65 protein-coding genes (2 of these 65 running past the window's edge) are annotated in these 55234 nt (G+C 58.1%); 18 read left to right on the plus strand and 47 right to left on the minus strand.

Annotated features, from left to right (window positions below):
• The 27 genes from AC1P02_RS03595 to rpsJ form a co-directional block, all read right to left on the minus strand.
• Window positions 1–648 carry the 5' portion of a DNA-directed RNA polymerase subunit alpha gene (locus AC1P02_RS03595; RefSeq protein ID WP_005307997.1) on the minus strand. 342 nt of this gene lie to the left of the window's left edge, so the window shows 648 of its 990 coding nt (coding positions 1–648); it begins with the start codon at window positions 646–648; the stop codon falls past the left edge of the window.
• A gap of 25 nt (window positions 649–673) precedes the next feature.
• Window positions 674–1294 (minus strand): 30S ribosomal protein S4, encoded by a 621-nt coding sequence (gene rpsD, locus AC1P02_RS03600; protein ID WP_005319700.1) that lies wholly within the window; start codon window positions 1292–1294, stop codon window positions 674–676.
• Window positions 1295–1333: 39 nt separating this feature from the next.
• Window positions 1334–1723 carry a 30S ribosomal protein S11 gene (gene rpsK / locus AC1P02_RS03605; RefSeq protein ID WP_005319702.1) on the minus strand — a complete coding sequence of 130 codons (390 nt, stop codon included), beginning with the start codon at window positions 1721–1723 and terminating at the stop codon, window positions 1334–1336.
• A 14-nt stretch (window positions 1724–1737) separates the two neighbouring features.
• Window positions 1738–2094, minus strand: a complete 357-nt coding sequence (rpsM, locus tag AC1P02_RS03610; protein ID WP_005307991.1) for a 30S ribosomal protein S13 — start codon at window positions 2092–2094, stop codon at window positions 1738–1740.
• 139 nt (window positions 2095–2233) lie between these two features.
• Complete coding sequence (rpmJ, locus tag AC1P02_RS03615) at window positions 2234–2347, minus strand: 50S ribosomal protein L36 (protein WP_005319705.1); 114 nt, start codon at window positions 2345–2347, stop codon at window positions 2234–2236.
• Window positions 2348–2374: 27 nt separating this feature from the next.
• Complete coding sequence (gene secY / locus AC1P02_RS03620) at window positions 2375–3703, minus strand: preprotein translocase subunit SecY (RefSeq protein WP_005307989.1); 1329 nt, start codon at window positions 3701–3703, stop codon at window positions 2375–2377.
• A gap of 8 nt (window positions 3704–3711) precedes the next feature.
• Window positions 3712–4149: a 50S ribosomal protein L15 gene (gene rplO / locus AC1P02_RS03625; RefSeq protein WP_005319708.1), complete on the minus strand. Its 438-nt coding sequence runs from the start codon at window positions 4147–4149 to the stop codon at window positions 3712–3714.
• Between the two features lie 2 nt (window positions 4150–4151).
• A complete protein-coding gene (gene rpmD / locus AC1P02_RS03630; protein ID WP_005307985.1) occupies window positions 4152–4331 on the minus strand; it encodes a 50S ribosomal protein L30 in 180 nt (59 codons plus the stop codon).
• 6 nt (window positions 4332–4337) lie between these two features.
• The gene (gene rpsE, locus AC1P02_RS03635; RefSeq protein WP_005319713.1) at window positions 4338–4838 is read right to left on the minus strand and encodes a 30S ribosomal protein S5; all 501 of its coding nucleotides are present in this window, start codon (window positions 4836–4838) and stop codon (window positions 4338–4340) included.
• A 14-nt stretch (window positions 4839–4852) separates the two neighbouring features.
• Window positions 4853–5206 (minus strand): 50S ribosomal protein L18, encoded by a 354-nt coding sequence (rplR, locus tag AC1P02_RS03640; RefSeq protein ID WP_005319717.1) that lies wholly within the window; start codon window positions 5204–5206, stop codon window positions 4853–4855.
• A 9-nt stretch (window positions 5207–5215) separates the two neighbouring features.
• Window positions 5216–5749: a 50S ribosomal protein L6 gene (rplF, locus tag AC1P02_RS03645; RefSeq protein ID WP_005319720.1), complete on the minus strand. Its 534-nt coding sequence runs from the start codon at window positions 5747–5749 to the stop codon at window positions 5216–5218.
• Window positions 5750–5762: 13 nt separating this feature from the next.
• A complete protein-coding gene (gene rpsH, locus AC1P02_RS03650) occupies window positions 5763–6155 on the minus strand; it encodes a 30S ribosomal protein S8 (protein ID WP_005307980.1) in 393 nt (130 codons plus the stop codon).
• 21 nt (window positions 6156–6176) lie between these two features.
• A complete protein-coding gene (gene rpsN, locus AC1P02_RS03655; RefSeq protein WP_005319722.1) occupies window positions 6177–6482 on the minus strand; it encodes a 30S ribosomal protein S14 in 306 nt (101 codons plus the stop codon).
• A gap of 10 nt (window positions 6483–6492) precedes the next feature.
• Window positions 6493–7032: a 50S ribosomal protein L5 gene (gene rplE, locus AC1P02_RS03660; protein ID WP_005319725.1), complete on the minus strand. Its 540-nt coding sequence runs from the start codon at window positions 7030–7032 to the stop codon at window positions 6493–6495.
• Between the two features lie 13 nt (window positions 7033–7045).
• Window positions 7046–7363 carry a 50S ribosomal protein L24 gene (gene rplX, locus AC1P02_RS03665; RefSeq protein WP_005319727.1) on the minus strand — a complete coding sequence of 106 codons (318 nt, stop codon included), beginning with the start codon at window positions 7361–7363 and terminating at the stop codon, window positions 7046–7048.
• Between the two features lie 11 nt (window positions 7364–7374).
• On the minus strand, window positions 7375–7743 hold the full coding sequence (gene rplN / locus AC1P02_RS03670) for a 50S ribosomal protein L14 (RefSeq protein ID WP_005307975.1): 369 nt from the start codon (window positions 7741–7743) through the stop codon (window positions 7375–7377).
• Window positions 7744–7890: 147 nt separating this feature from the next.
• Window positions 7891–8139, minus strand: a complete 249-nt coding sequence (rpsQ, locus tag AC1P02_RS03675) for a 30S ribosomal protein S17 (protein ID WP_005319730.1) — start codon at window positions 8137–8139, stop codon at window positions 7891–7893.
• The gene (gene rpmC / locus AC1P02_RS03680) at window positions 8139–8330 is read right to left on the minus strand and encodes a 50S ribosomal protein L29 (protein ID WP_005319733.1); all 192 of its coding nucleotides are present in this window, start codon (window positions 8328–8330) and stop codon (window positions 8139–8141) included. Before rpmC ends, rpsQ begins: the two co-directional genes overlap by 1 nt.
• A complete protein-coding gene (rplP, locus tag AC1P02_RS03685) occupies window positions 8330–8743 on the minus strand; it encodes a 50S ribosomal protein L16 (RefSeq protein ID WP_005319737.1) in 414 nt (137 codons plus the stop codon). Before rplP ends, rpmC begins: the two co-directional genes overlap by 1 nt.
• A 13-nt stretch (window positions 8744–8756) precedes the next feature.
• Complete coding sequence (gene rpsC / locus AC1P02_RS03690) at window positions 8757–9467, minus strand: 30S ribosomal protein S3 (protein WP_005319740.1); 711 nt, start codon at window positions 9465–9467, stop codon at window positions 8757–8759.
• A gap of 3 nt (window positions 9468–9470) precedes the next feature.
• Window positions 9471–9815, minus strand: coding sequence for a 50S ribosomal protein L22 (rplV, locus tag AC1P02_RS03695; RefSeq protein WP_005319741.1), 345 nt, complete (start codon window positions 9813–9815; stop codon window positions 9471–9473).
• A 10-nt stretch (window positions 9816–9825) separates the two neighbouring features.
• Entirely contained in the window at window positions 9826–10104 is a 279-nt protein-coding gene (gene rpsS / locus AC1P02_RS03700; RefSeq protein ID WP_005307960.1) for a 30S ribosomal protein S19, read from the minus strand.
• A 22-nt stretch (window positions 10105–10126) separates the two neighbouring features.
• Window positions 10127–10948 (minus strand): 50S ribosomal protein L2, encoded by an 822-nt coding sequence (gene rplB, locus AC1P02_RS03705; protein WP_005319743.1) that lies wholly within the window; start codon window positions 10946–10948, stop codon window positions 10127–10129.
• A 15-nt stretch (window positions 10949–10963) separates the two neighbouring features.
• On the minus strand, window positions 10964–11266 hold the full coding sequence (rplW, locus tag AC1P02_RS03710) for a 50S ribosomal protein L23 (protein WP_005319747.1): 303 nt from the start codon (window positions 11264–11266) through the stop codon (window positions 10964–10966).
• Window positions 11263–11868: a 50S ribosomal protein L4 gene (rplD, locus tag AC1P02_RS03715; protein ID WP_005319750.1), complete on the minus strand. Its 606-nt coding sequence runs from the start codon at window positions 11866–11868 to the stop codon at window positions 11263–11265. Before rplD ends, rplW begins: the two co-directional genes overlap by 4 nt.
• A gap of 17 nt (window positions 11869–11885) precedes the next feature.
• Entirely contained in the window at window positions 11886–12518 is a 633-nt protein-coding gene (rplC, locus tag AC1P02_RS03720; RefSeq protein ID WP_005319753.1) for a 50S ribosomal protein L3, read from the minus strand.
• 22 nt (window positions 12519–12540) lie between these two features.
• Window positions 12541–12852, minus strand: a complete 312-nt coding sequence (rpsJ, locus tag AC1P02_RS03725; RefSeq protein WP_005307944.1) for a 30S ribosomal protein S10 — start codon at window positions 12850–12852, stop codon at window positions 12541–12543.
• Window positions 12853–13208: 356 nt separating this feature from the next.
• Here rpsJ and AC1P02_RS03730 point away from each other — a divergent pair, with 356 nt between their 5' ends.
• Window positions 13209–14123 carry a DMT family transporter gene (locus AC1P02_RS03730; RefSeq protein WP_485184149.1) on the plus strand — a complete coding sequence of 305 codons (915 nt, stop codon included), beginning with the start codon at window positions 13209–13211 and terminating at the stop codon, window positions 14121–14123.
• Between the two features lie 37 nt (window positions 14124–14160).
• Here the strand turns inward: AC1P02_RS03730 and envZ are convergent, their stop codons facing one another.
• Together envZ and ompR are read right to left on the minus strand one after the other, a co-directional pair.
• On the minus strand, window positions 14161–15471 hold the full coding sequence (envZ, locus tag AC1P02_RS03735; protein ID WP_485184151.1) for a two-component system sensor histidine kinase EnvZ: 1311 nt from the start codon (window positions 15469–15471) through the stop codon (window positions 14161–14163).
• Entirely contained in the window at window positions 15468–16187 is a 720-nt protein-coding gene (gene ompR, locus AC1P02_RS03740) for an osmolarity response regulator transcription factor OmpR (protein WP_005319762.1), read from the minus strand. The genes envZ and ompR overlap by 4 nt, the downstream gene beginning before the upstream one ends.
• Window positions 16188–16427: 240 nt before the next feature.
• Between ompR and greB the strand changes: the two genes are divergently transcribed.
• Together greB and AC1P02_RS03750 are read left to right on the plus strand one after the other, a co-directional pair.
• Window positions 16428–16901 (plus strand): transcription elongation factor GreB, encoded by a 474-nt coding sequence (greB, locus tag AC1P02_RS03745; RefSeq protein ID WP_005319766.1) that lies wholly within the window; start codon window positions 16428–16430, stop codon window positions 16899–16901.
• Window positions 16902–17251: 350 nt separating this feature from the next.
• Window positions 17252–19564, plus strand: a complete 2313-nt coding sequence (locus AC1P02_RS03750; protein WP_485184154.1) for a Tex family protein — start codon at window positions 17252–17254, stop codon at window positions 19562–19564.
• A 37-nt stretch (window positions 19565–19601) separates the two neighbouring features.
• On the opposite strand, the gene AC1P02_RS03755 is transcribed toward AC1P02_RS03750, so the two are convergent.
• The 4 genes from AC1P02_RS03755 to bioH form a co-directional block, all read right to left on the minus strand.
• Window positions 19602–19880, minus strand: a complete 279-nt coding sequence (locus tag AC1P02_RS03755) for a hypothetical protein (RefSeq protein ID WP_005319791.1) — start codon at window positions 19878–19880, stop codon at window positions 19602–19604.
• Between the two features lie 90 nt (window positions 19881–19970).
• Window positions 19971–20771 (minus strand): putative metalloprotease CJM1_0395 family protein, encoded by an 801-nt coding sequence (locus AC1P02_RS03760; RefSeq protein ID WP_169047220.1) that lies wholly within the window; start codon window positions 20769–20771, stop codon window positions 19971–19973.
• A 1-nt stretch (window position 20772) separates the two neighbouring features.
• Complete coding sequence (locus AC1P02_RS03765) at window positions 20773–21006, minus strand: hypothetical protein (RefSeq protein ID WP_005319796.1); 234 nt, start codon at window positions 21004–21006, stop codon at window positions 20773–20775.
• A gap of 71 nt (window positions 21007–21077) precedes the next feature.
• Window positions 21078–21842, minus strand: a complete 765-nt coding sequence (gene bioH / locus AC1P02_RS03770; RefSeq protein WP_485184158.1) for a pimeloyl-ACP methyl ester esterase BioH — start codon at window positions 21840–21842, stop codon at window positions 21078–21080.
• A 38-nt stretch (window positions 21843–21880) separates the two neighbouring features.
• Here bioH and AC1P02_RS03775 point away from each other — a divergent pair, with 38 nt between their 5' ends.
• Entirely contained in the window at window positions 21881–22609 is a 729-nt protein-coding gene (locus tag AC1P02_RS03775; RefSeq protein ID WP_485184160.1) for a ComFC family protein, read from the plus strand.
• A gap of 149 nt (window positions 22610–22758) precedes the next feature.
• Entirely contained in the window at window positions 22759–23337 is a 579-nt protein-coding gene (gene nfuA, locus AC1P02_RS03780) for a Fe-S biogenesis protein NfuA (protein ID WP_017411920.1), read from the plus strand.
• A 248-nt stretch (window positions 23338–23585) separates the two neighbouring features.
• On the opposite strand, the gene gpsA is transcribed toward nfuA, so the two are convergent.
• The 3 genes from gpsA to AC1P02_RS03795 are packed head-to-tail and all read right to left on the minus strand — an operon-like array spanning window position 23586 to window position 25542.
• The gene (gene gpsA, locus AC1P02_RS03785) at window positions 23586–24590 is read right to left on the minus strand and encodes an NAD(P)H-dependent glycerol-3-phosphate dehydrogenase (RefSeq protein WP_005319805.1); all 1005 of its coding nucleotides are present in this window, start codon (window positions 24588–24590) and stop codon (window positions 23586–23588) included.
• A gap of 2 nt (window positions 24591–24592) precedes the next feature.
• Window positions 24593–25063: a protein-export chaperone SecB gene (gene secB, locus AC1P02_RS03790; protein ID WP_005319808.1), complete on the minus strand. Its 471-nt coding sequence runs from the start codon at window positions 25061–25063 to the stop codon at window positions 24593–24595.
• A 47-nt stretch (window positions 25064–25110) separates the two neighbouring features.
• Window positions 25111–25542 carry a rhodanese-like domain-containing protein gene (locus AC1P02_RS03795; RefSeq protein ID WP_005319811.1) on the minus strand — a complete coding sequence of 144 codons (432 nt, stop codon included), beginning with the start codon at window positions 25540–25542 and terminating at the stop codon, window positions 25111–25113.
• Between the two features lie 325 nt (window positions 25543–25867).
• On the opposite strand from AC1P02_RS03795, the gene gpmM reads away from it, so the two are divergent.
• A complete protein-coding gene (gpmM, locus tag AC1P02_RS03800; protein ID WP_021141093.1) occupies window positions 25868–27397 on the plus strand; it encodes a 2,3-bisphosphoglycerate-independent phosphoglycerate mutase in 1530 nt (509 codons plus the stop codon).
• Window positions 27398–27406: 9 nt separating this feature from the next.
• A complete protein-coding gene (locus tag AC1P02_RS03805; protein ID WP_087756712.1) occupies window positions 27407–28813 on the plus strand; it encodes a peptidoglycan DD-metalloendopeptidase family protein in 1407 nt (468 codons plus the stop codon).
• 170 nt (window positions 28814–28983) lie between these two features.
• On the opposite strand, the gene AC1P02_RS03810 is transcribed toward AC1P02_RS03805, so the two are convergent.
• A complete protein-coding gene (locus AC1P02_RS03810; RefSeq protein ID WP_448764715.1) occupies window positions 28984–29634 on the minus strand; it encodes a Qnr family pentapeptide repeat protein in 651 nt (216 codons plus the stop codon).
• A gap of 89 nt (window positions 29635–29723) precedes the next feature.
• Between AC1P02_RS03810 and AC1P02_RS03815 the strand changes: the two genes are divergently transcribed.
• Entirely contained in the window at window positions 29724–30731 is a 1008-nt protein-coding gene (locus AC1P02_RS03815; protein WP_485185415.1) for a substrate-binding domain-containing protein, read from the plus strand.
• Window positions 30732–30880: 149 nt separating this feature from the next.
• Here AC1P02_RS03815 and AC1P02_RS03820 read toward each other — a convergent pair whose 3' ends face one another.
• The 3 genes from AC1P02_RS03820 to AC1P02_RS03830 are packed head-to-tail and all read right to left on the minus strand — an operon-like array spanning window position 30881 to window position 33834.
• Complete coding sequence (locus AC1P02_RS03820) at window positions 30881–31522, minus strand: bifunctional 4-hydroxy-2-oxoglutarate aldolase/2-dehydro-3-deoxy-phosphogluconate aldolase (RefSeq protein ID WP_125600896.1); 642 nt, start codon at window positions 31520–31522, stop codon at window positions 30881–30883.
• A 9-nt stretch (window positions 31523–31531) separates the two neighbouring features.
• A complete protein-coding gene (edd, locus tag AC1P02_RS03825) occupies window positions 31532–33328 on the minus strand; it encodes a phosphogluconate dehydratase (protein ID WP_485184165.1) in 1797 nt (598 codons plus the stop codon).
• Window positions 33325–33834 carry a gluconokinase gene (locus AC1P02_RS03830; protein ID WP_275907565.1) on the minus strand — a complete coding sequence of 170 codons (510 nt, stop codon included), beginning with the start codon at window positions 33832–33834 and terminating at the stop codon, window positions 33325–33327. Before AC1P02_RS03830 ends, edd begins: the two co-directional genes overlap by 4 nt.
• A 245-nt stretch (window positions 33835–34079) precedes the next feature.
• On the opposite strand from AC1P02_RS03830, the gene gntU reads away from it, so the two are divergent.
• The 4 genes from gntU to AC1P02_RS03850 all read left to right on the plus strand — a co-directional run bounded on the left by gntU (window position 34080) and on the right by AC1P02_RS03850 (window position 41347).
• Window positions 34080–35420 (plus strand): gluconate transporter, encoded by a 1341-nt coding sequence (gntU, locus tag AC1P02_RS03835; protein ID WP_485184167.1) that lies wholly within the window; start codon window positions 34080–34082, stop codon window positions 35418–35420.
• 146 nt (window positions 35421–35566) lie between these two features.
• Window positions 35567–36916 carry a CDP-diacylglycerol--serine O-phosphatidyltransferase gene (pssA, locus tag AC1P02_RS03840; RefSeq protein ID WP_017412320.1) on the plus strand — a complete coding sequence of 450 codons (1350 nt, stop codon included), beginning with the start codon at window positions 35567–35569 and terminating at the stop codon, window positions 36914–36916.
• Between the two features lie 203 nt (window positions 36917–37119).
• Window positions 37120–39189 (plus strand): ATP-dependent DNA helicase RecG, encoded by a 2070-nt coding sequence (gene recG / locus AC1P02_RS03845; protein ID WP_005319842.1) that lies wholly within the window; start codon window positions 37120–37122, stop codon window positions 39187–39189.
• An 88-nt stretch (window positions 39190–39277) separates the two neighbouring features.
• Complete coding sequence (locus AC1P02_RS03850; RefSeq protein WP_485184170.1) at window positions 39278–41347, plus strand: AsmA family protein; 2070 nt, start codon at window positions 39278–39280, stop codon at window positions 41345–41347.
• 46 nt (window positions 41348–41393) lie between these two features.
• On the opposite strand, the gene AC1P02_RS03855 is transcribed toward AC1P02_RS03850, so the two are convergent.
• On the minus strand, window positions 41394–42314 hold the full coding sequence (locus AC1P02_RS03855; RefSeq protein ID WP_042467538.1) for a bifunctional GNAT family N-acetyltransferase/hotdog fold thioesterase: 921 nt from the start codon (window positions 42312–42314) through the stop codon (window positions 41394–41396).
• Window positions 42315–42609: 295 nt separating this feature from the next.
• Between AC1P02_RS03855 and AC1P02_RS03860 the strand changes: the two genes are divergently transcribed.
• Window positions 42610–43275, plus strand: coding sequence for a spermidine synthase (locus tag AC1P02_RS03860; RefSeq protein WP_485185416.1), 666 nt, complete (start codon window positions 42610–42612; stop codon window positions 43273–43275).
• 73 nt (window positions 43276–43348) lie between these two features.
• Here the strand turns inward: AC1P02_RS03860 and dtd are convergent, their stop codons facing one another.
• From dtd to typA, 3 genes are all read right to left on the minus strand, one after another.
• Window positions 43349–43786, minus strand: a complete 438-nt coding sequence (dtd, locus tag AC1P02_RS03865; RefSeq protein WP_485184172.1) for a D-aminoacyl-tRNA deacylase — start codon at window positions 43784–43786, stop codon at window positions 43349–43351.
• A gap of 84 nt (window positions 43787–43870) precedes the next feature.
• Window positions 43871–44743: a virulence factor BrkB family protein gene (locus AC1P02_RS03870; protein WP_021138645.1), complete on the minus strand. Its 873-nt coding sequence runs from the start codon at window positions 44741–44743 to the stop codon at window positions 43871–43873.
• Between the two features lie 173 nt (window positions 44744–44916).
• The gene (gene typA, locus AC1P02_RS03875; protein WP_005319864.1) at window positions 44917–46728 is read right to left on the minus strand and encodes a translational GTPase TypA; all 1812 of its coding nucleotides are present in this window, start codon (window positions 46726–46728) and stop codon (window positions 44917–44919) included.
• Between the two features lie 351 nt (window positions 46729–47079).
• Here typA and glnA point away from each other — a divergent pair, with 351 nt between their 5' ends.
• From glnA to add, 5 genes are all read left to right on the plus strand, one after another.
• A complete protein-coding gene (gene glnA, locus AC1P02_RS03880) occupies window positions 47080–48489 on the plus strand; it encodes a glutamate--ammonia ligase (RefSeq protein WP_017412325.1) in 1410 nt (469 codons plus the stop codon).
• A 91-nt stretch (window positions 48490–48580) separates the two neighbouring features.
• Window positions 48581–49162 carry a DUF4124 domain-containing protein gene (locus AC1P02_RS03885; RefSeq protein ID WP_282789527.1) on the plus strand — a complete coding sequence of 194 codons (582 nt, stop codon included), beginning with the start codon at window positions 48581–48583 and terminating at the stop codon, window positions 49160–49162.
• 80 nt (window positions 49163–49242) lie between these two features.
• Window positions 49243–50298 carry a nitrogen regulation protein NR(II) gene (glnL, locus tag AC1P02_RS03890; RefSeq protein ID WP_043136455.1) on the plus strand — a complete coding sequence of 352 codons (1056 nt, stop codon included), beginning with the start codon at window positions 49243–49245 and terminating at the stop codon, window positions 50296–50298.
• A 9-nt stretch (window positions 50299–50307) separates the two neighbouring features.
• Entirely contained in the window at window positions 50308–51726 is a 1419-nt protein-coding gene (gene glnG, locus AC1P02_RS03895; RefSeq protein ID WP_005319876.1) for a nitrogen regulation protein NR(I), read from the plus strand.
• 141 nt (window positions 51727–51867) lie between these two features.
• Window positions 51868–52869, plus strand: a complete 1002-nt coding sequence (add, locus tag AC1P02_RS03900) for an adenosine deaminase (protein ID WP_282789526.1) — start codon at window positions 51868–51870, stop codon at window positions 52867–52869.
• A 76-nt stretch (window positions 52870–52945) separates the two neighbouring features.
• Here the strand turns inward: add and hemN are convergent, their stop codons facing one another.
• The 3 genes in view from hemN to yihI are tightly spaced (at most 30 nt apart) and all read right to left on the minus strand, a layout consistent with a single transcriptional unit that may run on beyond the window.
• On the minus strand, window positions 52946–54319 hold the full coding sequence (gene hemN, locus AC1P02_RS03905) for an oxygen-independent coproporphyrinogen III oxidase (RefSeq protein WP_087756724.1): 1374 nt from the start codon (window positions 54317–54319) through the stop codon (window positions 52946–52948).
• 30 nt (window positions 54320–54349) lie between these two features.
• Window positions 54350–54790 (minus strand): DUF2489 domain-containing protein, encoded by a 441-nt coding sequence (locus tag AC1P02_RS03910; RefSeq protein ID WP_034523570.1) that lies wholly within the window; start codon window positions 54788–54790, stop codon window positions 54350–54352.
• Window positions 54791–54801: 11 nt separating this feature from the next.
• A protein-coding gene (gene yihI / locus AC1P02_RS03915) for a Der GTPase-activating protein YihI (RefSeq protein ID WP_005319890.1) crosses the window boundary here: on the minus strand, window positions 54802–55234 show its 3' portion. Its footprint extends 149 nt past the window's final position; only the last 433 of its 582 coding nucleotides appear in the window; its start codon lies beyond the right edge, outside the window — the gene reads right to left on this strand; it ends in the stop codon at window positions 54802–54804.

Consider the following 55234-nt stretch of genomic DNA (forward strand, 5'->3'; position numbering starts at 1 on the left):
GGCTTCTTCGGGATCCAGAGTACCATTGGTCTCCATGTCGATGACCAGCTTGTCCAAGTCGGTACGCTGTTCCACACGTGCTGCCTCAACATTGTAGGCAATACGAACGATGGGGCTGAACGCGGAGTCCAGCAGCAGGCGACCAATCGGACGCTCTTCATCATCGTTGTGAACACGAGCAGAAGCAGGCACATAACCACGACCGCGCTGAACTTTCAGGCGCATGCTGATTTCAGCATTGGCACCGGTCAGGTGGCAGATTACGTGCTCCGGGTTTACGATCTCGACTTCATCACCGTGAGTGATATCACCAGCGGTAACGGGGCCTGTTCCAGACTTGGTCAGGGACAGAGTTACCTCGTCCTTGCCTTCCAGCTTCACAGCGATACCTTTCAGGTTGAGCAGAATTTCAAGAATGTCTTCCTGCACACCTTCTTTGCTGCTGTACTCATGCAGTACCCCGTCAATTTCGACTTCAGTAACTGCACAACCGGGCATAGATGACAGCAAAATACGACGCAGGGCATTACCCAGCGTGTGACCAAAACCACGCTCAAGTGGCTCAAGAGTCACTTTCGCATGAGTCGGGCTAACTTGCTCGATGTCAACTAGCCGCGGTTTAAGAAAATCTGTTACAGAACCCAGCATTGTGTCCTCTCTTTAGAAGCTAGCTTTACTTGGAGTAAAGCTCGACGATCAGCTGTTCGTTAATGTCGGCAGACAGGTCGGAACGCTCTGGCAGACGCTTGAAAGCACCTTCCATTTTAGCGGTGTCAACCTCTACCCAAGTCGGCTTCTCGCGCTGACCAGCAACCTCGAGGGATGCTTTGATACGCGCTTGCTTCTTAGCCTTCTCACGAACGCAGACCACGTCCTCAGGGGAAACCTGGAAAGAAGGAATATTCACAACGCGACCATTTACCATGATGGCCTTATGGCTCACCAGCTGACGAGATTCAGCACGGGTAGCGCCGAAGCCCATACGGTAAACAACGTTGTCCAAACGACCTTCCAGCAGCTGCAACAGGTTCTCACCGGTGTTACCCTTTTGACGGGCAGCGTCGCGGTAGTAGTTGCGGAACTGTTTTTCCAATACGCCGTAGATACGACGAACTTTTTGTTTCTCGCGCAGCTGAACACCGTAGTCGGACAGACGCGCTTTACGCGCACCGTGCTGACCAGGGGCGGTGTCAATCTTGCACTTAGAATCAATCGCACGAACACCAGACTTCAGGAAGAGGTCGGTGCCCTCACGACGGCTAAGCTTAAGCTTAGGACCGATATATCTTGCCATCTTCTTTCTCCAACAATCCTAGACCAAGTTGCAACAGCGTTATACGCGGCGCTTCTTGGGAGGACGACAACCGTTGTGCGGGATCGGAGTCACATCAGTAATATTAGTGATGCGGAAACCAGCCGCGTTCAGAGCGCGGATGGAAGACTCACGACCGGGACCCGGACCTTTGACCATGACTTCCAGGTTCTTCACGCCGTATTCTTTGGCGATCTCACCAGCACGCTCAGCAGCTACCTGGGCAGCAAACGGAGTGGACTTACGGGAACCACGGAAACCTGAACCACCGGAGGTAGCCCATGACAGAGCATTGCCCTGACGGTCAGTAATGGTCACGATTGTGTTGTTGAAAGATGCATGAACGTGCGCAATACCGTCGCTCACTTGCTTTTTAACGCGCTTGCGAGCACGAGTCGGAGTTTTAGCCATTTTCTACCTTCCCGTTACTTCTTGATAGCCTTGCGCGGACCCTTACGGGTACGAGCGTTGGTCTTGGTACGTTGACCACGAACAGGCAGGCTACGACGGTGACGCAAACCACGGTAGCAACCCAGATCCATCAATCGCTTGATGTTCATGGATATCTGACGACGCAGGTCACCTTCAACGGTGAATTTACCTACTTGTTCACGCAGACTCTCGATCTGAGCTTCGTCCAGGTCTTTAATTTTCACATTCTCAGCGATACCGGCTGCGGCACAGATGGCCTTGGAGCGGGTACGACCGACGCCATAAATCGCAGTCAAAGCAATGACTGCATGCTTATGGTCAGGAATGTTAATGCCAGCGATACGGGCCACTATTCACTCCTACATATAGTAGATTACGACCACCACAAAGCCCGTGAGCGGATACGTGGCGGTCAACCAATACACAACAAAAGTTGGCTGGCTATATTAGCCAGCACAACTATTTGTTGCAAGTACTAACCGTAAAAAATTAGCCTTGGCGCTGTTTATGCTTTGGCTCGCTGCAAATCACACGCACCACACCGTGACGCTTGATGATTTTGCAGTTACGGCAGATTGCCTTAACGGAAGCACGAACTTTCATTGCTTAACTCCGTAACTACGCCGACCTTTAGCGGCCGTAGCCCTTCAGGTTGGCCTTCCTCAGGACGTCGCCATATTGATGAGACATCATATGGGTTTGTACCTGAGCCATGAAGTCCATGATAACTACCACGATAATCAGCAGCGAGGTGCCACCGAAGTAGAACTGTACGTTCCAGGCAGTCATCAAGAACTGGGGTACCAGACAGATAAAGGTTATATAGAGCGCACCTGCCAATGTCAGGCGAGTCATAACCTTATCGATGTAACGTGCTGTCTGCTCGCCCGGGCGGATCCCCGGGATAAAGGCTCCACTCTTCTTCAAGTTGTCTGCTGTCTCGCGGGGGTTGAACACCAGCGCGGTATAGAAGAAACAGAAGAAGATAATGGCTGCTGCATAGAGCATCTCATACAAGGGCTGACCCGGCTGCAGGACCATAGAGACCTGTTGCAGGATATCAGCGACCTTGCCCTCGCCCTGACCAAACCAAGAGGTGATGGTCCCTGGGAAGAGGATGATGCTGGATGCGAAAATCGCAGGAATCACACCGGCCATATTCACTTTCAATGGCAGGTGTGTGCTTTGCGCTGCGAATACCTGGCGGCCTTGTTGACGCTTGGCGTAGTTAACGACGATACGACGTTGACCACGTTCCACGAACACCACAAAGTAAGTCACTGCGAAAACAATCAAGCCCAGCAACAACAACAGCAGGATGTGCAATTCCCCTTGACGTGCCTGTTCGGCCGTAGCACCAATGGCATGCGGCAAACCAGCAACAATACCCGTGAAAATAATCAACGAGATACCATTACCGATCCCACGCTCGGTAATCTGCTCACCCAACCACATCAAGAACATGGTACCGGTGACCAGACTCACAACGGCCGTGAAATAGAAGCCCAAACCCGGATGTGTCACGAGTCCTTGCATCATATTCGGCAGACCGGTTGCAATACCAATGGCCTGGAAAGTTCCCAAAACCAGCGTGCCCCAACGGGTATATTGGCTAATCTTGCGACGGCCAGATTCACCTTCTTTCTTGAGTTCAGCAAGAGCGGGGTGAACCACAGTCAGTAGCTGGATAATGATCGATGCCGAAATGTACGGCATGATCCCCAGCGCAAGAATAGAAGCACGCGAGAGTGCACCACCACTGAACATGTTGAACATCTCAATGATGGTGCCCTTCTGTTGTTGGAACAACTCGGCCAGTACGGCGGCGTCAATACCAGGAATCGGCACATAAGAGCCTGCACGGAAAACGATAATCGCCCCGAGAACGAAGAGCAGACGGCTCTTCAATTCACTCAGACCACCCTGTGCTTTAACATCCAATCCTGGTTTCTTAGCCATTGTACTGATTATTCCTCGATTTTACCGCCAGCGGCCTCGATGGCTGCACGTGCACCTTTGGTGACGGACACACCACGAACGGTCACAGCACGGTCAATGTTGCCAGACAGAACAACTTTAGCGAAAACGATGTTCTTGGTAACAACACCGGCTTGCTTCAGAGTGCTCAAATCGACCACATCACCTTCTACCATGGCGATTTCGTTCAGACGCACTTCGGCAGAAACCAAAGATTTGCGAGAGAAGAAACCGAACTTCGGCAGACGGATTTTCAAAGGCATCTGGCCGCCTTCGAAACCAGCGCGGACTTTACCGCCACCGGAACGAGAGGTTTGACCTTTCACACCACGACCACCAGTCTTGCCCAGGCCGGAGCCGATACCACGACCACGACGTTGTTTTTCAGGCTTGGAACCAGCGGCCGGAGACAGAGTATTCAGACGCATGCTTAGCCCTCCACCTTAACCATGTAATAAACCTGGTTGATCATACCGCGTACGCAGGGAGTATCTTCCAGCTCAACGGTGTGACCAATGCGACGCAGACCCAGACCACGCAGAGTCGCCTTGTGCTTTGGCAGACGGCCGATAGAGCTGCGAGTTTGAGTTACTTTTACAGTGTTAGCCATGTCGCATTACCCCAGAATTTCTTCAACGCGCAGACCACGCTTGGCAGCGATCTGGGCCGGGGATTGACCCTGTACCAGAGCGTCTACAGTTGCGCGAACAACGTTGATTGGGTTGGTGGAACCGTAGGTCTTAGCCAGCACGTTGTGAATACCAGCAACTTCCAGAACAGCACGCATGGCGCCGCCTGCAATGATACCAGTACCTTGTGAGGCCGGCTTCATGAACACGGAGGAACCGGAGTGAACACCGCGCACCGGATGGTGCAGAGTGCCATTGTTCAGTTCTACCTTGCTCAGGTTACGCTTAGCCTGTTCCATCGCTTTTTGAATAGCGGCCGGAACTTCACGGGCCTTACCGTAACCGTAACCTACACGGCCGTTACCATCACCCACCACGGTCAACGCGGTGAAGGACATGATACGACCACCTTTAACAGTTTTCGAAACACGGTTTACTGCAATCAGCTTTTCTTGCAGTTCGCCGGCTTGAGATTCGACTTTAGCCATCTTCGACTCCTAGCTTAGAACTGAAGACCAGCGTCACGAGCAGCGGTAGCCAGAGCGGCTACACGACCGTGATACTTGAAACCGGAACGATCGAAAGATACGTTCTGAACGCCTTTGGCAATAGCACGCTCAGCGATTGCTTTACCTACTGCGGTAGCTGCATCAGCATTACCGGAGTATTTAAGAGCTTCACTGATGGCTTTCTCTACTGTAGAAGCAGAGGCCAGAACTTCGGAACCGTTGGCTGCGATAACCTGCGCGTAGATATGACGCGGGGTACGGTGAACAACCAGACGGGTAGCTCCCAGTTCCTGCATCTTCTTCCGAGCACGAGTAGCACGACGGAGACGAGCTGCTTTCTTGTCCATAGTGTTACCTTACTTCTTCTTAGCTTCTTTAGTACGCACTTGCTCGTTGGCATAGCGTACACCCTTGCCCTTGTAGGGCTCCGGAGCGCGGTAAGAACGGATATCGGCGGCGACCTGGCCAACCAGCTGCTTGTCCACACCACGCAGAACGATCTCTGTAGCGGTCGGGCATTCAGCGGTGACACCAGCCGGCAGCGCATGCTCTACCGGGTGAGAGAAGCCCAGGGCCAGCGCGACAGCATTGCCCTTGATGGAGGCTTTATAACCTACACCAACCAGCTGCAGCTTACGCTCGAAGCCTTGGGTAACACCGATTACCATGTTGTTAGCCAATGCACGTGCAGTACCGGCCTGAGCGTCAGCACCAGCGATGCCGTCGCGCGGGGCGAACTTCAGTACATTGTCTTCTTTGGTCACTTCTACACCGGCGTGGATGGAACGAACCAGAGAACCTTTACCACCTTTGATGGACAGTTCCTGACCGTTCAGAGTCACCTCTACGCCAGCAGGAATAGTGACGGGTGCCTTAGCAACGCGAGACATTTCCGACCTCCTATTAAGCGACGTAGCAGATGATCTCACCACCCATGCTTGCCTTGCGGGCAGCACGGTCGGTCATCACACCTTTAGACGTGGACACGATAGCAACACCGAGACCGCCCATAACTTTCGGCAGATCAGTAGTGCGCTTGTAAATACGCAGGCCGGGACGGCTCACGCGTTGGATCAGTTCTACAACTGGCTTGCCCTGGAAATATTTCAGTTCAATTTCCAGTTCCGGCTTCACATCACCAGCTACGGAGTAGCCAGCGATGTAACCTTCTTCTTTCAGCACTTTGGCGATAGCCACTTTCAGCTTGGAAGAAGGCATGGAAACCGCAACTTTGCTCGCCGCCTGACCGTTACGGATGCGGGTCAGCATATCCGCGATCGGATCTTGCATGCTCATAAGTCTAACTCCCGAGATTCGTTACCAAGAAGCCTTCTTCAGGCCCGGAATTTCGCCCTTCATGGCATGCTCACGCACCTTGATGCGAGACAGACCAAACTTACGCAGGAAACCGTGCGGACGACCAGTAATATTGCAACGGTTACGCTGGCGGGACGGACTGGAATCACGGGGCAGCTGTTGCAGTTGCAGTACAGCATCCCAACGCGCTTCTTCAGAAGCGTTCATATCAACGATGATAGCTTTCAGCTCGGTTCGCTTAGTGGCGAACTTGGCTACCAGCTTCGCACGCTTTGCTTCACGTGCTTTCATGGATGTTTTAGCCATAACCCTAACCTTACTTGCGGAATGGGAAGTTAAAGGCAGCCAGCAGAGCACGGCCTTCTTCATCGGTATTCGCGGAAGTGGTGATGGTGATATCCAGACCACGGACGCGATCGACTTTGTCATAGTCGATTTCCGGGAAGATGATTTGCTCACGCACGCCCATGGAGTAGTTACCACGACCGTCGAACGCTTTAGCGTTCAGGCCACGGAAGTCACGGATACGCGGTACGGAGATGCAAATCAGCCGTTCCAGGAACTCCCACATACGCTCGCCACGCAGGGTTACTTTACAACCTATCGGGTAGCCTTCACGAATCTTGAAGCCCGCAACAGATTTGCGAGCTTTGGTGATCAGCGGCTTCTGACCGGAAATGGCAGCCATATCGGCAGCGGCATTTTCCAACAGCTTTTTGTCAGAGATCGCTTCACCAACACCCATGTTCAGGGTGATTTTCTCGATCCGAGGGACTTGCATGATAGTCTTGTAACCGAACTGTTTGGCCAGTTCATTTACTACATCGGATTTGTAGTAATCATGCAGTTTCGCCATCGTTAAACTCCAATTACTTCACAAGTTCGCCGGTGGATTTGAAGAAACGAACTTTTTTGCCGTCTTCAATCCGGAAACCAACGCGATCAGCCTTGCCAGCGGCAGAGTTGAACAGCGCTACGTTAGAAACGTCCATTGGGGCTTCTTTGCTGATGATGCCGCCAGCCTGACCCAGTGCGGGTACCGGCTTTTGATGCTTCTTCACCAGATTGATGCCTTCAACGAGAACCTTACCTTCGGTTACCAGGACTTGAGTGACTTTGCCACGCTTGCCCTTGTCTTTGCCGGTAAGAACAATCACTTCGTCTTCGCGACGGATTTTAGCTGCCATCGTTCGACTCCTTACAGTACTTCGGGTGCCAGGGACACAATCTTCATGAACTTCTCATTACGGAGTTCACGGGTCACCGGGCCAAAAATACGAGTACCGATTGGCTGTTGGTTGTTGTTAAGCAACACAGCCGCATTGTTGTCGAAACGGATGACTGAGCCGTCCGGACGACGAACGCCTTTACGGGTGCGTACGACCACCGCGTTATATACATCACCTTTCTTCACTTTACCGCGAGGAATGGCTTCCTTGATGGAAACTTTGATGATGTCGCCGATGCCGGCATAACGGCGGTGCGAGCCACCCAGAACCTTAATACACATTACACTGCGAGCGCCGGAGTTGTCGGCTACACCCAGCATACTTTGCATCTGGATCATTTTAGTGCTCCGCTTTGTTTACTTCTTATCCCTTTCGGGATCTGGCTGCCTTCAAAAGGCGCGAAACTATAACACATGATTTTGAGAAAAGGTAGCCTAAAAAACAAACGGCCCCGCTAAGGGGCCGTTTGGACTACAAAGTACCGATTAGGCCTTTTCTAAGATCGCAACCAGGGTCCAGGACTTGGTCTTGGACAGCGGGCGGCATTCGCGGATTTCCACGAGATCGCCAGCTTTACACTCGTTGTTTTCATCATGTACGTGCAGCTTGGTAGTGCGCTTGATGATCTTACCGTAGATCGGGTGCTTTACCTTGCGCTCGATAGCAACAGTGATGGATTTTTCCATCTTGTCGCTGATTACACGACCTTGCAGAGTACGGATCTTGTCAGTCATTACGCACCTGCCTTCTCAGTCAGTACAGTCTTGATACGTGCGACGTCACGACGCACTTGTTTCAGAGTGTGAGTCTGAGCCAGCTGGCCAGTGGACGCTTGCATGCGCATGTTGAATTGCTCACGCAGCAGGCCCAGCAGCTCCTGGTTCAGTTCATCGACGCTCTTTTGACGCAGATCTTGGGCTTTCATCACATCACCGTCTTAATTACGAAAGTGGTCTGAACAGACAGCTTAGCTGCGGCCAGGGCAAACGCTTCACGCGCCAGAGCCTCAGGTACACCGTCCATCTCGTACAGAACCTTGCCAGGCTGGATCGGGCAGACCCAATATTCCACGTTGCCCTTACCTTTACCCATACGAACTTCGAGAGGCTTTTCGGTGATGGGCTTGTCCGGGAACACACGGATCCAGATCTTGCCTTGACGCTTAACGTGACGGGTCATGGCACGACGGGCTGCTTCGATTTGACGAGCAGTCAATTGACCACGAGATGTCGCCTTCAGGCCAAAGGTACCGAAGGATACTTCGTTACCAGTGTTGGCCAGACCGCGGTTGCGACCCTTATGGGTCTTGCGGAATTTAGTACGCTTTGGTTGCAACATTTACCGAATCTCCTTACTTACCGCGGCGTTTGTTATCGCGCTTGGGCTTTGCAGGAGCTTGCTCTTGAGCAGCGGCAGCATTGACTGCAGCCAGACCACCCAGAACTTCGCCCTTGAAGATCCAAACCTTAACGCCGATCACACCGTAAGTGGTGTGGGCTTCAGAAGTTGCGTAGTCGATGTCGGCACGCAGGGTGTGCAACGGCACACGACCTTCACGGTACCATTCGGTACGCGCGATTTCAGCACCGCCCAGACGACCAGACACTTCCACTTTGATGCCCTTGGCACCCAGGCGCATTGCGTTCTGTACGGCGCGCTTCATAGCACGACGGAACATTACGCGACGTTCCAGTTGGGAAGTGATGCTGTCAGCAACAAGCTTGCCATCCAGCTCCGGCTTACGGACTTCGGAAATGTTGATCTGAGCAGGCACGCCGGTAATCACGGCGACAGCTTTGCGCAGTTTCTCAACGTCTTCGCCTTTCTTACCGATCACAACACCCGGACGAGCGGTGTGAATGGTCACACGGATGCTCTTGGCCGGACGCTCGATGGTGATCTTGGACAAGGACGCATTTTTCAGTTCCTTGGTCAGGAACTGGCGTACTTGAAAATCGCTGTACAGGTTGTCAGCGAAGTCTTTGGTGTTCGCGAACCAGGTAGAATTCCAAGGCTTGGTAATACCCAGGCGAATGCCATTAGGATGTACTTTCTGACCCATTGCTTATCTCCCAGCCTTAGCGTCGGATACCACTACAGTGATGTGAGCGGTACGCTTGAGGATACGATCCGCACGACCTTTGGCACGCGGACGGATGCGCTTCATGGAGGGACCTTCGTCGACCATGATAGTAGCAACACGCAGCGCATCGATATCAGCGCCTTCGTTGTGCTCAGCGTTTGCAATGGCAGATTCCAGCACTTTCTTAACCAGCACTGCAGCCTTTTTCGGGCTGAAGGTCAGGATATTCAGAGCCTTGTCTACAGACAGACCACGTACTTGATCGGCTACCAGACGAGCTTTCTGGGCAGAAGTACGGGCATAACGGTGTTTAGCGATAGCTTCCATCATTTATCCCTTAGCGCTTCTTAGCCTTCTTATCAGCAGCATGGCCGCGATAAGTACGAGTCGGTGCGAATTCACCCAGTTTGTGACCGATCATTTCTTCGGTAACGAAAACCGGAACGTGCTGACGACCATTATGGACAGCGATGGTCAAACCGATCATGTTCGGGATGATCATTGAACGACGGGACCAGGTTTTAACCGGCTTTTTATCCCCGCTTTCCACCGCTTTCTCTACCTTCTTCAGCAAGTGCAGGTCAATAAATGGACCCTTCTTGAGAGAACGTGGCATGGTGATTCCTCTATGTTAACAATTACTTGTTACGACGACGTACGATGTACTTGTCGGTACGCTTGTTCTTACGGGTCTTGAAGCCTTTAGCCTTCTGGCCCCATGGGGACACAGGCTGCATGCCCTTGTTACGACCCTCACCACCACCGTGCGGGTGGTCGACCGGGTTCATCGCCATACCGCGAACGGTCGGACGAATACCACGCCAGCGGTTGGCACCGGCTTTACCCAGTTGACGCAACATGTGCTCGGAGTTACCGACTTCACCGATGGTGGCGCGGCACTCGGCCAGAACTTTACGTACTTCGCCGGAACGCAGACGCAGAGTTACATAGTTACCTTCACGAGCCAGGATCTGGATGAAAGTACCAGCGGAACGAGCCAGCTGGGCACCTTTACCAGGTTTCATCTCAACGGCGTGAACAGTAGAACCAACCGGGATGTTGCGCATCGGCAGGGTGTTACCTACCTTGATGGCTGCATCAGCACCAGAAGCGATCGCGTCACCAGCTTTCAGGCCTTTCGGAGCCAGGATGTAACGACGCTCACCGTCTGCATACAACACCAGTGCGATGTTAGCGGTACGGTTAGGATCGTATTCCAGGCGTTCTACTTTGGCCGGGATACCGTCTTTGTCACGTTTGAAGTCGACGATACGGTAATGCTGCTTGTGACCACCACCGATATGACGAGTGGTGATACGACCGTTGTTGTTACGACCACCGGACTTGCTCTTGCTGTCCAGCAGAGCGGCAAAGGGCTTACCCTTGTACAGCTCTTGATTGACGATCTTAACGACGTGGCGGCGGCCTGGAGAAGTAGGCTTGCACTTAACGATTGCCATTTTTCAGAACTCCTCTTACTCGGCTGCGCCCATGAAGTCGATGTCCTGACCAGCTTTCAGGGTCACATAAGCCTTTTTCCAATCGGAACGACGGCCTACGCGTGCACCTGAGCGCTTGGTTTTACCCTTCATGTTCAGGGTACGGACGGTCTCAACTTCGACCTCGAACAGTTTCGCAACTGCAGCTTTGACTTCCGCCTTGGTGGCGTCGACAGCAATTTTGAACACGATAGTGTTCTGCTTCTCGGCGACCATGGTGCTCTTTTCAGAGATATGCGGAGCCTTCAGAACTTTCAACAGACGCTCTTCGCGGATCATGCCAGCATCTCCTCGATTTGCTTAACTGCTTCAGCAGTCATCAGAACCTTGTCGAAAGCGATCAGGCTGACCGGGTCGATACCGGCAACATCACGCACGTCAACTTTGTACAGGTTGCGAGCAGCCAGGAACAGGTTCTCATCGACTTCAGCTGTCACGATCAGAACGTCAGTCAGTTCCATCTCTTTCAGCTTGGCGATCAGTTCTTTGGTCTTCGGCGCTTCGATGCCGAATTTCTCGACAACGATCAGGCGCTCTTGACGTACCAGCTCGGACAGGATGCTACGGATAGCGCCGCGGTACATCTTCTTGTTTACTTTTTGGCTGTGATCTTGCGGCTTAGCAGCAAAAGTCACACCACCGGAACGCCAAATGGGCGAACGGATGGAGCCAGCACGGGCACGACCAGTACCCTTCTGACGCCACGGCTTTTTGCCGCCACCAGACACTTCAGAGCGAGTCAGCTGCGCACGAGTACCCTGACGGGCACCTGCGGCATATGCAACGACGACCTGGTGAACCAGAGCTTCGTTGAATTCGCGCCCGAAGGTAGTCTCGGAAACTTCAAGAGCGCTCTTGGCGTCTTTCATTACCAATTCCATTACTATCTCCTCAGACGTTACGCTTTGACGGCAGGTTTGACGATCACGTTGCCGTTGGTTGCACCTGGGACTGCACCTTTGATGAGCAGCAGGTTACGTTCAGCGTCAACACGAACCAGTTCCAGGTTCTGAGTCGTTACACGCTCAGCACCCATGTGACCAGCCATCTTTTTGCCCTTGAATACACGACCCGGAGTCTGGTTCTGACCGATAGAACCCGGAGCGCGGTGAGACAAGGAGTTACCGTGGGTCATATCCTGGGTGCGGAAGTTGTGGCGCTTTACAGTGCCCGCAAAACCTTTACCCTTGGATGTGCCGGTAACGTCTACCATCTTAACGTCAGCGAGAAGATCTACTTTCAGCTCGCTACCAACAGTGAAAGTTTCACCGTTGTTCAAGCGGAATTCCCACAGACCGCGACCGGCTTCTACACCAGCTTTGGCAAAGTGGCCAGCTTCCGGCTTGGTCACACGGCTGGCTTTCTTGGCGCCAGTGGTAACCTGAATAGCGTTGTAGCCGTCGGTTTCTACAGATTTGACCTGAGTTACACGGTTAGCTTCAACTTCGATAACAGTCACCGGGATAGAAACGCCATCTTCAGTGAAGATGCGAGTCATACCCACTTTGCGACCTACAAGACCGATTGTCATTGTTATCAACCTCTTTCCGTAATTAACCCAGGCTGATCTGGACGTCTACACCAGCTGCCAGATCCAGACGCATCAGGGCGTCTACGGTCTTGTCAGTCGGTTCAACGATGTCTACCAGACGCTTGTGAGTGCGGATCTCGTACTGATCACGCGCATCTTTGTTGACGTGCGGGGAGATCAGGACGGTGAAGCGCTCTTTGCGAGTCGGCAGCGGGATAGGACCGCGAACCTGCGCGCCGGTGCGCTTTGCAGTTTCAACGATTTCCGCTGTGGATTGATCAATCAGGCGATGATCAAAAGCCTTCAGGCGAATACGGATTCTTTGGTTCTGCATTGACAGAGCTCCAATAGATAAAAGAACATAAATCAACACCGCCCGACCGAGATTACTCCCGCCAGAGGTGTGATTTTTCACGTTTCCCCCCATATCGGGAGGACTGTATGGCTGGTCATCCGTAAACGAACAACTCAGCAGCAGACATATCGTCTGGCTTACCTCATGGGTAAGCGGAGGGGATTATACGGATTTTTCAAATTTGCGCAAGGGAGGGCGAACAGATTGTGCGCAGTTTTATGTGACAGATGGATCTCGCCGGCGACACCTTATCCCCTTGCCAACTCGGGGTAACGACAATGTTACAAACAGGCTGGTAGACTGTGCGCCTGCCTCTGTCAGTGGAACGACATCCAATGCTCAAAGATCAAAAAAAAGCCTATCAGTATGGACTCTGCGCCGTTGCCCTCTGGTCGACAGTCGCCACCGCCTTCAAGATTTCCCTCACCTACTTTGAACCGGTGCAATTGCTGCTTGTAGCCGCCTTTACCTCGACCCTCACGCTGACGGCGATAGTCGCCAAACAGGGTAAACTGCCTCTGCTACGGAGTTACATCAAGGCCCGACCTTTCTATTACCTGACCCTGGGTGTGCTGAACCCCTTCCTCTATTACCTGCTGCTGTTCAAGGCCTATGATCTGCTGCCCGCCCAGCAGGCACAGACCCTTAACTACACCTGGGCCATCACCCTCAGTCTGCTGGCCGTCCCCTTTCTTGGCCAGAAACTGCGCCGCCGCGATGGAGTGGCCATAGTGCTGGGCTACTTCGGTGCCCTGGTGATCGCCACCAAGGGGGATGTGTTCGGCCTGCAATTCGACAGCCCGCTCGGGGTCGCGCTGGCGCTGGTATCGACGCTTATCTGGGCCAGTTACTGGATCCTCAACACCCGCAATCAGGGAGACCCAATCGTCAGCCTGTTGCTCGGCTTTATCATCAGCCTTCCTTTCATTGTCGCTGCGACCTGGCTGCTCTCCGATTTCGCCATGACAGCCTGGCAAGGCTGGGTCGGCGCCATCTATGTGGGCCTGTTCGAGATGGGCTTCGGTTTCGTGCTCTGGCTGATGGCTTTGCGCCATGCCACCAACACGGCCCCTATAAGCAACCTCATCTTCATCTCGCCGTTTGCCTCCCTGGTGCTGCTCAACCTGTTGATCGGCGAGACAATACACCCGGCAACCCCCATAGGGCTGGGGCTGATCGTCGTCGCCTTGCTGATCCAGCAGCTGAAATATGGCAAGCGCTACCGCAAGGGAGCTGAGCCGCAAGCCTGATAATGCAAAAGGGCGTATCCACGGATACGCCCTTTTCTCAATCCATCCACTCCAGTGGCTGGTTCTTGGGAAGCCGGACCTCGACCAACAAGCCCCCCAGTTCGGCCCGTCCCAGCCGGATGGTGCCGTGATGCTGGGAGACGATCTTGGCGACGATGGCCAATCCCAGGCCACTGCCACTGCCGGTGCGAGCCTCGTTGCCCTGAGTGAAGGGTTTGAGTACCCGGTAATAATCCTGCTCGGGGATGCCGGGACCATTGTCCGACAGCCGTAACCGCACCCAGTGACCATCATCTTTGAGCTCGGCGTGCAACCTGCTCGCGCCGTAGCGCAGCGAGTTGCCTGACAGGTTGTTGAGAATACGGCGAATACTGATGGGATTGCAGGCCACTCTCACCGCCTCTTCCGGCAATTCGAGGTCAACCTCCAATCCCTGATCGGTCTGCATCAGCAGTACGTCGTGGATCAGCTGAGTCAGATCGATCTGCTGGGTATCCAGTCCCTCGTCCGGACGGATGTAGTCGATGAACTGATCTATGATGCCGTTGGACTCGTCGATGTCCGCGTTGATGCTCTCCTTGAGATACTCATCCCCGGACGACATCATTTCGGTCGCCAGCCGGATGCGGGTCAGCGGTGTGCGCAAGTCATGAGAGACCCCGGCCATCATCAGATTGCGCTCCTCAATCAAGCGTTTGATGGAGCTCGACATATGATTGAAGGTCCGGGTCAGTCGGCGTACCTCCCGCGACCCCTGTTCCCCCAGCGCATCGGGAAAGTTGCCGCGCGCCACGGCTACGGCGCCGGCCTCCAGATCCTCCAGCGGACGCACCAGCTGGCGGGCAAAACGCCAGGCAGCAAACAGAGTGACCACCAGCAGCACGCTCATGTAGAGGATCAGCGGCTCGATATCGTCATCTTCGATCTCGGTCAGCGGGATACGCACCCACACCTGATTGGCCTGCGGCGGCTGGATCCAGATGATGTAGTGATCCTGGATCTCGACCCGCACCTTGGTCTTGCCACCCAGTTCACGACTGATGCTCTCTTCCAGATAGGTATAGGGCTTGGAGTCGTTGAGCCCATGCTGTTCGGCCTCCGTCTGGGTGTAGAGGTCACTGCCGGTCGCGACATAGACCAGCGCTTCGGCATCCTCGCTCAGCGCCAGCTGATTGCTTTCGACCGGGAAGATGAGCTTGACCTGATTGGCCAGCAGGTGGCTGATCTGCTTGACGGTGGGTGCTAGCAGATAGTTGTAGAAGGTGACATAGGAGACAAACTGATAGACCACCAGCGCGGCGGCCAAAAACCAGAGCATGCGAGAAAACATGCTGCCCACTTTTTTCATTCGCCATCACCGTCCGGCACGAAGACGTAACCCAGGCCCCAGACGGTCTGCAGGTAACGAGGCTGGGCCGGGTCCTGCTCCAGCAGGCGGCGCAAGCGGGAGACCTGCACGTCTATGCTGCGCTCGGTCGCCGTGTACTCGCGCCCTCTGGCCAGATTCATCAACTTGTCGCGGGAGAGGGGCTCACGAGGGTGGCTGACCAGCACCTTGAGCACCGCAAATTCACCGCTGGTCAGGGCCACGGGCTCGCCATCACGGCTGAGCTCCCGGGTCGCCAGGTTGAGCTGATAGCTGCCGAAGGTCACCATCTTCTCGGCGGTCGAAGGCGCGCCAGGCAGTTCGACGGTATGCCGGCGCAGCACGGCACGGATCCGCGCCAGTAGCTCACGGGGGTTGAATGGTTTGGGCAGATAGTCATCAGCCCCCATCTCGAGCCCGACGATGCGATCCACCTCATCCCCCTTGGCGGTCAGCATGAGCACCGGGATCTGGTTGCCGGCTTCACGAAGGCGACGACAGATAGAAAGCCCATCCTCCCCCGGCAGCATCAGATCAAGTACCATCAAGCTGAAGTTTTCACGGGTCAGCAGGCGGTCAGCCTGTTCGCCATTGGCGACGCCCCGAACAACGAATCCCTGTTCGGTCAGATAACGCTCCAGCAGGGAACGTAATTTCAAATCATCGTCGACGACCAGAACCTTGTATTGCTGACTCATTGCTTGCCTCTCCTCTCGATATGTTGCCAATACTAGAGCTCGAGGCCCCAACGGCAAAGCATAAATATGTTACCGGTTATTGCCCATGGCATCCCTTGATCCCTCTGCCGTCAGCACCTGTCGACCATGCTGCCCCCTGATGACGACGCAGTTTTTGCTCGACACAGAAATGGCAGCGACTAAGATCCGCCGAGCCATAAGAGGCTCATCAGCCCACATTGACGCAGGTACCTGAAATTCATGAAGACCAAGCTCATCACTCGCGAAGGCTACAACAAGCTGAAAGAAGAGCTCGATTTCCTGTGGCGCGAAGAGCGCCCCGAGACCACGCGCAAGGTCGCCTGGGCCGCCAGCCTGGGGGATCGCAGCGAGAATGCAGACTACCAGTACAACAAGAAGCGGCTGCGGGAGATCGACAGACGGGTGCGTTACCTGCGCAAATGCCTCGAGGAGCTGGGGATCGTCGATTATGCTCCCGCCCAGGAGGGCAAAGTATTCTTCGGCGCCTGGGTCGAGGTGGAAAACGAAGAGGGTGACACCAAGCGCTTTCGCATCGTCGGTTATGACGAGATTTTTGGCCGCAAGGATTACATCTCCATCGACTCTCCCATGGCTCGGGCCCTGCTCAAGAAAGAGGTCGGGGATGAGGCCATAGTACCTACGCCAGTCGGTGACGCCTGCTGGTATATCAATGACATCAGCTATCCCAAATGACGCAGCCGGGGAGACTTGTCCTCCCCGCCATACCGGGCAGCATAGTGCCCCTCCCTCCCGGACATCTTCTCTTCCATGACGGGGAGCGGATCGCTCGGTCTCTTCCCCCACCCTTGGACTCAGCAGCCATTTACGTCATTTCGCCAGGGTGGCATACAGTCGCGCGACCCCATATAGTGCTCACATTTGGCGCCTTATGGCGCAAACCGATCTCGGTGGCACTCTCGGTACACGCCATGATGCACATCCTCATAGTGTAGAGACGCGACCTGCTGGCGGGTAATATACCCAGCCGCAGCAAGTCGACGCCACCCAGGCCAGTTGGATAGAAGCGACCACAGAGATCCCCGATGCACAGCCATGTAATAGAGAGACAGATTGCCGGTGAGCTGAATGCCCGTCCGGAACAAGTGCAGGCAGCCGTGCGCCTGCTGGATGAAGGCTCGACAGTGCCCTTTATCGCCCGTTACCGCAAAGAGGTGACTGGTGGCCTGGATGACAGCCAGCTACGCACCCTGGAGAGCCGCCTTGGTTATCTGCGCGAGCTGGAGGATCGCCGCCAGGTGATCATTCGCTCCATCGAGGAGCAAGGCAAACTCACCCCTGAGCTGACCCGCGAGCTGAATGGCGCCGACAGCAAGACCCGGCTGGAAGACCTCTATCTCCCTTACAAACCCAAACGTCGCACCAAGGGACAGATGGCCATAGAGGCGGGGCTCGAGCCACTGGCGACCCTGCTGCTCACGGACCCGATGCGGGATCCCGAACAGGCCGCTGCCGGCTTCCTCAATTCCGAACAAGGCATCATTGACAGCAAAACAGCCCTTGATGGAGCCCGCTACATACTGATGGAGCGCTTCGCCGAGCAGGCAGACCTGCTGGAGAAACTGCGGGACTATCTGTGGCACAACGCCACTCTGCGCGCTCGCGTGGTGGCAGGCAAAGAACAAGAAGGTGCCAAGTTCAAGGACTACTTCGAACATGACGAGCCGCTGCACAAGGCTCCCTCCCACCGGGTACTGGCGATGCTGCGCGGGCGCAATGAAGGGGTCCTCAATCTGGCGCTGGTCACAGGTGAAAACGAGAGCGCCAGCCCTTGTGAAGGCATCATAGCCCACCACCTCAAACTCAATCTGCAAAGCCGTCCGGCCGACAAGTGGCTGCAAGGTGTCGTGAGCTGGACATGGAAGATCAAGCTGTCGCTGCAGATGGAGACCGAGCTGATCGGCCGGATCCGCGAATCGGCAGAAGAGGAGGCGATCAAGGTGTTTGCCATGAACCTCCAGGATCTGCTGATGGCAGCCCCGGCTGGCATGCGCTGCACCATGGGGCTGGATCCGGGTATCCGTACCGGAGTCAAGGTGGCCGTGGTCGACGCCACTGGCAAGCTGGTCGATCACGCCACCATCTACCCGTTCGAGCCGAAGAAACAGGTCGATCAGAGCCTCAAAACCCTTAGCGAGCTGTGCCAGAAGCACAAGGTGGAGCTCATCAGCATCGGCAACGGCACCGCCTCGCGGGAAACCGATCGGCTGGTGAGCGAACTATTCGAGCACTACTCCGCAGCCAAGGCGCAAAAGGTCGTGGTCAGCGAGGCGGGCGCCTCTGTCTACTCCGCCTCCGAGCTTGCCTCCCAGGAGTTCCCGGATCTGGATGTCTCTATCCGTGGCGCCGTATCCATCGCCCGCCGCCTGCAGGATCCCCTGGCCGAGCTGGTCAAGATCGATCCCAAGAGTATCGGTGTGGGCCAGTACCAGCACGACGTAGGCCAGAGCCAGCTTGCACGGCGGCTGGATGCCGTGGTCGAAGATTGCGTGAACGCAGTCGGGGTGGATGTGAACACAGCCTCGGTCGCTCTGCTGAATCGGGTCTCCGGTCTCTCCCAGACACTAGCCCAGAATATCGTCGCCTATCGGGACGAGCACGGCGCCTTCCAGAGCCGCCAGCAGTTGCTGAAGGTGAGCCGGCTCGGTCCCAAGGCATTCGAGCAGTGTGCCGGTTTTCTGCGTATTCGCGGGGGCAGCAATCCTCTCGACAGCTCGGCGGTACACCCGGAATCCTACCCTGTGGTTGAAAGGATCCTGGCGCAACTCCAGCAGCAAGTTGAAAGCCTACTCGGCAACGGCAGCCTGCTACGCAGCCTGAAGCCGGCTGACTATACGGATGAGCAGTTCGGCGTGCCCACTGTCACCGACATCATAGGCGAGCTGGACAAGCCGGGCCGCGACCCGCGCCCCGAGTTCAAGACCGCCACCTTCAAGGATGGGGTGGAGAAGATAAGCGACCTGGTGCCAGAGATGATATTGGAAGGCGTGGTCACCAACGTCACCAACTTCGGCGCCTTCGTCGATATCGGTGTCCATCAGGACGGGCTGGTCCACATCTCCTCCCTGGCCGATCGCTTCGTCAAGGACCCTCGCGAGGTGGTCAAGGCAGGGGACATAGTGAGGGTCAAGGTGCTGGAGGTCGATGCCCCGCGCAAGCGGATCAGCCTGACCATGCGGCTGGACGAAAAAGCCGGACAACCGGCCCGCAAGCCTGCCGAGCCACGCAACGCTGGCGCTGGCAGTGCCAAACCCAGAAACGAGTCCCGTCAGGCAGCACCCATGGGTGGCGCCATGGGCAGTGCGTTCGCTGCTGCTCTCTCCAAAACCAAGAAATGAAAAAAGCCCCGCGAGGGGCTTTTTTACAAGGCCTGGCTTACTGACTGAGGGTAGCCAGAATACCTTCCGGATCCTGATGCTGTACCAGCACCTCCCGCAGCCGATTGAATGCCTTGCAGGCTTCCTGTGGGTACTTGCCATAAGAAACGACGCCAGTGTGGCTCCAACCGGCCGCCAGCATGACCTTCTTCTTGAAATGGGTCCCTTCAGTCCCGCCGCCACCGAGTTGCATCAAGAACTGTTCCATCTGAAGGTGAGGAGGGGGAACACGGGAGAAGGTGGCAAAATCTTCCGGTTTGACTTCATCAAAGTGCATGGCGACTCCTGTGAGGATGAATGGGATTACCCCTCAGATTAGTTGCAAAAAACCGGGGCGGGATAGAAAAATCGGGGAAAAGTAGTGTGCCTAGACGCTTAGGCTGAGACCCTGCTGCGCCGCGGGCCTGACCGCCTGTTGATATCGCTGGGCGATGACCTGATTACGTTGCTCCATATAGGTGTTCAGCACGCCGGTCCGTGCACCATCAGCAGGCGTAGCACCTGACTGGGAGCTGGACGTCATCATTGCCTTGCGGGCTTGGGCCTCCTTGGCTGCGGCACTTCTGGCCACACTCAGATCCTGTGCGGAAGGCTCGGCAGGCGCCAGAGCGGCAGTCCGTACCTGCTGCATCTTGGCAATGGTGGCCTCGGGATCACCAGGGATAGTCCCGATGTCGATGGAAACCTCACCACCAGTGGCATAACGCTTGCCGTCCGGTCCCATCGAGAATTGATAAGTAGGGCTACTGGCAAACTGGCCGCCTGCAGCCTGATGAGCCTGCTCGTGGGTGCGAACCTCCTGATCCCTGTCCACCAGCTCCTTGATCTGCAGCTCCTGCTTTTGTTGCTGCTCCTGCTGCTTGGGATCCTGCTGTTGCTTGTTGCGCTGGCCATCCTCACCCGTGGCTTCAACAAAGCGGTTATCCACGGGCGTTTGCGGGTTGCTGGTCTGTGACCCTTCCCGCGTCTGCTGAGAGGTCTGGGCGGCATTGGCCTGGCTGGTCTTGGACTTGTCTTTCTGCGAGCCGACTTCAGGCTCGGCATTGAATGCCTCGCTCTGACGAGTCTGGGGGATGAGTGCTGCACGGCGATTGTCAGTGCGTGCCGATTCCGTCTGCGGTTGCAGCTGATTAGGAATAAGGGTCGGCAGACTGACATTGATGTTCATGTCAGACCCGGATATCGATCAGGGTACCCATCATGTCACTGGCAGTCTGGATCACTTTGGCAGAGGCACCAGCCTGCACCTCGGCCACCTTGAGGTTGACCAGTTCGTCAGGCAACTGCACCTGATCGCCACTCGGCGTGTTGAGCCGGGCAATCTGGCTGGATGCCTTGTCGGCAATCTGCTCCGCTCGCTGAAACCCTTGTACTCCGCTGTTCAATGCAGAATCTATGCGCATGACAACTCTCCTCTGACGTTGGATTAATTATCCGTCACGCCAGAGGATTAATGAAGTAAATCGTCTGTTTTTCAACCAACAAAATGTCGAACGATTTCAACGAACTGTTGGGGATGGGAAATAAAGGGTGCGTGTGAGGCTTTTTCCAGCACCACGCTGTGGCTGGCTGGGTAGCGCTCATCCAGCAGCGCAATGGAGGCTTTAGGCACCAGGGAATCCAGCCGGCCATAGACGCGCAGCCAGGGCAGGCTCAGTTGTAGCAGCTCATCGCGCAGGTCCACATCTGCCAGCAAACCGAGTCCGGCCTCCAGCGCAGCAAACTGAGGGGCGGGGCGTTCCGCCAGCCAGTGGCGCAGCTGACGGATATCATCACGGGCATGCTCGCTGCCCATGGCCTGGATCGCCAGAAAGCGTTCTATGGTCTGTCTGAAGTCTCCCGCCAACATCTGATTGAAACCGGTCAGCACCTTGGGAGCTATACCTGGCCACTCATCCCGGGCCATGAAACAGGGAGAGCTAGCCACAGTGATAAGCGAATGAAGTCGCTCAGGCTGGGTCAAGGCCAGCTGGCTTGCTACCAGACCACCGAGGGACCAGCCGAGCAGATGGCTCTTCTGTGGCAAGACTATGGCAATCTGCTCTGCCAGCCAGGGCAATGAATAATCACTCCCCTCGCGCAGCGGACTGTTGCCAAACCCGGGCAAGTCCACCAGATGCAGCCGATAATGTGCCGCCAACTGCTGGGCAATACCATGCCAGACTGCGCCATTCATGCCCCATCCGTGCAACAGCACCAGATCGGGTCCCTGACCAAATCGCTCTACCGATACGCTCATCTAGACTCAAGATCCCTGTTCATTCTCTTGGGGTCAGCATGTTAAAGCGGCTGCTAGCCAAAGCAAGTCCGATCCTTGGCAGCCACGCCGACTGGCAGGGCAGCTGTCTGCTCTGCCAGCAAGCATGTGATAGCCAGCCACTGCTTTGTAGCTGGTGTCGACAAGCCCTGTACCAGTCCTACCCCAGATGCACATTGTGCGCGGCCCCCTTGCCGGAATACATGGGAGATAAGGAGCTGATCTGTGGCCGCTGCCAGCGCAGGCCACCACCCTGGGAGCGGTTGCAGGTCATTGGCGACTATCAGGCACCCTACCCCATGCTCATTCCCCAGCTGAAATACGCCGGCCAGCTCCTGCTGGCGCCACTGCTCGCACGCCTGCTGGCCGATCATCTGGAGAGAGACGAGCCCCCAGAAGTCATCATCCCTGTTCCCCTGCACTGGTGGCGGCAGTGGTGGCGCGGCTTCAATCAGGCTGAGGAAATAGCCACCACCCTCAGCCAGATCACCGGTATTCCTTGTGATAAGCAGTTGCTGAGTCGCACCAAGGCAACCCCCCAGCAGACCCGGCTCAGTGCCGGTCAGCGGCGGCGGAATCTGCGGGGCGCCTTTCACGTTCGCCCCCATCGCTATCGGCATGTGGCCCTGCTCGACGATGTGGTAACCACGGGGGCGACGGCGGGCCAACTCACCCGCTTGCTGCACGAGAGCGGCATCGAAAAAGTGGAAGTGTGGGCCATTTGCCGTACGCTCAAACATCTCAAATAACCCTAGGTATGTATACCGCAGGCTCAGCCACATCAGGCTGCCATAGGTATATTTGACATATGTTAAGCGCCATCTGCATGCTACCCAAGCACTGCCAAGCGAGTTATCATGAATACCCTAGTCGTACACTCAGGTTTATGAGGATAGTGATGATCAGCATTTCCGACACCGCCCAGGCCCATTTCCGTAAACTGCTGGAAAAACAGCCTGATGGCACCAATATCCGGGTGTTTGTGGTCAATCCGGGAACCCAGAATGCCGAGTGCGGCGTATCATATTGCCCACCCGACGCGGTGGATCCGGAAGATCAACACCTGCCTTTCAGCGGATTCGACTGCCTGGTTGATCCTCTGAGCGCCCCTTACCTGGTCGATGCCACCATCGACTTCGTCACCGATCAGATGGGCTCCCAGCTCACCCTCAAAGCCCCCAACGCCAAGATGCGCAAAGTGGCCGACGATGCACCGCTGATCGACCGCATTGAATATGTGCTGATGTCCGAGGTCAACCCCATGCTGGCCGGTCACGGTGGCAAGGTAACTCTGGTCGAGTTGACCGAAGACAAGCTGGCCATCCTGCAGTTTGGCGGCGGTTGCAACGGTTGCTCCATGGTCGATTACACCCTGAAAGAGGGGATCGAGAAGCAGCTGCTGGAAAAATTCCCTGGCGAGCTCAACGGCGTCAAAGATGCCACCGAGCACCAGCGCGGCGATCACTCCTACTATTGATCCCGTGCCAGTGGCGATCATCCATCAAGGTTGGTCCCCTTTGACACCACACATGAAAAGGCCCCGCCAATCTGGCAGGGCCTTTTGCTATCCGACGAACCGAATGAGCCTATCTCAGTAGGCGTCGTTGTTGACGGCAGTTTGAACACGGACAGCGCGCAGAAACCTGAGCGTATAGGCATACGTGAAGATTTCGAGCACTGCCCAGGTTCAAAATGGCTAATAAAACAGCCTAATGGGATTTGCTCTTATTCATCGCGTTTGTCCCGGCTTAGCAGAGCAATCGCGGCTTCTTTCGGGTTCTTGCCCTGGTAGAGCACCTGGAAGATCTGCTCGCAGATGGGCATCTCGACGCCACAACGGGCCGCCAGCAGATGCACCTCCTTGGTGTTGCGATAACCTTCCACCACCTGGCCGATCTCGGCCATGGCAGTCTCCACCGCCTTGCCTGCACCTAGAGCCAGACCGAAACGACGGTTGCGGGACTGGTTGTCGGTACAGGTCAGCACCAGATCCCCGAGCCCCGCCATCCCCATGAAGGTTTTGGCATCGGCACCCAGCGCCGCACCGAGGCGCTGCATCTCCACCAGACCCCGGGTGATGAGCGCGGTTCTGGCGTTGGCGCCAAAGCCCAGACCATCAGAGAGACCGGCACCGATGGCGATGACGTTCTTGACCGCACCACCCAGTTGCAGGCCGACGAAATCCGGATTGGTATAAACCCGGAACGAACGGCCGCAGTGCAGCAGATGGGAGAGCTCATCGGCAAAGTCGTCGTGAGTCGACGCCACCGAGATGGCGGTCGGCAGACCGGCGGCCAGCTCCTTGGCAAAGGTGGGGCCCGAGATCACGGCCAGCGGAATAGTCTCCCCCAGCACATCACGGGCCACATCCTGCAGCAGACGGCCGCTGTCAGGTTCAAGCCCCTTGGTGGCCCAGGCGATACGGGTATCGGGGCGCAGGAAGGGTTTGACCTGGCTCAGCACCTGGCCGAACACATGGCTTGGCACCACCAGCAGCAGGACGGGAGCGGCTTGTACCGCCCGTTGCAAATCGGCGGTCAGTTGCAGATCCGCAGGAAAAGGGACATCAGGCAAAAAGGCCTTGTTGCAGCGGTCGTGTTCCAGCTCGGCGACATGGGCAGGGTCGTGACCCCACAGCAAGGTCGGATGACCGTTGCGCGCCAGAGAAATGGCAAGGGCGGAGCCATAAGACCCCGCCCCCAAGACCGAGATAGCGATCTGGTCAGCCATTATCAGGCTTCCGCAGTCGCCTGCTGGGCCTGTGCTTGCGCCATGTGCTGGGCAAACAGGGCATCGAAGTTGACCGGTGCCAGGTTCAGCTGCGGGAAGGACCCCTTGCTCACCATGTTGGCCACGGCTTCGCGGGCATACGGGAACAGTATGTTCGGGCAGAAGGCGGCCAGGCAGTGAGCCAGTTGCGGCTCCGGCAGGTTGCCTATGGTGAAGATACCGGCTTGCTGCACTTCACACAGGAAAGCGGTCTCGGTTTCCAGCTTGCAGGTCACGGTCAGGGTCAGTACAACCTCGTACACGCCATCAGCCAGGATGTTGGTCTTGGTGTCCATGTCCAGCTTGACGTCCGGCTGCCACTCTTTCTGGAAGATGTGCGGGGTATTCGGGGCTTCGAAAGAGACATCCTTGGTGTAGACACGCTGGATGTGGAATTCCGGTTGCACTTCCTGGTTGTTGATTTCGTCAGCCATTTCGTTTGATTCCTTTTTAAGATAATGAGTGGGCGCAGGCCCTTAAATCAGCGTTTTTTGGTCACCGGCAGATTATCTGCACGCCACTGGGCCATGCCACCGCTGAGCACATACACCTGCTTGAAACCGGCCTTGCTCAGTTGGCGACCCGCGCCACCAGCGGTCATCCCCGACTCGCACACAACTATGATGGGGGCATCTTTATGCTTTTCAACCGGGCCCAGATTATTGCTCTGGATCTGGCTGAGCAACAGGTGCTGGGCACCGGCCAGATGACCCTTGGCAAACTCTTCCTGACTGCGAATATCCACCACGGTGGCATTTTCACGGTTGATCAGCAGGGTAGCCGTGTGGTTGTTCACCGTCTTCACCGGAGAAAAACGAGCACGCACGCTGGTGTAAACCAGAGTGCCTGCCAGGCCGAACCAGGCTGCGGTCAGCAGCGGGTTACGGGCCGCAAAATCCAAATACTCTTGCATCTTCTACTATCCAGGGACCAAGACAAGGGCCCGAGTATACATGGTGACCCCACCAAGATCAGCCATCTTGGCGGCAAAGCGGGAGCGGGCTCCCATCAGGCGGGAACCCCATAACGGATCGGAATAAAAAGTGGCGTCCCGTCTCTTGGGGCGAGGATTCGTCGAGTGAGGGGACAAGCCGGCGACAAAGGGGAAACAGGCTGGCAACAGTCCGCGGCGGGTGTTGGCAAGGGCTTGGCTATCAGGTGACTATTTCGGCAGATGTAGTAATATTACGCTAGTTTCACTTCCCGCAATTCATTCCTATCCGAGAGGACATAGCCTTATGTCAACAGCTAAGAAACCTTTGGTTCTGGTCATCATGGACGGTTGGGGCTACAGCACCAAGCAAGAGCACAACGCCGTCGCTGCCGCCAAGACTCCCAACCTCGACCGTCTCGCCCGTGACTACACCAGCACCCTGATCTCCGGCTCCGGCCTGGATGTGGGTCTGCCGGATGGTCAGATGGGTAACTCCGAAGTGGGCCACGTCAACATTGGCGCCGGTCGCATCGTCTATCAGGAGCTGACCCGCATCTCCAAAGAGATCAAGGACGGCGACTTCTTCCAGAACGTCGAACTGGCCAAGGCTGTCGATTCTGCCGTGACCAAGGGCAAAGCCGTTCACATCATGGGTCTGATGTCCCCGGGTGGCGTACACAGCCACGAAGAGCACATCATGGGCATGATCGAGATGGCCGCCAAGCGTGGCGCCGAGCAGATCTACTTCCACGCCTTCCTGGATGGCCGCGACGTTCCGCCGCGCTCCGCCCAGTCCTCCATCGAACAGTTCGATGCCCTGTTTGCCCGTCTGGGCAAGGGTCGTTTCGCCTCCATGATCGGCCGCTACTTCGCCATGGATCGTGACAACCGCTGGGATCGCGTGCAGCAAGCCTATGACCTGATGACTCAGGGCAAGGGCGAGTTCACCGCCGACAGCGCCAGCGAAGCCCTGGCCGCTGCCTATGCCCGCGACGAAAACGACGAGTTCGTCAAGGCCACCCGCATCGGTGCTGCCGCCCCCATGCAGGATGGCGATGCCCTGATCTTCATGAACTTCCGTGCCGACCGCGCCCGTGAAATCACCCGCGCCTTCGTTGACAGTGACTTCACCGGCTTTGCCCGTGCAGCTACCCCTGCGCTGAACTTCGTGATGCTGACCGAATACGCGGCCGACATCAAAACTGCCTGTGCCTACCCGCCGACTGCCCTGGTGAACACCCTGGGTGAGTGGCTGGCCAAGCAGGGCAAAACCCAGCTGCGCATCTCCGAAACCGAGAAGTACGCCCACGTCACCTTCTTCTTCAACGGTGGCGAAGAGTCCTGCTTCACCGGTGAAGACCGCGAGATCGTTGCCAGCCCGAAAGTGGCGACTTATGACCTGCAGCCGGAAATGAGCTCCGAAGAGCTGACCGACAAGCTGGTTGCTGCCATCAAGAGCGGCAAGTACGACACCATCATCTGCAACTACCCGAACGGCGACATGGTCGGCCACACCGGCGTATTCGATGCGGCCGTCAAAGCCTGTGAAGCCGTTGACCACTGCGTCGGTCGCGTTACCGAGGCCCTGGCCGAAGTAGGCGGCGAATGCCTGATCACCGCCGACCACGGCAACGCCGAGAAGATGCTGGACGAAGAGACGGGTCAGGCTCACACAGCCCACACCAACCTGCCGGTTCCCCTCATCTATTTCGGTCGCAAGGCCGAGGTGCTTGAAGGTGGCAAACTGTCCGATCTGGCCCCGACCATGCTGACCCTGATGGGTCTTCCTGTGCCGCCGGAAATGACTGGCAAGCCCCTGATGATTCTGAAATAATCCTTCCCCATGCGGGGATGCGAAGTTATTTCAAACAAAACCAGTCGCGTCGGCCTGTTGGCCGGCGCGCTGTTTTTTTGCCTGTCGTTTATCGCGGGCAAGGCCCTGGCTGCCAACCAGCAGCTCGGCACCATGCAGTCCCAGATAAAGGAACAGCAGAAAACCATCAAGCTCAGCAAGCAAGAGCTGACCAAACTCAATACTCAGCTCAAGGCTGACGAGCAGGCCATTTCGGCCGCCGCCGCCAAGCTCGAGCAGACCAGGCAACAGCTGAAAAAAAACCAGCAAAAGCTGGTAAGCCTGCAACAGGACAAGCTGGATCTGGAACAACAGGCAAAGCATCAGAAGCAGTTGCTGGCCAAGCAGGCGGAAAGCGCCTTCCAGGCGGGCAACCACGATTACCTCAAACTGCTGCTCAACCAGCAGGATCCGGCCAAACTGAGCCGCTCTCTCGACTACTACGACTATCTCAACAAGGCCCGCATCGAGGCCATCGAAGCCCTGCGCGCGACCCGCACCAAGCTGGCCAAAAACCAGCAGGCCACCAAAGAGACCGAGAGCAAGCTGCAATCCTTGCTGAGCGAACAGCAACAGCATCACCAGAGCCTGTTGGCCAGCCAGCAGAGCCGTGCCAAGGTGCGCAACCAGTTGCAACAATCGGTGCAAAACGACGAGCTGAAGCTGACCAAGCTGGTCAAGGCGGAAAAAGCCCTGAAAGCCAGGCTGGAAGAGCTTCGCCGCCAGCGGGAAGAGCAGGAGCGTCGCGAACGGGCCGAGCGGGAACGGCTGGCCAAGCTGAAAGCCGAGCAGGAACGCCAGCGCCGTCTGGAGGCCCAACGACTGGCCGCCGAACAGAAACGGATTGCAGAACAACAGCGGATCGCGGCTCAACAACAGAAGGTCGGCGAGCAGCAACGACTCGCCGCCGAGCAGCAGAGAGTCGCCGAACAACAAGACAGGGTGGCTGATCAGCAAGCCGCTGCGCGCAGCAGCAGCGCCAAGGCAAGCAGTGGCGGCTACGGCGGTCTCAAGACCAACGGCAGCCTGCGCTGGCCGGTGCAGGGGCCCATCCTCATCTCCTATGGCTCGCCGCGCACCGCCCAGCTCAAGTGGAAGGGCACTCTGATCGGTGCCAGCGAAGGTACCCAGGTCAAGGCGGTCGCACCGGGCCAGATAGTCTACGCCGACTGGCTGGACGGTTTCGGCATGTTGCTGGTGATCGACCATGGCCGTGGCTATATGAGCCTCTATGGTCACAATCAGTCGCTGCTGCGCCAGGTTGGCCAGAATGTGGAACAGGGCGAACCAGTGGCTCTGGTCGGTGACAGTGGCGGCCAGGACAGACCCGGCCTCTACTTCGAAATCCGCTATCAGGGCGAGGCCATCAATCCGACAAAATGGTTGGCCAAGGGCTGATCAGATATGCCGGATAATGCATTGATCCCCTCAAAGGGGATTGACCAAGAGCCGACTGATCACTGGTCAGCCAAAATGACAAAAAGCCTGCATTACACAGGCTTTTTTGATAACAGCATTCACCGCAGCTCAGTGCCAGATGGTGGAAATTTACCTCTTTTCCGAAACGTTCAAGGAAACACCACCAGACCTATCTGCTCCAGCAAACCCTGTTGCTGCTCTTCATTGATCTGTACGCCGTCCAGGTTGATCCGGCGCAGATCCAGCCCGGGCAGATCGCACTGACGCAGATCACAGCCCTGCAGGTTGAAGCTGGCCCAGTCTATCTGGCCAAACTCGGAGCCACTCAGATCGGATCCCGCCAACGAGGTCCCCAGCAAGCTGGCCCCCTGCCAACGGTTGCCACTGAGCTCGCATCGCTCCAGCAGGCAGCCATCGAAATTGGCGTAGCTGAAGTTGTTGCCCGTAAGATGGGCCTCGCAGAAGTAGCTCTTGACGGTGATCTGGTTGGCGAAGCTGGCGTGGGCGAAATTGATGCCCATGGCCTGGCAGTCGCGCATCTCCAGCCCCAGGCACTGGCTGCGGCTGAGATCTGCCAGAGTCAGATCGCAGCGCAGAAAGCTCGCCTCCCGCAGGTCGCAACCCTGCAACTGGCAGCCCAGCTCGCGCTCCCGCTCATAGAAGGTGCAGTCAACGAAGCGGCTCTCGCTCAAGTCCAGCCAGGAGAAGTTGCAGTCGACAAAGCGGCAACCATCAAACTGTTCCTCTTCCACATCCTGCTGTTCGAAACGCTTCCCCTCGAAGCACTTGCCCTTGATCATCCGAGTCATCCTCTACTGATGGCGTCATATGCTGACTTTGTTAAACAAAAACGGTAATGTTACGTGTAACATTCCTGCCGGATCCCCAGATGAACGACACCCGCAAACGCCGCCCTACCCTGCAGGACATAGCCGACCTGACCGGGGTCACCAAGATGACCGTCAGCCGCTATCTGCGCGATCCTCACGCCGTGGCCGAGGGCACCCGTGAGCGGATCGCCGCCGCAGTGGAAGAGCTGGGCTATATCCCCAATCGGGCACCTGACATTCTCTCCAACGCCACCAGCAAGGCGATCGGCATCCTGATCCCCTCTCTCTCCAACCAGGTGTTTTCCGCCGTGGTACATGGCATAGAGTCGGTGACCCGGCCCGCCGGCTACCAGACACTGCTCGCTCACTACGGCTACAGCCCGGAGCGGGAAGAGGAGCAGGTGGCCTCCCTGCTCTCCTATCACGTGGACGGCCTGATCCTCTCCGACAGCCAGCACACGGAGCGCACCCGCAAGATGATTGCTACCGCCGGCATTCCCGTGGTGGAAACCATGGATCTGCCGCAAGCCCCCATAGACATGGTAGTGGGGATGGATCACAGGGCTGCCGCCCGGGCCATGGTAACAGAGATGCTGCGCCGGGGCCGACGCAAGCTGGTTTACCTGGGGGCGCGGCTCGACGTGCGCACCCAGCTGCGGATGGAGGGTTACTACCAGGCGATGGCCGATTTCAGCCTGACAGGTCAGCACCTGCTGACCGAGCAATCCTCCAGCTTCACCCTGGGTGGTCAACTGCTGGATCAGGCGCTGGTGCGCTATCCCGACCTCGATGGCCTCTTCTGTACCAATGACGACTTGGCGGTTGGCGCCCTGCTGCAGTGTCAGGCAAAGTGGATACCCGTGCCCCAGCAGATCGCCATCGCCGGCAGCAACGCCCTCGACATAGGCCATGCCATGACCCCCAAGCTGGCCAGTATCGTCACACCACGCAAGGAGATAGGCCGTGAGGCGGCAACCATGCTGCTGGCCCGACTCAGCGGCCAGCCACTGCCCGACACCCGCAAGGATATGGGCTTCTCCCTCTATGTCGGGGAGAGCCTGGGCTGACGCTTGCGCAAAGGGAGGGTCAAAGCCTGACGGTACGCACGCGAAGCAGTCTGATCCGAAACGCCAGCCGATTTATCCTCCTGATTCAAATGCAAAAAAAGAGCAGGTCACCCCGGGGTGGCCTGCTCTTTTTTATAAAGAACGCGCGCTTAGCGTTTAACTAGCTCGACCGCTTCGCGAGAGAGGCGAGTCACCTCCTCCCAGTTACCGCTCTTGACCGCATCGGCCGGCAGCATCCAGGAACCGCCGACGGTGGCGACGCATTTCAGCGCCAGATAGTCGGCCACGTTCTTCGGGCCTATGCCGCCGGTGGGGCAGAACTTGATCTGGGGAAGCGGTGCTGCGATGGCAGCCAGCGCCTTGGTGCCGCCGTTCGCTTCGGCCGGGAAGAACTTCAGATGGTCGTAGCCTGCTTCCAGCGCCTGCATCACTTCGGAGGCGGTGGCAACACCCGGTATCAAGGGCGCCGTGCTGTTGGCGGCGTGGGCCAGCAGCGCCGGTGTCATCCCAGGGGAGATGACGAAGCGGGCACCGGCAGCCACGGCTGCGTCAAACTGCGCGCAGTTGAGCACTGTGCCTGCACCGACCATGGCATCCGGCATCGCCTTGGCGATGAGGGCGATGGCATCGAGCGCCACCGGGGTGCGCAGTGTGATCTCGAATACCGAGATGCCGCCATCGAGAAGCGCCTTGGCCATCGGCAGGGCCTGTTCCAAGTCGCTTATGACCATCACGGGTACCAGCGGAGAGGCGGCAAACACCTCGGCAGGGGTCACTTTCCAGTTTTGCATAACGCTTCCTTAATCAAAGATGGTGGCGCCACACTCGGCGCTCGATACCGCGCGACGCATCACGCTGAACAGTTCACGGCCCCACCCCTCTTGTTCCAGAGTGAGGTCAATCTCGGCCTGGGTACGGCCACTCAAATCGGTCAGGCAATCGAGGCGGCCTGTCACTGCGTCCACCCGCAGCAGATCGCCATCGGCAAGCAGGCCAATGGCCCCGCCGTGCAGCGCTTCCGGGGTGACATGGATGGCCGCCGGGATCTTGCCGGAGGCGCCTGAGAGGCGGCCATCGGTAACCAGCGCCACCTTGTGGCCCGCCTTCTGCAGGTTGCCGAGCACAGGCATCAACTTGTGCAGCTCAGGCATGCCATTGGCCGCCGGGCCGTTGTGGCGCACCACGATAACGGCGTCCTGATTGAGGCTGCCAGCCTTGTAGGCCGCCTCCACAGCGTGCTGGGAGGAGAAAACTCGGGCGGGCGCTTCGATAACGCGATACTCGGGGGCCACGGCGGAGACCTTGACCACGGCGCGGCCCAGATTGCCCGCCAGCAGCTTGGTACCGCCGGTCGCCTGGAATACGGAACCGGTCGGCGACAATACGCTCCCGTCGCTGCTTTCACCCACCGGCTGCCACACCAGCTCGCCATCCACCAGCGCCGGACGGCTCAGGTAATCCTGCATCTCGCCAAACACAGGGGTGGCATCCATGTGGATCAGCCCCTCTTGCGCCAGACGGCGCATCAGGCCGGGCACGCCGCCCGCCTGTTCGAAGGCATTCACATCGGCCGGGCCGTTCGGGTACATGCGCACCAGCAGCGGCACCACATCCGAGAGATCGCTGATGTCATCCCAGGTCAGGTGCAGACCGGCGGCGCGGGCCAGCGCCACCATGTGGATACTGTGGTTGGTGCTGCCGCCGGAGGCGAGCAGGGCCACCAGCCCGTTGACCAGCGAACGCTCGTCCAGCACCTCGCTCAAGGGGCGGTAGGCAGGAGAGCCAGGGATCATGGCGCTGATGCGGCGGGCAGCCTCTTCGGTGAGCGCGTGGCGCAACTTGCTGTGAGGATGGACGAAGGCGGAGCCCGGCAGCATCAGGCCCATGGCCTCGAACACCAGCTGGTTGGTGTTGGCTGTGCCGTAGAAGGTGCAGGTGCCCGGTGCATGATAGGCGCCGCACTCCATCTCCAGCAGGGCATCGCGGCCCAGCTCACCGGCGGCGTACTGCTGGCGCACCTTCACCTTGTCATCGTTGCTGATGCCGCTGGCCATGGGGCCGGCCGGCACGAAGGCGGTGGGCAGGTGCGCGTGGGAGAGCGCCCCCATAATCTGGCCCGGGGCTATCTTGTCGCAGATGCCGAGCAGCAGGGTGGCGTCGAAGGTGTTGTGGGAGAGTGACAGTGCGGTCGCCTGGGCGATCAGATCGCGGGAAAACAGGGACATGTCCATCCCGGGCTGGCCCTGGGTCACGCCATCGCACATGGCCGGTACGCCACCCGCCACCTGGGCGCTGTGGCCCAGTTCGGCCAGCGCGGCCTTGATGATGTCCGGGTAGCCCTGATAGGGCTGATGGGCGCTCAGCATGTCGTTGTACGCAGTGACTATGCCGACGTTGGCTCGGGTCATGTCGAGAATGCGACCCTTCTCGTCACTGCTGCAGGCGGCTACGGCGTGGGCCAGGTTGCCGCAGGCCAGGGCAGCGCGGGTCTTGCCCTGTTCGGCCTGGCGCTGAATACGGGCCAGGAAAGCCTGGCGACGGGCGACACTGCGCTCACGAATGCGCGCAGTAACCTCGGAAATAACAATGTGTGTCATACGGCTTGCTCCAACGCTGAGACGGCGCGGTCGACCACCTGTTCGAAGGTGCCATCTATATCGATATGGAATACCCCGGCCTCGCCATCCGGACGTTCCAGCGTATCGAACTGACTTTGTACCATGCTTTCCCGCATGAAATGGCCCTTGCGTGCCCGCATCCGTTCGAGGATCAGCGGCTGATCACCGTCCAGAAACAGGAAATGCACTGACTCATTGCCCTCGCGGATCTGGTCGCGGTACTGCTTCTTGAGGGCCGAGCAGACGATCACGCCCACCTCGTTCTTCTGCTCCAGGCTGTAAGCCGCATCACGGATCCGCTCCAGCCAGGGGGCTCGATCCTCATCGTTGAGGGGGTTGCCACCCGCCATCTTCTGAATATTGGCTCTGGGGTGCAGGTCATCACCATCAATGAACTTGGCACCCAGCGCATGGGCCACCTTGAGGCCGACGCTGGACTTGCCGCTACCACACACACCCATCACGATAATGCTCTTGCCCGCCATTGTTTGACCTCTATCCCATTTTTCAAAAATCGTGCTGCTGATGGGTTCTAACTTAGCACGTTACCGGTAACATGTTACCGGTAACAACAAGAAATGTGAAGTCTGCCACAGACTGAGCGAACTCACAGTCACCTGGGCAATCGACCTTGAGCCCTGGCCATAAATCTAAATAAATCATAAAGATATGGTCTGCTGACGGATCGGCAGGGTGTCGATACTGAACTTGGAACAAGGAACGCACAACAATGTCTGACCTCTCCCTGATCATGACGGCCGCGGGCTCCATAGTGCTGCTGCTCTTTCTGGTGATGAAGGCCCGCCTGCACGCGGTCGTCTCCCTCATCCTGGTCTCCATGGTGGCCGGCCTCGCCGCCGGCATGAACCCGGCGGAGATCGCCACTACCATCCAGAAAGGGATGGGTGGCACCCTGGGCTTCGTCGCCGTGGTGGTGGCACTGGGCGCCATGTTTGGCAAGGTGATGGAAGTCACCGGCGCCCTCGACCGGGTAGCCCATACCCTGCTCGGCACCTTCGGCGTCAAGCGCGCCAACTGGGCCATGTCACTGACTGGCTTCGTCTGCGCTCTGCCGCTCTTCTTCGACGTCGCCGTAGTGCTGCTGATCGGGGTGGCCTTTGCCATTGTCCGCCGTGGCGGTGGCAGCGTGGTGAAGATAGGCATAGCGCTGCTGGCGGGCATCGCCACCTGCCAGGCCTTCCTCATCCCCGCGCCAGGCCCCATTCTGGTGGCGTCCCAGCTGGGGGCCGATTTTGGCTACATGATACTGTTCGGTCTGATCGCCGCCGTGCCAGCACTGATCCTGGCGGGCCCCCTGTTCGGCAACCTGATCAGCAAGGTGGTGGATGTGCCGCTCCCTGCCGATGCCCAGAGCAGCGCCCATGACGATAGCAAGACTCTCCCCTCCTTCGGACTGGCCATGGGCCTGATCGGTCTGCCGCTGCTGATGATTGGCCTCAAGACCATAGTCGGCCGCTTCGTCGAGGCAGGATCCACCCTGCATAACTGGCTGGAGTTCGTCGGCCACCCCTTCACCGCCATCATGGTCGCCTGTTTGGCCGCCTTCTATCTGCTGGGGGTGCGCCGCGGCATGTCCCGTGACGAGGTGATGAACGTCTGCAACAGCGCCATCCAGCCTGCCGGCGTCATCATACTGGTGACCGGTGCCGGTGGCGTCTTCAAGCAGGTACTGGTGGATTCCGGTGTGGGCGCAGCCCTTGGCAACATGCTGGCAGACTCCGGCCTGCCCATAGTCGCGCTGGCCTTTATCCTGGCGGCGGCCGTGCGGGTCATTCAGGGTTCTGCCACCGTCGCCATGCTGACCGCCTGCGGCCTGCTGCTGCCCATGCTGGAACCGCTCGGTCTGAACGGAGCCCAGCTGGCAGCCGTGACCATCGCCATCGGTGGCGGGGCCATAGTGCTCTCCCACGTCAACGACTCGGGTTTCTGGCTGGCCAATCGCTACCTCGGCCTCTCCGAGAAGCAGACCCTGCAAACCTGGACAGTGATGGAGACCATCATAGGCACCACGGGTGGCGTCATGGCGATGATCATCTACAGCTTCCTTTGAACATAACCTCTGTCAAAAAGGCCTCCGATGTGAGGCCTTTTTCATCTTTATGACGATTCTTTCTTTGGCTAACAGGTTGAGGTTGCTAGAATCGCCTATCCATCGCTCCGAGTGGAACGCTTAACGCAGTGATTTCAGGTTTCTCTATGCATTCATCGGCACATTATCGACAACTGTTGGCTCGTCTGCCCCAGATCGCTGTCGCCGCAGATCAGTTTCAGGTGCTCAACAGCGCCAAGGACTTCAAGAGCCGGATCCTTTCGCTTATCGCCAGCGCGACTCGGCGCATCTATCTGGTGGCGCTCTATCTGCAAGATGACGAGGCGGGACGGGAAATTCTGTCTGCCCTCTACGCCGCCAAGCAGCGCAACCCGGCCCTCGACATCAAGTTGTTCGTGGATTTTCACCGTGCCCAACGCGGCCTGATCGGCAAAGGCAAGCAGGGGGGCAACCACCTGATGTATCAGGAAATGGCCGCCCGCCATGAACACCAGATCGCCATCTACGGCGTGCCGGTCAAGGGACGAGAGCTGCTCGGGGTGCTGCACCTCAAGGGCTTCATCTTCGATGACACCTTGCTTTACTCCGGTGCCAGCCTCAACGATATCTACCTGCATCAGCAGGATCGCTACCGTTTCGACCGTTATCACCAGATCACCAGCCCCGAGCTGACCCGCTGCATGGTCAACTATGTGGACGATCTCTTCCTCAAGAGCGAAGCGGTGCAGCGACTCGATCGCAGCGACATTCCCACCGCCAAGCAACTGAAGGGGCCGATCCGCCGCTTCAAGCACAGCCTGCGCCTGGGCCAGTACCGCTTCGAGAGCATGCCGGTCAACAGCCAGGAGATCGCCATCACTCCGATGACGGGGCTGGGCAAGCGGGGCAATCAGCTCAACAAGATGATCCGTACCCTGGTGCGTGCCACCGAGCGGGAGATCTTCATCTGCACCCCCTATTTCAACCCGCCCAAGGAGTTGAACAAGGACATCGAAGCCCTGCTCAAGCGCGGCTGCAAGGTGACCATAGTGGTGGGCGACAAGACGGCCAACGACTTCTTCATCCCGCCGGAAGAGAAGTTCACCACCATAGGTGGCCTGCCTTATCTGTACGAGACCAATCTGCGCAAGTTTGCCGAGCGCAATCAGCATCACATCGATGCCGGCCGTCTCAACCTGATGTTGTGGTGCTGCGAGCGCAACTCCTACCACCTCAAGGGGATCTTCGTGGATGACGAGTGGGCACTGCTCACCGGCAACAACCTGAACCCCCGCGCCTGGGCGCTGGATCTGGAGAACGGCCTGCTGGTGTACGATCGTCGCCATCACCTGCGCGCCCAGTTCAACGGGGAGCGGGAGAACATACTCGCCAACACCAAGCGGATCAGCCACTTCGATCAGATAGAGCAGATCAAGGACTACCCGGAACAGGTACGCAAGCTGCTGGCCCGGATCCACAGGGTCAGGGCCCATATCCTGCTCAAGCGCATCATCTGACCCGGGGTACACGCTGCCCGTCCTCACTCGTTGATACCTGTGCAAAGGCCTGCCGTTTTCGGCAGGCCTTTTTGTCAGGATCTGCCATGGTCTGCATCCCGCCCCTGACCTGGCGCCGGGTGTCACTGCAACGCGGCTTGCACCGAGACGTCAATAACCCCTATCATCTGGACATATTTACAGTGTTTTCGGGCATCTAATTGATGAAATTGGATAAAATCTCCCTCGACAGCCTCAAGGGCGTCGGCAGCAAGATGCAGGAGAAACTCGAGCGACTGGGGCTGGCCACGGTACAGGACCTGCTGTTCCACCTCCCCCTTCGCTACGAGGATCGTACCCAGGTGTGGCCCATCGGCGATCTGCCGCCCGGGCTGCACGGCGCCGTCGAGGGCGAAATCCAGGACACTCAATTGGTGATGGGGCGCCGCCGCATGCTGGTCTGCCGCATCAGTGACGGCACCGGTACTCTGACCCTTCGCTTCTTCAACTTCACCGCCGCCCAGAAGAACAGCCTGGGTCAGGGCAGGTTGATCCGCTGCTTCGGCGAAGTGCGCCCCGGCAAATACGGGCTCGAGATGGCCCACCCCGAGTACAAGCTGCTCGGTGAAGAACAAGCCGGTCAGACCGAAGAGGCACTCACCCCCGTCTACCCCACCACGGAAGGGCTGCGTCAGCTCACCCTGCGTAGCCTCACCGATCAGGCGCTGGCTCAACTCGACCTGTACGGGGTGGAGGAGCTGCTGCCTGCAGGCCTCTATCCCCAGCAGATCGATCTGGCCGCCGCCCTGCGCCTGCTCCATCGCCCGCCCCCCTCGGTGGCGCTGGCCTTGCTGGAGAGCGGCCAGCACCCGGCCCAGCAACGACTGGTGCTGGAAGAGCTGCTGGCTCATAACCTGTCGGTGCTCAAAGTGCGTGCCCAGGCGCAAACCCAGCTGGCGCGCGCCCTCAAGCCGGCACCTGCCCTCGTCAAGCAATTGCTGGAAGCGCTGCCGTTCAAACCGACCGGTGCCCAGAATCGGGTAGTAGCCGAGATCAACCAGGACCTGCAACGCAGCTACCCCATGATGCGCCTGGTGCAGGGGGACGTGGGCTCAGGCAAGACTTTGGTTGCGGCGCTGGCAGCCCTCCAGGCCATCGGCAACGGCTGCCAGGTGGGGCTGATGGCACCGACCGAGTTGCTGGCCGAACAACATGCCATCAACTTCGCCAACTGGCTGGAGCCGCTCGGTATCGGGGTCGGCTGGCTGGCGGGCAAGCAGAAAGGGAAGGCGCGGGAAACCCAGCTCGCCGCCATCGCCGATGGCAGCGTCAAGATGGTGGTGGGCACCCACGCCATCTTCCAGGAGCAGGTGGTGTTCCAACGCCTCGCGCTGGTCATCATCGATGAACAGCACAGATTCGGGGTGCATCAGCGCCTCGCTCTGCGGGAAAAAGGGGAGCGGGAGGGAGTCCATCCCCATCAGCTCATCATGACTGCCACTCCCATACCCCGCACCCTGGCGATGACCGCCTATGCCGATCTCGACACCTCCGTCATCGACGAGCTGCCACCGGGCCGCACCCCCATCACCACGGTGGCGCTGCCGGACAGCCGTCGCCCGGATGTGATCGAGCGGGTCAAGCTGGCCTGTGAAGAGGGCAAACAGGCCTACTGGGTCTGTACCCTGATCGAAGAGTCCGAGGTGCTGGAGTGCCAGGCCGCCGAGGATACCGCCGCCGAACTGCAAAACCAGCTGCCCGGCCTGCATATCGGGCTGGTACACGGCCGGATGCGGCCGGTCGAAAAGCAGCGGGTGATGGAGGAGTTCAAGGCGGGCATACTGCAGCTGCTGGTCGCCACCACCGTCATAGAGGTGGGGGTGGATGTACCCAACGCCAGCCTGATGATCATCGAAAACCCGGAGCGGCTCGGGCTGGCCCAGTTGCACCAGCTGCGCGGCCGGGTCGGTCGCGGTTCTGTGGCCTCTCATTGCGTGCTGCTCTATCATGCTCCCTTGTCCAAGACGGCCCAGAGCCGACTCGGGGTATTGCGGGAGACCAACGACGGCTTCCTGATCGCCCAGCGCGATCTCGAGCTGCGCGGCCCGGGGGAACTGCTCGGTACCCGCCAGACGGGGCTGGCCGATCTCAAAATTGCCGATCTGGTGCGCGACCAGCCACTCATCCCTCAGGTACAGAAGATGGCGCGCTTCCTGATGGACAGGCATCCCGCCCATGTCGAACCGCTCATCCGGCGCTGGCTGGGTCTGCGGGATCACTACTCCAACGCCTGAGTAGAACAGCACAAGAAAGAACGCACGTGACACTCAGGCTCCCAATAGATGTGTTGCCACAACACTCAGACCCTGGAGGAAAGCACCGATGAATTCCTGGCTTCGCGCCCTGCTCTACACATTTGCCTTCCTGCTGCTGTTTGTCTGGGTCGCGCTCGGTCTGTTCGACGCCGAACGGGCCAGGGGGCCCATCGCCAGCTGGATCAGCCAGCAAACCGGCGTGCCGGTCACCATAGGGCGGCTGGTGTTCAACCCGCTCCATCCCTATACCCTGCTGGCCGAGCAGGTGAGCTATGGCGACGCCATCGCCCTCGACAAGCTCTATCTGGAGATAGAGAGCATCGACTGGCTGAACCGGGACGTGCGCATCGCCCACCTCGACCTCATTCGCCCCGTCATCAAGCTGCCGCTGCCCAACACCTTGCCGACCCTGCCGGTTCACTCCCTCACCATCAGCGACAGCACTATCGATCGCCTCAGCCTGCACAGTGACGAGCTGACCCTAAGCGGCCTCAACGTCACCCTCAACGACTGGCAGCTGCTCAATCCGGTGCGGCCACCCCAGGCCAACCTGAGCCTCAACATCAATGAGCTGGAAACCCCGGCCTTTGCCCTCTCCCGCCTCAATCTGAAGGGACGACTGGAAGGCCAGGTGCTAAGTACGGATCGGCTGGTTGCCAACCTGTTCGATGGCCTGCTGGAAACCGGCATGACCCTGGACTGGCCCGCCCGCAGCCTGCGACTGCACAATCTGAAGGCACAAGGCATGCGGGTCGAGTGGGGAGCCATGGGCCAGCCTGAGCTGCCCTTGCGCCACATCAGCCTGGACACAGGACAGGTGCGCGATGTGAGCATCAACGCCATCACTCAGGAGATCTCTCTCAACAACTTCAACGGCCAGCTCACCACCTTCAGCTGGCAGGCTGGCAGTACGCCGACCGGTTACTTTACGGGTAGCCTCGGTGATCTAGGCCGCGGCCTGTTCCAGTTGGAAGATCTCAAAGGGCGAGTCTCTTTCTCGCCACAGCAGATCGATGCCGAGGTGCAGGGCAAAGCCTATGAAGGTGAATTCAATCTGGATCTGGCCCTCGATACCCAGCAGCAGAAGCTGACCCTCAAAGACATGACGCTGAGCGGCATGGACATCAGCCTGCCAGAGGGGTGGTGGCAGGATTGGCAAAGCTGGCGGCCACAACAGATCGATATCCGCAAGCTGACGTTCGACAAACTCAAGGTACTCTCCTTCGACGATACCCTGCCCCTGTCGCTGACGGGCTGGCAGTTCTATCTAAGCGATCTCTCCCTGCGAGGCGAGCAGCCAATCCCCTTGCTCGGCCGGGCAAAAGTCGAGAGCAAGTGGTTCGAGCTGGTGTGGGACGGCCTCAGTGCCCGCAACGGCGAACTGGATGGTGAGCTGACCCCCAGCTCCTGGCAGCTCAACAAGCTGACCAGCTCGCTGCCGGATGAAGGCTCACTCAGCCTGAGCGGCCAGTGGGGCAAGGAGCCAGGCCAAAGCAGCCGCCTGCAGGTGAAGGGGGAAAAGCTGGATCTGGTGCAGTGGAGCAAGATACTGCACTCCCCCATTTCCTTCGCCGGCAAGGCCGACCTGAGTGCCGATCTGCAAGCCGTGCATGGCAAGACAGCAGGAGAGTGGCGCAGTACCCTGCAGGGCAGCTTCGCCCTCGATGCGGTTGATCCATTCTGGGACAAGGTGAAGATAGACCCCCTGCTGGATGAATGGTTCAAAGGCGCCACGCCACCTGATCTGACGCCGGAAAGCCTGTGGCAGGCGATGCAGGAAGGAGATACACCCTTCTACCGCATCAAGTTGCAAGGCAAGGTCGAGCATGGCCAGCTGCAGGTGGAACAGGCTGGTGCCTCTACCATCACTCACCTGCTCGCCCTGCAAGGGGGCATGGATCTGGTCAAGGAGCAGTGGCAGCTGGATCTCGGTGTCCTGAATGGCCAGCGCTGTGCCGAGCTGCTGAGCCACTGGCGCGGCCCGCTTGATGCACCCGTCTTGAGCTGGGAGTTTCCGGCCAGGCAGGCCTCCTGTGGCTGGGAGGTGGGGGTGCCTTATCCTGCCCAGGGGCGCAACAGCCCGCTCTGGCGGCCAGCACCACAGCCAAAAGCACCCGCGTTGACCAACGTTCAGTAAAACAAACAAGGCCTCATCACGAGGCCTTGTTTGTTTCAGGTAGCTTTTACAGAACGGGGGACTGGCCTCGCCGTTTGACCGGTTGCACCACATACTGGCCGATGAATTCCACCGCCAGCTTGTCGCCGCTGAACAACTTGACCATGAGGCTGAATTTGGCCGACTCCCCCGCCTTGAGCGGAGCCAGCACGGCCGGCATCCCCTCCCTGGCAACCCGCGCCTCGGGCTCCTCGTTGACCGGGCGGTAATACTTGATGTTGCCCTCCGCCAGTACCGTATCCCCCACCAGACCCGCCTCTTTCAGCTGCAACCAGATGAGACCCCAGCCCGCCAGCACGCACTGACTGTAGATGCTGCCGGCAAACATGGTGTCATGCACGTTGAGGTTGGCCGCCAGATTGGCCTTGAGATGAAAAGTCTGGCCGTCATAGTGGGTGATGTGTACCCCCATCTTCTCGCTGATGGGGATGCCTTGCGACCAGCGAGTGGTGAGATCCTGGCACCACTCGGGGCGATACTGGATGGTCTGCAAGGGGCTTAAGGATTTGATCATCTGACGATGGGGAATGCGGCCAAAGCTGACCGGCCCTTCCCCCACTTCGAGGAAGCCGCACTTGCGATAGAACTCCACCGCTTCCTGGCGGGCATTCATCACCAGCCGTTTCACCTTCTCGCTGCGGGCCAGCTGTTCGAGATCTTCCACCATGCGGGCACCCAGCCCCTGTCCCCGGAATTCAGTGCGCAGCGCCATAAAGCGGATCTGGGCCTCGTCACCACCGATAAACAATCGGCCAATGGCAATGGGAGTACCGTCCGGCGCCAGCATCATGCGATGAATGGCGACGGTATCGTATTCATCTCGCTCGGAACCAACGGGCAGATTGAAGGGTTTACGCAGCAGTTCCCAGCGCAGCTGGTAGTAAGCGTCCAGCTCGGCTGCCGTTTGAGGAGTGACTACCCGGTACATAAAGCGCTCCTTGAGTTAGTGCCGACGGACAGATTGAAGGGCTTGCGCCCCCATGCCTCCCAGCGCAGCTGGTAGTAAGCCTCCAGCTCGGCTGCCGTTTGAGGAGTGACTACCCGGTACATAAAGCGATCCTTGAGTTAGCGCCGACGAACAGATTGAAGGGCTTGCGTACCAATGCCTCCCAGCGCAACTGATAATAGGCATCCAGTTCGGCTGCCGTTTGAGGAGTGACCACCCGGTACATAGTTCTATCCTTGAGTTACACTGGCCGGAAACCATCTTGCCGTGCAAATTCATGGACTTCAATCTGCAAGCGTACCAAGCCGACCACTTATTGCACCTGAGTGCCAAACCGGAACGACGCCTCTTTATCCTGGAAAATGCCCATCACCGCTGGCTGGAGATAGACGGTGTGGTGCAATCGGCCATGTCCCTTGCCGAACCTGCCGCCCTCTGCCTGCCCCATCAGCAGTGCATCGCAGACCTGCTGCCCGCCACCGCAAGCCGGGTGCTGGAACTGGGATTGGGCGGTGGCGATCTCACCCGTCATCTGGGAGTGCGCTGGCCAGAGGCACGGCACGACTGCGTCGATCTGGATGAAGAGGTACTGACCCTGTTTCAGACATTCTTCCGCCACCCGGCGGAACCCGCTGACCGGGCGTTGCACCTGCACCACGCCGATGCCCTCACCTTCCTGCTGGCCCACGACGGCACCTATGACTTCGTGCTGCTCGACCTGTTCAGTCAGGATGGCAATCCCCTGCTGCTGTTTCAGGCTCCGCTCTATCAGGCACTGGCCAAATGCCTCCGCGGTACCCTCATCGTCAACCTGCTGCCACGGACACATCTCGAACTGGCGCAGGCCAGGCGGCTGGCGGAGGAGTGGATTGGCCTCACCAGCACCCACGGGGTGCCCGGCTATCGCAACGTCATACTGCACACCACCAATCTGACCCCCTAACGCCACGGCTGGCCCTGTCTGCACGTCCGCAGATGAAGGCCTTTAGCCAGGAGCGGGCTCGCGGCCATGGCGCCTACACCTGCAGCCAGAAGGTCACCGGGCCATCGTTGAGCAGCGCCACCTTCATGTCGGCAGCAAAACGGCCTGTCTCGGTCGGTATGCCGCTGGCCTTTGCCTGCACTACAAAATAGTCGTAGAGCCGCTCGGCATCGGTCGGATGGGCGCCGCCAGAGAAGCTGGGTCTCATGCCTTTTTTGGTATCCGCCGCCAGGGTGAACTGGGAGACGACCAGCAGACTGCCACCGGCCTGACTCACATTGAGGTTCATTTTGCCCTCTTCATCGGAGAAGATGCGGTAGCAGCTCACCTTGTGCAGCAACTTGTCCGCCCTGGTCTCGTCATCCCCCTGCTCCACCCCGAGCAACACCAGCAAGCCATTGGCAATGGCACCCGTTACTTCGCCTTCCACTGTCACGCTGGCCTCGGAGACCCGCTGGATCAATGCAATCACATCCCTCTCCTCTCAAAACAGAACGACCGCCCTCACAGGGGCGGTCGTCGATGCTACCAAGAAAACGAAGGGTAAAGCGATGGCTCAGGCCAACTCCTCGCTCACCGGTTTTTCATATTCACCGAGACAAGCCGTGGTCTCGGCGCCAAGCAATACCACCAACCAGCTGAGATAAACCCAGACAAACAGGATCGGAATGGTCGCCAGAGCGCCATAGATGGCCTGATAGGAGGGGAAGTTGGTGATGTAGATGGCAAATCCGCGCTTGGCCAGCTCGAACAGGGTCGCCGCCACCAGGGCGCCGATGAAGGCGTGCACCAGTCTCACCTTGCAGTTGGGCACGACCGTATAGACCAGCAGGAAGGTGAGTACCGAGAAGAGGAACGGCAAGCTGCGCAGCAACAGATAGCCGATGCCGAACAGACTCTCGGCCCCGAACAGCCGCAGCGAGAAGATGTAAGAGGAGATGGCAATGCTGCCACCGATAAGCACAGGACCCAGTGTCAGTATCATCCAGTACATGGCAAACGCCTGAGCCAGCGGCCGGCCCTGGGTCGAGCGCCAGATGTAGTTGAGGTTCTTGTCGATGGCCGAGATCAGCATCAACGCCACCACTATCAGGGCACCGATACCCACCGCCGTGGTGTTGGTGGCATTCGCCACGAAGCCATCTATGTACTCCTTGAGCATCTCACCCGCGGTCGGCACGAAGTTGTGATAGACAAACTGCTCCATCGCCTGTTTCAGGGTCTGGAACACAGGGAAGGCGGACATCATGCCAAATACCACGGCAATCATGGGGACCAGAGAGAGCAAGGTAACATAGGCCAGATAACCGGCGGTGACGGTCAACCTGTCGTGCTGGAAACGGCTCCAGACAAACTGGGCGAAATGGCCGCCATCGTGGCGTAAAAAGGAGAGAGCATGGCCAAGACGGCCACCAAATTTCTGCTGCATTGTGATTCTCAACGTCTTCATCATGCAGACATTGTGTCAGATAGCATGGTCATTTGACCACCCATGGACCAGATCGGTACGACCAGCCCGAGCATACTGGCTGGTGATCCACCGTCAAATGGGCATAAAAAAAGAGGCCCGAAGGCCTCTCTCTGTCTGTCGATAAACAGATATCAAGCACGACCGGCGCGCTTGCGATCCATTTCAGTCAGCAGTTTCTTGCGCACACGGATGGCCTTGGGAGTGATCTCTACCAACTCATCGTTGTCGATGAACTCGAGAGCCTGTTCCAGGGTCATGCGGATCGGCGGAGTCAGCACCTGGGCTTCGTCGGTACCAGAGGCACGCATGTTGGTCAGCTGCTTGCCCTTCAGGCAGTTTACAGTCAGGTCATTGGAGCGGGAGTGAATACCGATCACCTGGCCTTCGTACACTTCGGTAGCGTGACCGATAAACAGACGACCGCGGTCTTGCAGACCGAACAGGGCAAAGGTCAGCGCCTTGCCGGTAGCGTTGGAGATCAGCACGCCATTCTGACGCTCGCCGATGCTGCCACCCTTGTGCGGACCGTAATGGTCAAAGGTGTGGTACAGCAGACCGGTACCGGAAGTCATGGTCAGGAACTCGGTCTGGAAGCCGATCAGGCCACGACTCGGGATCATGAAGTCAAGACGGACACGGCCCTTGCCATCCGGGGTCATGTTGGTCATCTCGCCCTTACGCAGGCCAAGTTGCTCCATCACGGAACCCTGGTGGATCTCTTCCACGTCAACAGTCACGGTTTCAAACGGTTCGTGCAGAACGCCGTCCACGGTGCGCAGGATAACTTCCGGACGGGATACCGCCAGCTCGTAACCTTCACGACGCATGTTTTCGATCAGGATGGAGAGGTGCAGTTCACCACGACCGGATACGCGGAATTTATCCGGATCTTCGGTCTCTTCCACACGCAGGGCCACGTTGTGGACCAGCTCCTGGTTCAGACGCTCCATGATGTTGCGGGAGGTCACGAACTTGCCTTCTTTACCGGCGAACGGTGAGGTGTTGACCTGGAAGGTCATGTTCACGGTCGGTTCGTCAACGGAGAGCGGCGGCAGGGCTTGAACAGCACTGTTGTCACAGATGGTGTCGGAGATTTTCAGCTCGCCCAGACCTGTGATGGCGATGATGTCACCCGCTTGCGCGTCGACAACTTCGGTACGGGACAGACCCAGGTAGCCAAGCACCTGACCGACTTTGCCGGTACGGGTCTTGCCATCGGCACCGATGACGGTGACTTGCTGGTTGGTCTTGACGCGACCACGGCTGATACGGCCGATGCCGATAACACCCACGTAGGAGTTGTAGTCCAGCTGGGAGATCTGCATCTGGAAAGCACCGGCAGGGTCACCCTTCGGCTGCTCGACGTTGTCAACGATCGCCTGGAACAGGGGTTCCATGTTGTCGGATTCAACGCCCTGGTCCATGGTGGCCCAGCCGTTCAGTGCTGAAGCGTAAACAACTTTGAAGTCCAGTTGCTCATCGGTCGCACCCAGGTTGTCAAACAAGTCGAATACCTGATCCATAACCCAGTCAGGACGAGCACCCGGACGGTCGATCTTGTTGATGACCACGATCGGCTTCAGACCCTGGGCGAATGCCTTCTGGGTCACGAAACGAGTCTGCGGCATAGGGCCGTCAACAGCATCAACCAGCAGCAGCACTGAGTCGACCATGGACATAACGCGCTCTACTTCACCACCGAAGTCGGCGTGACCCGGAGTATCAACGATGTTGATACGGTAGTCTTTCCAACGGATCGCGGTGTTCTTGGCGAGAATGGTAATACCACGTTCCTTTTCCAGGTCGTTGGAATCCATCAGACGCTCTTGACCATCAGTGGTACGGTCCAGGGTTCCAGACTGCTGCAGCAGCTTATCAACCAGGGTAGTTTTGCCGTGGTCTACGTGCGCAATAATCGCAATATTGCGTAAATTCTCTAACATTCTCGCCTCAATCACCGGGTAAAATTGGGCGCTAATTGTACTCTCGCCTTTGTGATCTGCCTAGCATAATTGCAGTGCATTCACGCATAACAGGGGATCAGGATCATAGACCTTCCGATCAAAGCCTGTTTAGATGGGGGCTGACCGTATACTGCGCACCATTTTAGTGCACCAAAACGATCCACAGTTGCACTACTTTGAGGCGTGACGCGCTGAGATGGCAGGTCTTGGGGCGGCCTTATAGCCGCAAACGCCCTGAAATCAAGCTATCACAAACTTGGCACGATACTGGCTTATGTGAATGTGATGACGCATTCACCCTAAGAGTTTTAACACCGGAGGTTACTTAGCATGTCAGCCCAGAACGTTTTGGCCCTGATCCAGGAACACGAAGTCAAGTTTGTTGACCTGCGCTTTACCGACACCAAGGGTAAAGAGCAGCACGTATCTATCCCTTCCCACCAGGTCAACGAAGATTTCTTCGAAGACGGCAAGATGTTCGATGGCTCTTCCATCGGCGGCTGGAAAGGTATCAACGAGTCTGACATGGTGCTGATGCCGGATGCGGCCTCCGCCAAGCTGGACCCGTTTACCGAAGAGACCACCCTGAACATCGTTTGTGATGTGCTGGAACCGGCCACCATGCAAGGTTATGACCGCGACCCGCGCTCCATCTCCAAGCGTGCCGAAGATTTCCTCAAAGCCAGCGGCATCGCTGACACAGTGCTGTTCGGGCCTGAGCCGGAATTCTTCATGTTCGACAACATCACCTTCTCGAACACCATGGGCCACAGCTTCGTGAAAATCGAATCTGAAGAAGCCGCCTGGAACTCGGGTACCGAGTATGAGCACGGCAACAAGGGCCACCGCCCGTTCGTGAAAGGCGGTTACTTCCCGGTTGCACCGGTTGACTCTTCCCAGGACATCCGCGCTGCCATGTGTCTGGTGCTGGAAGAGATGGGCCAGGTCGTTGAAGCGCACCACCATGAAGTGGCGACCGCCGGTCAGAACGAGATCGCGACCCGTTTCAACACTCTCACCCTGAAAGCGGACGAAGTACAGGTTCTGAAGTACGTGATCCATAACGTGGCCCACGCTTACAACAAGACTGTCACCTTCATGCCGAAACCCATGTTCGGTGACAACGGCTCCGGCATGCACTGCCACCAGTCCCTGGCCAAGAACGGTGTCAACCTGTTCGCTGGCGACCTGTATGGCGGTCTGTCCGAGATGGCACTACACTACATCGGCGGTATCATCAAACACGCCAAGGCCATCAACGCCTTCGCCAACCCGACCACCAACTCCTACAAGCGTCTGGTTCCGGGTTATGAAGCACCTGTCATGCTGGCTTACTCCGCCCGCAACCGCTCTGCTTCCATCCGTATCCCGGTAGTACCGAGCCCGAAAGCTCGTCGTATCGAAGTACGTTTCCCGGATCCGGCAGCCAACCCGTACCTGGCTTTTGCAGCTCAGCTGATGGCCGGTCTGGACGGTATCATCAACAAGATCCATCCGGGCGATGCCATGGACAAGAACTTGTATGACCTGCCGCCGGAAGAAGCCGCAGAAGTGCCAACCGTTGCCGGCTCTCTGGACGAAGCACTGGCCGCACTGGACAGCGATCGCGAGTTCCTGACCCGCGGCGGCGTGTTCAGCGATGACTTCATCAATTCCTACCTGGAACTGAAACAGCACGATGTTGACCGTGTGCGCATGACCCCGCACCCGCTGGAGTTTGAACTGTACTACTCCGTTTAATCCGGACCACAGCTCGGAACTTGACCAAACCCGCCAACAGGCGGGTTTTTTCTCTGATAGGATTAAGCAAAATCCCGTCAAGGAGAGATGGATGAAAAACGCATGCCCCCTATGGGTTCTGGGACTTTTGCTGTTGACGAGCACCGCCGCCCAGGCCACCAAGATCTACTTCTGGACAGACAGCAAGGGCGTCGTTCACTACACGGATGCCCCCCCTCCCGGCCAGCAGGCCAAAGAAGTGGATCTGCGTGTTGCCCCTCTCATTGGTGGTGCCCCCCGCTCGGTGCAGGTGGACAACTTCAACAGCCTGACCGGCGTTGATGCCAAAAAAGAGGAGGAAGCCGCCAAGCTGGTAATCGAAATGCTCTCCCCGGAACAGGGCAGCACACTGCGCGACAACACGGGCAATGTGGTGTTCCAGGGGCAGATAAGCCCCAAACCGCCGACCCAGTACGACGTGCGCCTGACCCTGGATGGCAAGGCGGCCCCCATCGTCAGCAACGGCCTGGCTATTCGGGTCGAAAACCTTGATCGCGGCGCACACGAGGCACAACTCGAACTACTCGCTAAAGACGGTACGATCCTTGCTAAATCAAGGGTAGTCACCTTCTACCTGCACCGAGCCAGTATCAATCCGGCACCTAAAGTGACCCCGCTCCCCAACAAGGGGTGATCCTGTGCATCGATACGGGTAGACTAAATGCACCACGTTGGTGCATTACTGGTGTATAGCACCGTTTTAGGGAGAAACCTGTGCCAACCCGCCCGGATCAAGCCAAGATACTGCTCGATAACTTGCTGACCGCCGTCATCCTGATGGATGAGCGGCTCTGCATCCAGTTCGTCAACCCGGCGGCCGAACAACTGCTCTCCCTCAGCCAGCGTCGGCTGATCGGGATCGAGCTGCCCCACCTGCTGGAACATATCTCTCTCGATTTGCAGCGCCTCAAGCAGTGCCTCACCTCGGGGCAGGGTTTCACCGACAGCGAAGTGACCCTGGTGGTGGAAGGTGAACCCAGACTGGTGGAGATGAGCGTAAGCCCGCTCGCCGACCATGAACAACGGCTGATGGTGGTGGAGCTGCGCAAAATTGATCAGCAGAAGAAGATCAGCCAGGAGCTGCAACAACATGCCCAGCAACAGGCGGCCAAGGAATTGGTGCGCGGGCTGGCCCACGAGATCAAGAACCCGCTGGGTGGCCTGCGCGGCGCGGCCCAATTGCTGCAAAAAGAGCTGCCGGACCCGGCGCTGCGCGAATACACGGGCATCATCATAGAGCAGGCCGACCGACTGAGGGTGCTGGTCGATCGCCTGCTCGGCCCTCAGCGTCCGGGTCGCCACCAGATGCACAATGTTCACTCCGTGCTGGAGCAGGTGCGCCGTCTGGTGGAGCTGGAGCTGCCACCCACTGTGCGCATAGAGCGGGATTACGATCCCAGCATTCCCGAGTTCGAGATGGAGCCGGACCAGCTGCAGCAAGCCTTTCTCAACATGGTGCGCAACGCCGCCGAGGCCATAGGTGAACAGACGGGGCTGATTCGCATCAAGACCCGCACCGCCTTCCAGATCACCATCCACGGTCAGCGCTACCGGCTGGCGGCCGAGATCAAGATCATCGACAACGGCCCCGGCATTCCCGATGCCATCCGCGACACCCTCTTCTACCCCATGATCACCGGCAAGGAGGGGGGAACCGGCCTCGGCCTCTCCATCGCCCAGAACCTGATTGATCAGCACAAGGGGCGCATCGACTGCATCAGCTGGCCTGGCCACACCGAATTCACCATTTTTCTACCGCTTCGCAAATAAGGGAACGTCATGACAGCAAAAGTGTGGATCGTCGATGACGACAGTTCTATCCGCTGGGTACTGGAACGCACCCTCGGCAGTGAAGGCTTCGAGTGCGAGAGTTTTGCCGATGGCGAGGCTCTGCTGAGCTCGCTGGAGATACGTTCGCCCGATGTGATCCTCTCCGATATCCGCATGCCCGGCATCGATGGTCTCAGCCTGCTGGAGCAGATCCACCGCCGCCAGGCCGATCTGCCCATCATCATAATGACGGCCCACTCGGATCTGGACAGCGCGGTCAACGCCTATCAGAGGGGCGCCTTCGAGTACCTGCCCAAGCCGTTCGACATCGACGAGGCGGTCACCCTGGTGCGCCGTGCCGAGAATCACCTGAAAGAACAGCGCACCAAGCGCAAGGCACGCCAGCAGGAGACGGCCACCACACCTGAAATCATCGGCGAAGCGCCTGCCATGCAGGAAGTGTTTCGCGCCATCGGCCGGCTGTCGCGCTCCAGCATCTCCGTGCTGATCAACGGCCAGAGCGGTACCGGCAAGGAGCTGGTCGCCCACGCGCTGCACAAGCACAGCCCGCGCGCCCACAAGAACTTCATCGCCCTCAACATGGCCGCCATCCCCAAAGATCTCATCGAATCCGAGCTGTTCGGTCATGAAAAAGGGGCCTTTACCGGTGCCAACAACATTCGCCACGGTCGCTTCGAGCAGGCCGATGGCGGTACCCTGTTTCTCGATGAAATCGGCGACATGCCGCTGGATGTGCAGACCCGCCTGCTGCGGGTGCTGGCCGATGGCCAGTTCTACCGGGTCGGCGGTCATCAGCCGGTGCAGGTAGATGTGCGGATCATCGCCGCTACCCACCAGAATCTGGAGAAACGGGTGGCAGACGGTGAATTCCGGGAAGATCTGTTCCACCGCCTCAACGTAATCCGCATTCATATTCCGGCCCTCAAGGAGCGCCGCGAGGATATACCTCAACTGGCCCAGCACTTCCTGCTGCGCGCCGCCAAGGAGCTGAACGTGGAGGCCAAGAGCCTGCACCCGGATACCCAGGCCTACATCAGCCGTCTCGCCTGGCCGGGCAACGTGCGCCAGCTGGAGAACGTCTGCCGCTGGCTGACGGTCATGGCCTCGGGTCAGGAGGTGCTGGTAGGGGATCTGCCCGCCGAACTGCTGACCCCCATCACCAACACGGCCGAGCCCGGCCAACCTGCCCTGCCCGGCTGCTGGCAGCAGCAGTTGCAAGACTGGGTCGCCAGTAAGCTGGCACTGGGGGAGACCGACATCCTGGCCGATGCCCTGCCCCAATTTGAGCGGATCATGCTGGAGACGGCACTGGATCACACCCATGGCCACAAACAGGAGGCTGCCCGCCTGCTTGGCTGGGGTCGCAACACCCTGACTCGCAAGCTCAAGGAGCTCGACCTCTCCTGAGCCCTCTGGAAAAACGATTCCCATCACGCCTTGGCAAATCCCTGACCAATAAGACCCCGTTTGATTTCAAACGGGGTATCTTTTTTGAGAGCCCTGCCTAGAATGGCAGGCTTTCAAACCCGACTCGAAGAAGGCGCCATCATGATTGACAGATCTCTCCCCCTGACCGACCTGCACCGCCATCTGGACGGTAATATCCGCGCGCAGACCATCCTCGAGCTGGGCCGTCAGCACAATATCCAGTTGCCAGCCTTTGAGCTGGAAGCACTTCGCCCCCACGTGCAGATCGTCGAGAATGAGCCGAGTCTGGTCGCCTTCCTGAAGAAACTGGACTGGGGCGTGGCCGTGCTGGCCGATTACGATGCCTGCCGCCGTGTTGCTTACGAGAACGTGGAGGATCTGCTGCGTGCCGGTATCGACTATGCCGAGCTGCGCTTCAGTCCCGCCTACATGGCCATGACCCACAAACTGCATCCACAAGGTGTGGTGGAAGCCATCATTGACGGCGTTGCAGCTGGCAGCCGCGACTTTGGCATCAAGACCAACCTCATCGGCATCATGAGCCGCACCTTCGGCACCGAACAGTGCCGCAAGGAGCTGGACGCCTGTCTGGCCCATCGCGACAAACTGGTTGCCGTCGATCTGGCCGGTGACGAACTGGGCTTCCCGGGCGAGCTGTTCACCGAGCATTTTCGCAAGGTCCGTGATGCGGGCATGCGCGTCACAGTACACGCAGGCGAAGCGGCGGGCCCCGAAAGCATGTGGCAAGCCATTCGCGATCTCGGCGCCGAGCGCATCGGCCACGGCGTCAAGGCGATTGCGGATCCTGCCCTGATGGCCTATCTGGCGGAGCACCGCATCGGCATCGAATCCTGCCTCACCTCCAACATACAGACCACCACGGTCGCGAACCTGACCGAGCACCCAATCCGCCAGTTCCTGGCTGCCGGTGTGCTGGCCTGTCTCAACACCGACGATCCTGCGGTCGAAGGGATAGACCTGCCCCACGAATATGACGTGGCTGCCCCGGCCGCCGGCATGACCGCCAGCGAGATCCGCACCGCCCAGCAAAACGGTTTGACCCTCGCCTTCCTGAGCGATGGCGAGAAAGCCGAGCTGAGCGCCCGCGCCGCCCGCCGCTAAACCTTGAACCGTTTGCTTACCCCATAAAAAAACCGCCGAAAGGCGGTTTTTTTATCTTCAGTGCAGGGCTGCCTGTTCAGATCACCCGGGAGAACTGCTGCTGGCGCGCCTTGTTGCGCAGGTAGACATCGAAACACATGCAGATATTGCGAATGAGCAGCTGACCGGTGGAGACCACTTCCAGCCCATCGTCGGTCATGCGCACCAGACCGTCGTCGATAAAGGTCTGCAACAGCTTGAGATCATCGGCAAAATACGCCTTGAAGACCAGACCATAAGCCTGCTCGACGGCGGCGAAGTTCAGGCTGAAATCGCAGATGAGACGTTTGATCACCTCGCGGCGGATCAAGTCGTCCTGATTGAGGGAGCACCCCTTCCACTGGGCATGCCCCAGCTCTTCAACCTGGGCGTAGTAAGCTTTGAGCTCTTTTTGGTTCTGGGAATAGGCATCGCCAATCATGCTGATGGAGGAGACCCCCAATCCAAGCAGATCACAATCTCCCTGGGTGGTGTAGCCCTGGAAGTTGCGGTGCAACTTGCCTTCACGCTGCGCCACCGCCAGCTCGTCATCAGGTTTGGCGAAGTGATCCATGCCGATGAACTGGTAGCCCTGACCGGTGAGGAAGGCGATGGTGTCTTGCAACATGGCCAGCTTCTCCCTGGGGGCCGGCATGTCTTCCTCTTTCAGCTTGTGCTGGGCGGCAAAGCGGCTCGGCAGATGAGCGTAGTTGAATATGGAGAGGCGGGCCGGATCCGTCTTGAGCACTTCCTCCAGGGTGTGGTGGAAGCTCTCCCTGTTCTGGTGCGGCAGGCCGTAAATAAGATCGAGATTGGTTGAGCGAAAACCCAGTGCGCGGGCGCGCTCCAGCATGGCGCGAATGAAGTCGTTATCCTGCTCGCGGTTGACCGCAACCTGGACTGCCTTGTTGAAGTCCTGTACACCGAGACTGATGCGGTTGAACCCCACCTCTCGCAGCACATCCAGCATGGTGAGTTCGATTTCACGCGGGTCCACCTCTATGCTGATCTCCCCTTCCTCCGCGAACTGGAAGTGCTCGCGCAACATGGCCATCAGGCGACGGGTCTGGGCTTCGTTCAGATAGGTAGGCGTACCACCACCCCAATGCAGCTGGGTCACCAGCCGATGCTTGAACAGGGGCGCCTGCGCCTTGATCTCCTGTTCGAGGTAGTCGAGGTATTGATCGGCCTTGTGCTGGTGACGTGTGATCACCTTGTTGCAGCCGCAGTAATAGCAGAGCTTGTGACAGAAGGGGATGTGTACGTAAAGCGACAGGTTGCGCGCCGGGTACTGGCCTGCGGCGCGGACCAGGTCCGGATAGCCGAAGCTTTCGTTGAACTCCAGCGCGGTGGGATAGGAGGTGTAGCGCGGGCCGCTGTAGTTATATTTTTCGATCAGGGCCTGATCCCACACAATCTGTTCTGCTTGCACGCTTGCTTCCTCTTTTTTGTTATCCAGGGCTCAGCGGCTTAACTGAAAATCCTTCAGTTGGGCCACATCCTTGAGGATCTGTGCCTCCAGCTCGGCCTCATAGCCACTGCGTTCGAGATCCATCTTCATTACTTCATTGCGCTTGAGGGCACGTCTCGCCTCATGAGTCGGCATCTCTTTCACCTTCTCATAGAGACTGTACAGACCCGGAAATTCGCTGGCAAAAACGCGCCCTTCCTTGATCTGCAAGGCATCCAGCAAATTGGTCAGCCGAATGGCACCTTCGGAATAGTCGCACTGACCATCCCGCACCGCATGGGCGATCACCCGTACGCTGTCGAGAATGCGTTCATTGCGCGCAGCTATGGCCTGCTGCTGCATATCGCGCTGGCGCTTGAGACGAGCCAGCAGGGTACCGGCATACACCGCCAGTCCCAGCAAAATCAGGCCGCCCAACGAGGCGGCCAGCATCCATCCACTCATCACTTTTTCTTCGGCTCTGGCTTGGGCTCAGGCTGATAGTCGACCTGAGTGAAACGATCCCACAGCTCCTCTTCGGAGGCGGGCTGGGTCGGCGCCTCATAACTGGCATCGTCGAATGAGCCGTCGTCTTCTTCGTCATCATCGTTGTCTATGATGCCAAGCTCATCCATCAATTCCTGATAACGATCGACACGCTGGTCAACCCAGGCCTGCTCGGTCGCTTCCAGGGTCTCGCCAGCATCGAGGCGATCCAGCAGGTCATTCAGGCGATCATCATTCTCGATGGCAGCCAGCTCCTGCTCCGGCGTCATCACCAGCTTCTTCTCTTTCGCAGGCTTGGGCGCAACTGGCTTTGCACCTTTCTCGTCTACGATCAAGGCGACCGGCTTGCGGGAACCGATACGTGGATCCTTGGCCTGCTTGCCATTGTTG

This window comes from Aeromonas sp. TS_SC_11 (assembly GCF_057318915.1).

Bases quoted from the DNA above. Each gene is read 5' to 3' on its own strand.
- rpsJ (WP_005307944.1), bottom strand. From the start codon at position 12,852: ATGCAGAACCAAAGAATCCGTATTCGCCTGAAGGCTTTTGATCATCGC.
- gpmM (WP_021141093.1), top strand. From the start codon at position 25,868: ATGTCAACAGCTAAGAAACCTTTGGTTCTGGTCATCATGGACGGTTGG.
- AC1P02_RS03910 (WP_034523570.1), bottom strand. From the start codon at position 54,790: ATGCTGGCCGCCTCGTTGGGCGGCCTGATTTTGCTGGGACTGGCGGTG.
- rpsE (WP_005319713.1), bottom strand. From the start codon at position 4,838: ATGGCTAAAGTCGAATCTCAAGCCGGCGAACTGCAAGAAAAGCTGATT.
- AC1P02_RS03755 (WP_005319791.1), bottom strand. From the start codon at position 19,880: ATGCACTTTGATGAAGTCAAACCGGAAGATTTTGCCACCTTCTCCCGT.
- typA (WP_005319864.1), bottom strand. From the start codon at position 46,728: ATGTTAGAGAATTTACGCAATATTGCGATTATTGCGCACGTAGACCAC.
- ompR (WP_005319762.1), bottom strand. From the start codon at position 16,187: ATGAGTCAGCAATACAAGGTTCTGGTCGTCGACGATGATTTGAAATTA.
- AC1P02_RS03795 (WP_005319811.1), bottom strand. From the start codon at position 25,542: ATGCAAGAGTATTTGGATTTTGCGGCCCGTAACCCGCTGCTGACCGCA.
- rplO (WP_005319708.1), bottom strand. From the start codon at position 4,149: ATGCGTCTGAATACTCTGTCTCCGGCCGCTGGTTCCAAGCCTGAAAAA.
- recG (WP_005319842.1), top strand. From the start codon at position 37,120: ATGAAATTGGATAAAATCTCCCTCGACAGCCTCAAGGGCGTCGGCAGC.
- rpsN (WP_005319722.1), bottom strand. From the start codon at position 6,482: ATGGCTAAAACATCCATGAAAGCACGTGAAGCAAAGCGTGCGAAGCTG.
- add (WP_282789526.1), top strand. From the start codon at position 51,868: ATGATTGACAGATCTCTCCCCCTGACCGACCTGCACCGCCATCTGGAC.
- rplN (WP_005307975.1), bottom strand. From the start codon at position 7,743: ATGATCCAGATGCAAAGTATGCTGGGTGTAGCCGACAACTCCGGCGCT.
- AC1P02_RS03760 (WP_169047220.1), bottom strand. From the start codon at position 20,771: ATGAACATCAATGTCAGTCTGCCGACCCTTATTCCTAATCAGCTGCAA.
- gntU (WP_485184167.1), top strand. From the start codon at position 34,080: ATGTCTGACCTCTCCCTGATCATGACGGCCGCGGGCTCCATAGTGCTG.
- rpmC (WP_005319733.1), bottom strand. From the start codon at position 8,330: ATGAAAGCCCAAGATCTGCGTCAAAAGAGCGTCGATGAACTGAACCAG.
- rpsK (WP_005319702.1), bottom strand. From the start codon at position 1,723: ATGGCTAAAACTCCGACTCGTGCTCGCAAGCGCGTTAAAAAGCAAGTG.
- secY (WP_005307989.1), bottom strand. From the start codon at position 3,703: ATGGCTAAGAAACCAGGATTGGATGTTAAAGCACAGGGTGGTCTGAGT.
- rpsS (WP_005307960.1), bottom strand. From the start codon at position 10,104: ATGCCACGTTCTCTCAAGAAGGGTCCATTTATTGACCTGCACTTGCTG.
- greB (WP_005319766.1), top strand. From the start codon at position 16,428: ATGAAGACCAAGCTCATCACTCGCGAAGGCTACAACAAGCTGAAAGAA.
- rplD (WP_005319750.1), bottom strand. From the start codon at position 11,868: ATGGAATTGGTAATGAAAGACGCCAAGAGCGCTCTTGAAGTTTCCGAG.
- rpsD (WP_005319700.1), bottom strand. From the start codon at position 1,294: ATGGCAAGATATATCGGTCCTAAGCTTAAGCTTAGCCGTCGTGAGGGC.
- AC1P02_RS03820 (WP_125600896.1), bottom strand. From the start codon at position 31,522: ATGCAAAACTGGAAAGTGACCCCTGCCGAGGTGTTTGCCGCCTCTCCG.
- rpsC (WP_005319740.1), bottom strand. From the start codon at position 9,467: ATGGGTCAGAAAGTACATCCTAATGGCATTCGCCTGGGTATTACCAAG.
- glnA (WP_017412325.1), top strand. From the start codon at position 47,080: ATGTCAGCCCAGAACGTTTTGGCCCTGATCCAGGAACACGAAGTCAAG.
- gpsA (WP_005319805.1), bottom strand. From the start codon at position 24,590: ATGGCTGACCAGATCGCTATCTCGGTCTTGGGGGCGGGGTCTTATGGC.
- AC1P02_RS03860 (WP_485185416.1), top strand. From the start codon at position 42,610: ATGGACTTCAATCTGCAAGCGTACCAAGCCGACCACTTATTGCACCTG.
- AC1P02_RS03815 (WP_485185415.1), top strand. From the start codon at position 29,724: ATGAACGACACCCGCAAACGCCGCCCTACCCTGCAGGACATAGCCGAC.
- rplC (WP_005319753.1), bottom strand. From the start codon at position 12,518: ATGACAATCGGTCTTGTAGGTCGCAAAGTGGGTATGACTCGCATCTTC.
- AC1P02_RS03885 (WP_282789527.1), top strand. From the start codon at position 48,581: ATGAAAAACGCATGCCCCCTATGGGTTCTGGGACTTTTGCTGTTGACG.
- AC1P02_RS03730 (WP_485184149.1), top strand. From the start codon at position 13,209: ATGCTCAAAGATCAAAAAAAAGCCTATCAGTATGGACTCTGCGCCGTT.
- AC1P02_RS03750 (WP_485184154.1), top strand. From the start codon at position 17,252: ATGCACAGCCATGTAATAGAGAGACAGATTGCCGGTGAGCTGAATGCC.
- bioH (WP_485184158.1), bottom strand. From the start codon at position 21,842: ATGAGCGTATCGGTAGAGCGATTTGGTCAGGGACCCGATCTGGTGCTG.
- AC1P02_RS03830 (WP_275907565.1), bottom strand. From the start codon at position 33,834: ATGGCGGGCAAGAGCATTATCGTGATGGGTGTGTGTGGTAGCGGCAAG.
- nfuA (WP_017411920.1), top strand. From the start codon at position 22,759: ATGATCAGCATTTCCGACACCGCCCAGGCCCATTTCCGTAAACTGCTG.
- rpsH (WP_005307980.1), bottom strand. From the start codon at position 6,155: ATGAGCATGCAAGATCCGATCGCGGATATGCTGACCCGCATCCGTAAC.
- rplW (WP_005319747.1), bottom strand. From the start codon at position 11,266: ATGATCCGCGAAGAGCGTCTGTTGAAAGTTCTGAAGGCTCCGCATATC.
- glnG (WP_005319876.1), top strand. From the start codon at position 50,308: ATGACAGCAAAAGTGTGGATCGTCGATGACGACAGTTCTATCCGCTGG.
- AC1P02_RS03775 (WP_485184160.1), top strand. From the start codon at position 21,881: ATGTTAAAGCGGCTGCTAGCCAAAGCAAGTCCGATCCTTGGCAGCCAC.
- AC1P02_RS03810 (WP_448764715.1), bottom strand. From the start codon at position 29,634: ATGATCAAGGGCAAGTGCTTCGAGGGGAAGCGTTTCGAACAGCAGGAT.
- pssA (WP_017412320.1), top strand. From the start codon at position 35,567: ATGCATTCATCGGCACATTATCGACAACTGTTGGCTCGTCTGCCCCAG.
- rpmD (WP_005307985.1), bottom strand. From the start codon at position 4,331: ATGGCTAACACTGTAAAAGTAACTCAAACTCGCAGCTCTATCGGCCGT.
- rplE (WP_005319725.1), bottom strand. From the start codon at position 7,032: ATGGCGAAACTGCATGATTACTACAAATCCGATGTAGTAAATGAACTG.
- rplB (WP_005319743.1), bottom strand. From the start codon at position 10,948: ATGGCAATCGTTAAGTGCAAGCCTACTTCTCCAGGCCGCCGCCACGTC.
- rpsQ (WP_005319730.1), bottom strand. From the start codon at position 8,139: ATGACTGACAAGATCCGTACTCTGCAAGGTCGTGTAATCAGCGACAAG.
- AC1P02_RS03870 (WP_021138645.1), bottom strand. From the start codon at position 44,743: ATGCAGCAGAAATTTGGTGGCCGTCTTGGCCATGCTCTCTCCTTTTTA.
- AC1P02_RS03850 (WP_485184170.1), top strand. From the start codon at position 39,278: ATGAATTCCTGGCTTCGCGCCCTGCTCTACACATTTGCCTTCCTGCTG.
- edd (WP_485184165.1), bottom strand. From the start codon at position 33,328: ATGACACACATTGTTATTTCCGAGGTTACTGCGCGCATTCGTGAGCGC.
- AC1P02_RS03855 (WP_042467538.1), bottom strand. From the start codon at position 42,314: ATGTACCGGGTAGTCACTCCTCAAACGGCAGCCGAGCTGGACGCTTAC.
- AC1P02_RS03805 (WP_087756712.1), top strand. From the start codon at position 27,407: ATGCGGGGATGCGAAGTTATTTCAAACAAAACCAGTCGCGTCGGCCTG.
- rplP (WP_005319737.1), bottom strand. From the start codon at position 8,743: ATGTTGCAACCAAAGCGTACTAAATTCCGCAAGACCCATAAGGGTCGC.
- rplV (WP_005319741.1), bottom strand. From the start codon at position 9,815: ATGGAAGCTATCGCTAAACACCGTTATGCCCGTACTTCTGCCCAGAAA.
- rplF (WP_005319720.1), bottom strand. From the start codon at position 5,749: ATGTCTCGCGTTGCTAAGGCACCCGTCACTATTCCTGCTGGCGTAGAG.
- envZ (WP_485184151.1), bottom strand. From the start codon at position 15,471: ATGAAAAAAGTGGGCAGCATGTTTTCTCGCATGCTCTGGTTTTTGGCC.
- rpmJ (WP_005319705.1), bottom strand. From the start codon at position 2,347: ATGAAAGTTCGTGCTTCCGTTAAGGCAATCTGCCGTAACTGCAAAATC.
- AC1P02_RS03765 (WP_005319796.1), bottom strand. From the start codon at position 21,006: ATGCGCATAGATTCTGCATTGAACAGCGGAGTACAAGGGTTTCAGCGA.
- rplX (WP_005319727.1), bottom strand. From the start codon at position 7,363: ATGGCAGCTAAAATCCGTCGCGAAGACGAAGTGATTGTTCTTACCGGC.
- rplR (WP_005319717.1), bottom strand. From the start codon at position 5,206: ATGGACAAGAAAGCAGCTCGTCTCCGTCGTGCTACTCGTGCTCGGAAG.
- secB (WP_005319808.1), bottom strand. From the start codon at position 25,063: ATGGCTGACGAAATCAACAACCAGGAAGTGCAACCGGAATTCCACATC.